Source organism: Collinsella sp. CLA-AP-H1, assembly GCF_040092945.1.
In the GTDB taxonomy this organism is placed as follows: domain Bacteria; phylum Actinomycetota; class Coriobacteriia; order Coriobacteriales; family Coriobacteriaceae; genus Collinsella.
The window spans coordinates 1-56984 of record NZ_JBBNKO010000007.1 but is presented as its reverse complement, the minus strand read 5'-3'; the positions used below and the strand labels follow the sequence as shown (position 1 = coordinate 56984).

Annotated in this window: 54 protein-coding genes and 1 riboswitch (1 of these 55 running past the window's edge); of the genes, 44 read left to right on the top strand and 10 right to left on the bottom strand. The window is 61.2% G+C overall.

Annotated features, from left to right (window positions below):
- The 3 genes from AAAV44_RS05565 to AAAV44_RS05555 all read left to right on the top strand — a co-directional run.
- Window positions 1-284: the 3' portion of a PTS fructose transporter subunit IIA gene (locus tag AAAV44_RS05565; RefSeq protein ID WP_152067443.1), read on the top strand. It extends 115 nt beyond the left edge of the window; only the last 284 of its 399 coding nucleotides appear in the window; its start codon lies off the left edge, out of view; the stop codon is at window positions 282-284.
- 12 nt (window positions 285-296) lie between these two features.
- Window positions 297-1421: a glycoside hydrolase family 172 protein gene (locus AAAV44_RS05560; RefSeq protein ID WP_260698761.1), complete on the top strand. Its 1125-nt coding sequence runs from the start codon at window positions 297-299 to the stop codon at window positions 1419-1421.
- 78 nt (window positions 1422-1499) lie between these two features.
- Window positions 1500-2384: an ROK family protein gene (locus AAAV44_RS05555; protein ID WP_349114935.1), complete on the top strand. Its 885-nt coding sequence runs from the start codon at window positions 1500-1502 to the stop codon at window positions 2382-2384.
- Window positions 2385-2499: 115 nt separating this feature from the next.
- Here the strand turns inward: AAAV44_RS05555 and AAAV44_RS05550 are convergent, their stop codons facing one another.
- The gene (locus AAAV44_RS05550; protein WP_193221404.1) at window positions 2500-2736 is read right to left on the bottom strand and encodes a DegV family protein; all 237 of its coding nucleotides are present in this window, start codon (window positions 2734-2736) and stop codon (window positions 2500-2502) included.
- Between the two features lie 717 nt (window positions 2737-3453).
- Between AAAV44_RS05550 and AAAV44_RS05545 the strand changes: the two genes are divergently transcribed.
- The gene (locus AAAV44_RS05545) at window positions 3454-4533 is read left to right on the top strand and encodes a Gfo/Idh/MocA family oxidoreductase (protein ID WP_349114934.1); all 1080 of its coding nucleotides are present in this window, start codon (window positions 3454-3456) and stop codon (window positions 4531-4533) included.
- Between the two features lie 3 nt (window positions 4534-4536).
- The gene (locus AAAV44_RS05540; protein ID WP_349114933.1) at window positions 4537-5283 is read left to right on the top strand and encodes a DeoR/GlpR family DNA-binding transcription regulator; all 747 of its coding nucleotides are present in this window, start codon (window positions 4537-4539) and stop codon (window positions 5281-5283) included.
- Between the two features lie 60 nt (window positions 5284-5343).
- Here AAAV44_RS05540 and AAAV44_RS05535 read toward each other — a convergent pair whose 3' ends face one another.
- The gene (locus AAAV44_RS05535; RefSeq protein WP_349114932.1) at window positions 5344-6003 is read right to left on the bottom strand and encodes an RluA family pseudouridine synthase; all 660 of its coding nucleotides are present in this window, start codon (window positions 6001-6003) and stop codon (window positions 5344-5346) included.
- 15 nt (window positions 6004-6018) lie between these two features.
- On the bottom strand, window positions 6019-8511 hold the full coding sequence (locus tag AAAV44_RS05530; protein ID WP_349114930.1) for a U32 family peptidase: 2493 nt from the start codon (window positions 8509-8511) through the stop codon (window positions 6019-6021).
- A gap of 299 nt (window positions 8512-8810) precedes the next feature.
- On the opposite strand from AAAV44_RS05530, the gene AAAV44_RS05525 reads away from it, so the two are divergent.
- On the top strand, window positions 8811-9188 hold the full coding sequence (locus AAAV44_RS05525; RefSeq protein WP_118385339.1) for a Rid family detoxifying hydrolase: 378 nt from the start codon (window positions 8811-8813) through the stop codon (window positions 9186-9188).
- A gap of 112 nt (window positions 9189-9300) precedes the next feature.
- Here the strand turns inward: AAAV44_RS05525 and AAAV44_RS05520 are convergent, their stop codons facing one another.
- Window positions 9301-9957: a PAS domain-containing protein gene (locus tag AAAV44_RS05520; protein ID WP_233506175.1), complete on the bottom strand. Its 657-nt coding sequence runs from the start codon at window positions 9955-9957 to the stop codon at window positions 9301-9303.
- 352 nt (window positions 9958-10309) lie between these two features.
- On the opposite strand from AAAV44_RS05520, the gene AAAV44_RS05515 reads away from it, so the two are divergent.
- The 5 genes from AAAV44_RS05515 to xdh all read left to right on the top strand — a co-directional run bounded on the left by AAAV44_RS05515 (window position 10310) and on the right by xdh (window position 19685).
- Window positions 10310-11704, top strand: a complete 1395-nt coding sequence (locus AAAV44_RS05515) for a solute carrier family 23 protein (protein ID WP_055285183.1) — start codon at window positions 10310-10312, stop codon at window positions 11702-11704.
- Between the two features lie 195 nt (window positions 11705-11899).
- On the top strand, window positions 11900-13255 hold the full coding sequence (gene ssnA, locus AAAV44_RS05510; RefSeq protein ID WP_195239335.1) for a putative aminohydrolase SsnA: 1356 nt from the start codon (window positions 11900-11902) through the stop codon (window positions 13253-13255).
- Between the two features lie 149 nt (window positions 13256-13404).
- Window positions 13405-16404, top strand: coding sequence for a putative selenate reductase subunit YgfK (gene ygfK / locus AAAV44_RS05505; protein WP_349114929.1), 3000 nt, complete (start codon window positions 13405-13407; stop codon window positions 16402-16404).
- Between the two features lie 11 nt (window positions 16405-16415).
- Window positions 16416-16895 carry a 4Fe-4S binding protein gene (locus AAAV44_RS05500; protein WP_006235055.1) on the top strand — a complete coding sequence of 160 codons (480 nt, stop codon included), beginning with the start codon at window positions 16416-16418 and terminating at the stop codon, window positions 16893-16895.
- Window positions 16896-16907: 12 nt separating this feature from the next.
- The gene (xdh, locus tag AAAV44_RS05495) at window positions 16908-19685 is read left to right on the top strand and encodes a selenium-dependent xanthine dehydrogenase (protein ID WP_349114928.1); all 2778 of its coding nucleotides are present in this window, start codon (window positions 16908-16910) and stop codon (window positions 19683-19685) included.
- 549 nt (window positions 19686-20234) lie between these two features.
- Here xdh and AAAV44_RS05490 read toward each other — a convergent pair.
- Complete coding sequence (locus tag AAAV44_RS05490) at window positions 20235-21233, bottom strand: hypothetical protein (protein WP_349104785.1); 999 nt, start codon at window positions 21231-21233, stop codon at window positions 20235-20237.
- A 651-nt stretch (window positions 21234-21884) separates the two neighbouring features.
- On the opposite strand from AAAV44_RS05490, the gene AAAV44_RS05485 reads away from it, so the two are divergent.
- Entirely contained in the window at window positions 21885-23264 is a 1380-nt protein-coding gene (locus AAAV44_RS05485) for an ATP-binding protein (protein ID WP_349114927.1), read from the top strand.
- Window positions 23265-24207: 943 nt separating this feature from the next.
- On the top strand, window positions 24208-24942 hold the full coding sequence (locus AAAV44_RS05480) for a 3'-5' exonuclease (protein WP_349114925.1): 735 nt from the start codon (window positions 24208-24210) through the stop codon (window positions 24940-24942).
- Between the two features lie 110 nt (window positions 24943-25052).
- Here the strand turns inward: AAAV44_RS05480 and AAAV44_RS05475 are convergent, their stop codons facing one another.
- The 3 genes from AAAV44_RS05475 to AAAV44_RS05465 all read right to left on the bottom strand — a co-directional run bounded on the left by AAAV44_RS05475 (window position 25053) and on the right by AAAV44_RS05465 (window position 27620).
- Window positions 25053-25475 carry a hypothetical protein gene (locus AAAV44_RS05475; RefSeq protein WP_349104788.1) on the bottom strand — a complete coding sequence of 141 codons (423 nt, stop codon included), beginning with the start codon at window positions 25473-25475 and terminating at the stop codon, window positions 25053-25055.
- 8 nt (window positions 25476-25483) lie between these two features.
- Window positions 25484-25574: riboswitch (SAM riboswitch) on the bottom strand.
- A gap of 281 nt (window positions 25575-25855) precedes the next feature.
- Entirely contained in the window at window positions 25856-26842 is a 987-nt protein-coding gene (locus AAAV44_RS05470) for a hypothetical protein (protein ID WP_349114924.1), read from the bottom strand.
- Window positions 26843-26966: 124 nt separating this feature from the next.
- Complete coding sequence (locus tag AAAV44_RS05465) at window positions 26967-27620, bottom strand: helix-turn-helix transcriptional regulator (RefSeq protein ID WP_349114922.1); 654 nt, start codon at window positions 27618-27620, stop codon at window positions 26967-26969.
- A 276-nt stretch (window positions 27621-27896) separates the two neighbouring features.
- Between AAAV44_RS05465 and dpaL the strand changes: the two genes are divergently transcribed.
- From dpaL to hydA, 6 genes are all read left to right on the top strand, one after another.
- The gene (gene dpaL, locus AAAV44_RS05460; RefSeq protein ID WP_349114920.1) at window positions 27897-29111 is read left to right on the top strand and encodes a diaminopropionate ammonia-lyase; all 1215 of its coding nucleotides are present in this window, start codon (window positions 27897-27899) and stop codon (window positions 29109-29111) included.
- Window positions 29112-29348: 237 nt separating this feature from the next.
- Window positions 29349-30734 carry a YgeY family selenium metabolism-linked hydrolase gene (locus AAAV44_RS05455; RefSeq protein ID WP_349114919.1) on the top strand — a complete coding sequence of 462 codons (1386 nt, stop codon included), beginning with the start codon at window positions 29349-29351 and terminating at the stop codon, window positions 30732-30734.
- A 201-nt stretch (window positions 30735-30935) separates the two neighbouring features.
- Window positions 30936-32138: a knotted carbamoyltransferase YgeW gene (ygeW, locus tag AAAV44_RS05450; RefSeq protein ID WP_349114917.1), complete on the top strand. Its 1203-nt coding sequence runs from the start codon at window positions 30936-30938 to the stop codon at window positions 32136-32138.
- A gap of 14 nt (window positions 32139-32152) precedes the next feature.
- Window positions 32153-33103: a carbamate kinase gene (gene arcC / locus AAAV44_RS05445; RefSeq protein ID WP_349114916.1), complete on the top strand. Its 951-nt coding sequence runs from the start codon at window positions 32153-32155 to the stop codon at window positions 33101-33103.
- Between the two features lie 177 nt (window positions 33104-33280).
- Entirely contained in the window at window positions 33281-33895 is a 615-nt protein-coding gene (locus AAAV44_RS05440; protein ID WP_349114914.1) for a nucleotidyltransferase family protein, read from the top strand.
- Window positions 33896-33903: 8 nt separating this feature from the next.
- Window positions 33904-35271, top strand: coding sequence for a dihydropyrimidinase (gene hydA / locus AAAV44_RS05435; RefSeq protein ID WP_349114912.1), 1368 nt, complete (start codon window positions 33904-33906; stop codon window positions 35269-35271).
- Between the two features lie 5 nt (window positions 35272-35276).
- On the opposite strand, the gene yqeC is transcribed toward hydA, so the two are convergent.
- The gene (gene yqeC / locus AAAV44_RS05430) at window positions 35277-36014 is read right to left on the bottom strand and encodes a selenium cofactor biosynthesis protein YqeC (protein ID WP_349114911.1); all 738 of its coding nucleotides are present in this window, start codon (window positions 36012-36014) and stop codon (window positions 35277-35279) included.
- 102 nt (window positions 36015-36116) lie between these two features.
- Between yqeC and yqeB the strand changes: the two genes are divergently transcribed.
- The 23 genes from yqeB (at window position 36117) to AAAV44_RS05315 (ending at window position 50685) form a co-directional block, all read left to right on the top strand.
- Window positions 36117-36911: a selenium-dependent molybdenum cofactor biosynthesis protein YqeB gene (gene yqeB, locus AAAV44_RS05425; RefSeq protein ID WP_349114909.1), complete on the top strand. Its 795-nt coding sequence runs from the start codon at window positions 36117-36119 to the stop codon at window positions 36909-36911.
- Window positions 36912-36920: 9 nt separating this feature from the next.
- Entirely contained in the window at window positions 36921-37964 is a 1044-nt protein-coding gene (locus tag AAAV44_RS05420; protein WP_349114908.1) for an XdhC family protein, read from the top strand.
- Window positions 37965-38275: 311 nt separating this feature from the next.
- Window positions 38276-38833, top strand: a complete 558-nt coding sequence (rplE, locus tag AAAV44_RS05415) for a 50S ribosomal protein L5 (protein ID WP_006235260.1) — start codon at window positions 38276-38278, stop codon at window positions 38831-38833.
- A gap of 79 nt (window positions 38834-38912) precedes the next feature.
- The gene (locus AAAV44_RS05410; RefSeq protein WP_349114907.1) at window positions 38913-39098 is read left to right on the top strand and encodes a type Z 30S ribosomal protein S14; all 186 of its coding nucleotides are present in this window, start codon (window positions 38913-38915) and stop codon (window positions 39096-39098) included.
- A gap of 119 nt (window positions 39099-39217) precedes the next feature.
- Window positions 39218-39616, top strand: coding sequence for a 30S ribosomal protein S8 (gene rpsH, locus AAAV44_RS05405; RefSeq protein WP_006235262.1), 399 nt, complete (start codon window positions 39218-39220; stop codon window positions 39614-39616).
- Between the two features lie 33 nt (window positions 39617-39649).
- Window positions 39650-40186, top strand: coding sequence for a 50S ribosomal protein L6 (rplF, locus tag AAAV44_RS05400; protein ID WP_006235263.1), 537 nt, complete (start codon window positions 39650-39652; stop codon window positions 40184-40186).
- Between the two features lie 75 nt (window positions 40187-40261).
- Window positions 40262-40630: a 50S ribosomal protein L18 gene (gene rplR, locus AAAV44_RS05395; protein ID WP_055252235.1), complete on the top strand. Its 369-nt coding sequence runs from the start codon at window positions 40262-40264 to the stop codon at window positions 40628-40630.
- A gap of 14 nt (window positions 40631-40644) precedes the next feature.
- The gene (gene rpsE / locus AAAV44_RS05390; RefSeq protein WP_022094279.1) at window positions 40645-41169 is read left to right on the top strand and encodes a 30S ribosomal protein S5; all 525 of its coding nucleotides are present in this window, start codon (window positions 40645-40647) and stop codon (window positions 41167-41169) included.
- A gap of 2 nt (window positions 41170-41171) precedes the next feature.
- A complete protein-coding gene (rpmD, locus tag AAAV44_RS05385; RefSeq protein ID WP_006235266.1) occupies window positions 41172-41354 on the top strand; it encodes a 50S ribosomal protein L30 in 183 nt (60 codons plus the stop codon).
- 3 nt (window positions 41355-41357) lie between these two features.
- Window positions 41358-41807, top strand: a complete 450-nt coding sequence (rplO, locus tag AAAV44_RS05380) for a 50S ribosomal protein L15 (RefSeq protein WP_006235267.1) — start codon at window positions 41358-41360, stop codon at window positions 41805-41807.
- Entirely contained in the window at window positions 41801-43087 is a 1287-nt protein-coding gene (secY, locus tag AAAV44_RS05375; protein WP_349114905.1) for a preprotein translocase subunit SecY, read from the top strand. The genes rplO and secY overlap by 7 nt, the downstream gene beginning before the upstream one ends.
- A gap of 18 nt (window positions 43088-43105) precedes the next feature.
- The gene (locus tag AAAV44_RS05370; protein ID WP_006235269.1) at window positions 43106-43732 is read left to right on the top strand and encodes an adenylate kinase; all 627 of its coding nucleotides are present in this window, start codon (window positions 43106-43108) and stop codon (window positions 43730-43732) included.
- Window positions 43729-44517, top strand: coding sequence for a type I methionyl aminopeptidase (gene map, locus AAAV44_RS05365; RefSeq protein ID WP_117854455.1), 789 nt, complete (start codon window positions 43729-43731; stop codon window positions 44515-44517). Before AAAV44_RS05370 ends, map begins: the two co-directional genes overlap by 4 nt.
- 104 nt (window positions 44518-44621) lie before the next feature.
- Complete coding sequence (gene infA, locus AAAV44_RS05360) at window positions 44622-44840, top strand: translation initiation factor IF-1 (protein ID WP_035137443.1); 219 nt, start codon at window positions 44622-44624, stop codon at window positions 44838-44840.
- Window positions 44841-44990: 150 nt separating this feature from the next.
- Window positions 44991-45104, top strand: coding sequence for a 50S ribosomal protein L36 (rpmJ, locus tag AAAV44_RS05355; RefSeq protein WP_006363204.1), 114 nt, complete (start codon window positions 44991-44993; stop codon window positions 45102-45104).
- Window positions 45105-45118: 14 nt separating this feature from the next.
- Window positions 45119-45493: a 30S ribosomal protein S13 gene (rpsM, locus tag AAAV44_RS05350; protein ID WP_022094275.1), complete on the top strand. Its 375-nt coding sequence runs from the start codon at window positions 45119-45121 to the stop codon at window positions 45491-45493.
- Between the two features lie 14 nt (window positions 45494-45507).
- A complete protein-coding gene (rpsK, locus tag AAAV44_RS05345) occupies window positions 45508-45912 on the top strand; it encodes a 30S ribosomal protein S11 (protein ID WP_006235274.1) in 405 nt (134 codons plus the stop codon).
- Between the two features lie 19 nt (window positions 45913-45931).
- The gene (rpsD, locus tag AAAV44_RS05340; RefSeq protein WP_006235275.1) at window positions 45932-46528 is read left to right on the top strand and encodes a 30S ribosomal protein S4; all 597 of its coding nucleotides are present in this window, start codon (window positions 45932-45934) and stop codon (window positions 46526-46528) included.
- A 32-nt stretch (window positions 46529-46560) separates the two neighbouring features.
- Complete coding sequence (locus tag AAAV44_RS05335) at window positions 46561-47502, top strand: DNA-directed RNA polymerase subunit alpha (RefSeq protein WP_006235276.1); 942 nt, start codon at window positions 46561-46563, stop codon at window positions 47500-47502.
- Between the two features lie 30 nt (window positions 47503-47532).
- Entirely contained in the window at window positions 47533-48000 is a 468-nt protein-coding gene (rplQ, locus tag AAAV44_RS05330; RefSeq protein WP_006235277.1) for a 50S ribosomal protein L17, read from the top strand.
- A 92-nt stretch (window positions 48001-48092) separates the two neighbouring features.
- The gene (gene truA / locus AAAV44_RS05325; RefSeq protein WP_349114902.1) at window positions 48093-48917 is read left to right on the top strand and encodes a tRNA pseudouridine(38-40) synthase TruA; all 825 of its coding nucleotides are present in this window, start codon (window positions 48093-48095) and stop codon (window positions 48915-48917) included.
- A gap of 161 nt (window positions 48918-49078) precedes the next feature.
- Entirely contained in the window at window positions 49079-50119 is a 1041-nt protein-coding gene (locus AAAV44_RS05320; RefSeq protein ID WP_349114900.1) for a glycosyltransferase, read from the top strand.
- Between the two features lie 128 nt (window positions 50120-50247).
- Window positions 50248-50685, top strand: coding sequence for an ArgR family transcriptional regulator (locus tag AAAV44_RS05315; RefSeq protein ID WP_006235280.1), 438 nt, complete (start codon window positions 50248-50250; stop codon window positions 50683-50685).
- Between the two features lie 188 nt (window positions 50686-50873).
- Here AAAV44_RS05315 and AAAV44_RS05310 read toward each other — a convergent pair whose 3' ends face one another.
- Entirely contained in the window at window positions 50874-53090 is a 2217-nt protein-coding gene (locus AAAV44_RS05310; protein WP_349114899.1) for a PBP1A family penicillin-binding protein, read from the bottom strand.
- A 162-nt stretch (window positions 53091-53252) separates the two neighbouring features.
- Here AAAV44_RS05310 and AAAV44_RS05305 point away from each other — a divergent pair, with 162 nt between their 5' ends.
- Window positions 53253-55211, top strand: a complete 1959-nt coding sequence (locus AAAV44_RS05305) for a U32 family peptidase (protein WP_349114898.1) — start codon at window positions 53253-53255, stop codon at window positions 55209-55211.
- A gap of 97 nt (window positions 55212-55308) precedes the next feature.
- Window positions 55309-56520: a tyrosine--tRNA ligase gene (tyrS, locus tag AAAV44_RS05300; RefSeq protein WP_349114897.1), complete on the top strand. Its 1212-nt coding sequence runs from the start codon at window positions 55309-55311 to the stop codon at window positions 56518-56520.
- The last annotated feature ends 464 nt before the right edge of the window (window positions 56521-56984 follow it).

Below are 56984 nucleotides of genomic sequence, written 5' to 3'. Positions count from 1 at the left end.
ACAACGGCGAGGGGCTCGACGCGGCGGTCGAGGCGGCGCTTTCGGGCACTGACGAGGTCGTCGTCCTTACCGACGCGCTCGGCGGCAGCGTGAACCAGCGCTTCTCCCGCTTCGCCTCCGACCGGATCCACGTGATCGCGGGTGTCAACCTCCCGCTCGCCATGACGGTCGCGCTCGCGCGCCCCGACGAGAAACTCGACTTCGACGCCCTCGTCGACGAGGCGCGCCAGCAGATCGTCTACGTGAACGGTGCCAGTTCCGCCGAGTGCGAAGACGACGAATAGAGGAGGTCGACGATGAGAGAGTTCCTTAAAGACGTGTGGATGCACGGCGGTGAGGAAAGCCGCGCCATCACCCCCGAGAACATCACGGGCGAGAAGGGCCACGCCGCCATGTCGGCCAGCCACCTCGGCGTCGGCCGCAAGGGCTCGTGCTGCGTGCCCCTTGAGTCCGGCGAGACCATCACGCTCGCGGACATCGAGGGCCCCGGCATCATCCGCCACATCTGGATGACCGTCCCCGACAAGACCGCCGCCGGCAGCTTCGTCATGCGCGACCTCGTGCTGCGCTTCTACTGGGACGACGAGGAGACCCCCTCGGTCGAGTGCCCTGTCGGCGACTTCTTCTGCAACGGCTTCGGTGAGCGCGCCATCGTCAACTCGATGCCCATCTGCGTGAACCCGACGGGCGGCATGAACTGCTACTTCGAGATGCCCTTCAGGAAGCACGCCAAAGTCACGCTTACGAGCGAGCACCCCGGGTTCATTAAGTACATCTTCTACACGTTCAACTACGCGCTCACCGACGTGCCGGACGACGCCATGTACTTCCACGCCCGTTTTAACCGCGAGCGCAGCACCCGCAGGGGCGTCGACTACACCGTGCTCGACGGCGTGCGCGGTAAGGGCTACTACGTCGGCACCTACATGGCCCTGTGCGCCCTGGAGCGCTATTGGTGGGGCGAGGGCGAGATGAAGTTCTTCCTCGACGGCGACGAGGAGTTCCCCACGGTCACCTCGACGGGAGCCGAGGACTACTTTGGCGGTGCCTGGGCCTTCCTCGACAGGCCGCCCCACGCGCTGCCCGAGGCGCAGTGCTTCAACACACTGTTCGCCGGCTACCCGTACCGCTCGACGCGCGACGCCACGCGCGACCGCTTCAGCGCGGGCAAGCCGAACCCGAACCCGATGCTCGCGACCAACGACGACGCGCTGCCCAGGCACGGCCTCTACAGGTGGCACCTTCCCGACCCGATCTCGTTCAAGGAGGACCTGCGCGTGACGTTCCAGGACCTCGGCAACGACGACATCAAGCTCTACGAGCGCGAGGACGACATCTCCACCGTCGCCTACTGGTACCAAAGCGAACCGCACGCCGTGCTCGCCCCGTTTGCCGCAAGGCAGGACCGCGTGCCCAGGTAGGGTCGCCTCGAAACAAGCCAACGTTATGGGCGTCCGCGGTTGACCATGACTGCGGGCGCCCTTTGTAAGGAGGATCGCATGAGCGAAAAGCAAATGAGGCTCGGCGCCCTCGAGGCCGGCGGGACCAAGATGGTCTGTGCCGTGGTGTCCGGCGACGGCGAGGTCCTCGACCGTATGGAGACCCCGACGCTTGCGCCCGCCGAGACCGTCCCGCAGATGATCGAGTGGTTCGCCGCCCGCGATGTGGACGCGTTGGGCATCGGCGCCTTCGGCCCGACCTGCGTCGACCCCGCCGACGAGCGCTACGGCTCCATCCTCCAAACGCCCAAGCTCGCGTGGCGAGGCTATGGTCTTCGCGCCGCGTTTGCCGACGCCCTCGGGATTCCGGTGGCCTACGATACGGACGTGAACGTTGCCTGCCTCGGCGAAGCGGTCTTCGGCTGCTGCAAGGGGCTCAAGGACGCCGTCTACGTGACCATCGGCACCGGCGTGGGCGCGGGCGTCATGTGCGCGGGCAGGCTCCTTCACGGCATGCTGCACCCCGAGGCCGGCCACATGCTGGTAAGGATCCGTCCCACCGAGGAAGGACGCTGCGTCTGCCCGAGCCACGCGAGCTGCCTCGAGGGCCTCGCCTCCGGCCCCGCCATCGCCGCGCGCTGGGGAAAGCCCGCGGCCGAGCTCGCGGACAACGATGAGGTGTGGATGCTCGAGGGGGATTATCTGGGGCAGATGTGTGCGAACCTCGTGCTCATGTACTCGCCTCACCGCATCGTCCTCGGCGGCGGCGTGATGCACCAGGAGCAGCTCTACGGCATCGTCCGCAAGAAGACCCTCGAATATCTGGGTGGCTACATCCAGACCGCCGAGCTTAAGGACATGGAGAGCTACATCTGCGCCCCGGGCTGCGGCGGCGACCAAGGAATCCTCGGCGCGGCCGAGCTGGCAAGAAGGGCGCTCGCGTGACTTGCGCTCTCTCCGCCATACAACGCGTTAAGAAAAGACGAGCGCTTCTTGCCAATTGGGCGGCAAGAAGCGCTCGTCTTTTGCATTTGTTTTTGGGCAGAACGCCCCGCCTCCGCTAGAGTCCCTGGACCGCTACACCCACGAGGTTTGGACCGGTGTGGACAAGAAGCGCGGGGCTGATGTCGGAGCGGACGATCTCCACCGCGTTGGCCACGCGCTCGCGCAGGGCCTGCTCCATGCGGTCGTAAAGGTCGGCGTAGGCCGAGGTGTAGCTCACGGCAAAGCGCACCTTGGGGTGCTTCTCGGCGATGGCGGCGACGAGCTTGACCTCGGTGCGATGCGGTACTTGCATAGCCATTTCGTGTGCGCGAGGCTGTCGGCTTTCTGGGCCACAGCAATCACATTCCCCCTAGCATGATGATCTGAACAATCCTCATGCTAGGGGGAAGGTTTTTGTCGCGTAGCGGAAATTGGCCTCCACCCGCTGAGCGGGTGGCTTTCTATGCCGCGCGTGCCGTGCGGCACGGACTAAAGTCCATGAATAAAAACGAGGGAGGCCGTTTCCGACCTCCCTCGCAAAGGGTCTCTGATTACTCCCACTCATTGGGGACAGACTTAAATGAGTGCTCTTGTTTGGGACGTTCTTAAACGACTAGCCTATGGGGACAGTCTTTTGATCAATATATTTGGCCATCTGGGATGGGCTTCAACGAAAGCGGCACTTAGGGACTTTCCCTAGGTGCCGGCACATAGGGACGTTCCCCAGGTGCCGGCAGTTTGGGACGGTCCTTTGATGTCTGATGCCCCCAGAGGGGTGAAGTAATACAGCCTGCTCTGTCTTTTAGGGCTTTGCTGTTCTGCCCCTTTATGTTTCGCAAGGACTGTCGCACGCGCATTTATGCGCATATCATTGCGCGATAATGCGTGTAATGGCGCAAACATGTGCAAACTATGGCTAAATAGTGACTGAAAAGCAAATAGACACGCAAATACGAGCAAATACGCGCGTATTTGTGCGAATATAAGGCTGTTGGAAATGAAGAACTTTCGATGACTCAGGAGGCACATGATGACAGATTCCAAACAGGTTCCACTCGACTCCGCGGCAGCAGCAAAGGCAGCGTTCGCTTCGGTTCAGGACAAGCCGTTCCCTAACGACATCTTTACGGCACCCGAGCTCCGCTGGGCTGTGATCGGGTGCGGCGTTATCGCCAACCAGATGGCCCAGTCCCTCGCTCTGGCCGGCCGCAAGCTCGCGGGTGTCGCCAACCGTACGCTGTCCAAGGCCCAGGCTTTTGCCGAGCAGTATGGCGTCGAGAAGGTGTACGAGACGGTTGAGGACCTCTACGCCGATCCGGACATCGACGCCGTCTATATCACCACGCCGCACAACACGCATATCACCTATCTGCGTGCCGCGCTCGCCGCCAGCAAGCACGTGCTCTGTGAGAAGGCCATTACCCTTAACTCTGCCGAGCTCGACGAGGCCCGTGCCATCGCCGACGAGCACAACGTGGTCCTTATGGACGCCACCACGGTTCTCCACATGCCGCTGTATCAAGAGCTGCAACGCCGCATGGATGCCGGCGAGTTTGGCCACATGAACCTCGCTCAGCTCAACTTTGGCAGCTACAAGGAGTACGGCGATCTGACCAATCGCTTCTACAATCGCAACCTTGCCGGCGGCGCCATGCTCGACATTGGCGTGTATGCGCTCTCCGTCATGCGCCTGTTTATGGCCAGCCAACCCGCTGAGGTCGTGTCTCTGGGCAATACCTGCGAGACTGGCGTTGACGTCGCGGGTGGCATTGTCTGCCGCAACGCCGAACAGCAGCTGGGCGTCGTGAGCCTTACGCTCCACTCCAAGCAGCCCAAGCGCTCGGTCATCAGCTTCGACAAGTGCTATATCGAGGTCAACGAGTATCCGCGTGCCGACCATGCGACCATCGTGTGGACTGCGGACGGTCACCGTGAGGAGGTCCACGCTGGCACCGAAGCCTACACACTGTGCTACGAGATGGCCGACCTGGAGAAGGCCGTTGCCGGCGATGATTCGAAGCGCGAGCTTCTGGGCTATGCTTCTGATGTTATGGAGCTGATGACCAAGCTACGCGCCGACTGGGGAGTCGTGTACCCCGAGGAGGAGTAAGCGATGCTTGCGGAAGATAGACTCAACGCAATCGTGTCGATGGTGCAGCAGGCCGGCTCGGTTACCGTGCCGGAGCTTGCTGAGGCCCTGGGCGTGACGGCGTCTACCATTCGGCGCGACCTGCAGACGCTCGACCGCGCACACCGTATCGCCAAGGTACACGGAGGCGCGACGAGTCTGGAGCGCGCGCACGTGACGCGCGACCTGACGATCAACGAGCGCAGCGATCTCCATAACGATGACAAGGAGCGCATCTGCGCCCGTGCCGCGGCCCTGGTGGAGCCCGATAGCTTTGTGTATATCGATTCGGGCTCCACGACCCTCAAGCTCATCGAGCATCTTCCGCGCCTTGAGGGCGTCACCTATGTGACTGATTCCGTGCTCCATGCTCAGCACCTCGCTCTGCGCGGCATGCGCACCGTTGTGCTGGGCGGCGAGCTCAAGCCCGAGACCGAGGCGCTCGTCGGCCCCGATGCCTTGGCAACTCTGGACCGCTATAACTTCAACTGCGGCTTTTGGGGTTCCAATGGCATCGCCGCCGAGCAAGGTCTCACCACACCGGATATCGAGGAAGCGCAGGTCAAGCGTGTCTCGATGCGCCATACCGCCAAACGCTTCGTAATCTCGGACGCCAGCAAATTTGGCATGGTGGCGCCCGTCAAGTTCGCGGACTTCCGCGATGCAACGATCATCACTGCGGGCGAGGTACCCGCCAAGTACCAGTCGATGGATAACGTCATCACGGTCTAGCAAGCAGGGGCAGGCTAAGGCCAAAACCACCACAAAGGTGCCTGTCCCCATTGTGGTGGTTTAGGGCTCCCAGGGGCAAGGGGCTTCGATGTGGATGTGCTCACCGGTTACGGGATGCGTGAAGGACACGCTGTGGGCATGGAGCATGAGGCCGCAAGGACGCGGCGTGCCGTACAGGTCGTCGCCGACCAGGGGGTGATGCTCGCTGGCCAGATGCACGCGGATTTGATGCTTACGGCCGGTGAGCAGCTCGACATCGATATACGAGCGCGTGGGCAGGCCACGACGGCTCTTAAGACGCTTGAGCACCTTCACGCGCGTTTGAGACGGCTTGCCGCTGGCGCCGACGCGCATCTTGCGGCTGTCGTGGCGATTGCGGGCGATGGGCTTGTCGATGAGCTTTTCGTTCCAGTCGATCTTGCCCTCGGCGAGCGCCAGATAGTGCTTTTCGAAAGCGTGGTCGATGACCATCTGGTCAAAGGCGGGCTGCGTCTGCTTGTCGAGCGAGAACAACACCACGCCGGTGGTGTCGCGGTCCAGGCGGTTGAGCGGCTGCATGTCGGTCGCGGCAAAGCCGTCGCCCATCGCCAGCAGCAGGTCGCTGGCGTAGTCGGTGAGCGTGCGCTCGCCGGTGCCGTCACCGTGTACGATCATGCCGGCGGGTTTGTCGATGGCCATGAGCCAGGCATCGCAGTAGAGGACTTGAGGTTCTTCGTTCACGTGTAAGCCTTTCGGTTAGCTAATTCCCACAAACATGCAGCCCGAGGTGGCACCGCGTAGGCGGGCGGCCGGCTTGCGGCCGGCTTGCGTGGCCTCGACGGCGCGACGAACGCGGGCGACGGCACGGCCCACCTCATCCGTCTCGAGCAGCGTTCCGTCTACCATGAGACGACGCACGCCGGCATCGAGCAGCTGAGGGACCTGCGGCGTGAGGTCGATGGGGTAGGCATCGTACAGGCGAGAGCGGCCGTGGATGTCGGTTCGGACGGGCATGACCTTTCCGTCGATATTCTTGAGCGAGAGCTTGCGGGCACGCAGGCGGCAGTTGGCACAATCGTGGATGCAGCCGTTGGCAACCTGCAGAATGCAATGCTCGCTTGTCATGACACGCGGGCGGCCAAAGACGGTGATGCCCAGAGCCGCGGGCGCGGCGGCGCCGAGCGAGACAATCTCGTCGAGCGTGATCTCGGGCGAGAGCCAAAACGCACCGGCTCCGCGCGCGGCAAGCGCCTCCATGCAGGGCGTGTTGTGCACCGGCAGGCAAGAGCGGACCTCCGCCGTGGCGCCAACCTGGGCGGCCAGGGCAAGCTCAGAGATGTTGCCGATAGCGACCGTGGCGCCGGCAACAACCCACGGGTCGACGCGCTCGTGGTCGACGGCGCGGCAGACCTCGTCGAGTACGGGCACGATACCCTGCTCAAATGCATCGGCAGGGGAGAGTCCGACAGCCTCGAGCGCATCGGTGGTCATATAGATGCGCGCGGCGCCCTCGGCACGAGCAGCCTCGGCGGCTTCGAGCGTGGTGACGGCGGCGCAGATCTGCGGCTCATCGCGGTAATGCTCGGGTATGGCGTGCGTACATTTGTCGAGTACCGGCCACTCGAGCGTTTTCGCGCGCTCCTCGTACGGTGCCAGAATGGCCTCCTCCAATGCTTTACAGGCGGCGGCGCGCACCTTGTGCACAGCGGAAAAGCCCATACCGCAGCCCTCATCGAGCGCCACATCAAAGCTCGCTGCCTCAAACGGCGAGGAGCCCATGCGGCCCACATGCTCAACCAGGTCTGAAGCCTCGACGGCGCGGGTCTTGGCAGCCTCGACGGTAAAGCCCGTGGCCGTGGCGGTGAGCGATGGGTCGTCGCAGCAAGTAAGCGTGACAGTAAACGGCTCGCCCAGGCGCGCCACGACGGACACATCAACAGCTCGGCGGCGCAGCACATCGCGCTTGAGCGCGGCGCCGGCGGCGTCAATGGCGCGCTGGCTGCGGATGACGCGCACGCGGCAGCCCTCGGGCATGCTGCGGGGCACGCGGCACTCGATGATGTCGCCCGCGGCGGCATCATCTGCGGCAATGGTGGTCAGGAACTGGTCAAACTCGTTATCGTGGCGAAGCTCCAGCAGGTCGCCCTTGCCCACGGGCTCAAACAGCTCAATGCGGGCGATGGCGGCACGGCGACGGCGGTCGTCGGGCTTGAGGCCGCGCACATCGCGGTTGGCCGGGCGGCTGCCCAGCACCGTGCCCACGATCTGGCCGCGGTTGTTGGAACGCTCGTAGCTCATCATCTCGTCGCCCGAGGTGCCGTCCTGATAGGCGTGCGTAAAGTCGCGGTTGAAGCAGCGCTTGAGCTGGCGCTGGCGGGCGGCTTCCTCGTCCTTGGCAACGGCGGCTCCGGATAGCATGTCGTCAATTTCGTGACGATACACATCAACGATGGAGTACACGTAATCGGGTGCCTTCATGCGGCCCTCGAGCTTGAGCGATGCGGCGCCGGCGTCATACAGACGGCGAACAAGCTGTGAGGTGTTGGTGTCGCGAGGGCATAGGGCACGCTCGCGACCGGCGGGGGAGAGCGCGCGGCCGTTCTCGTCGATCAGCTCGTAAGGCAGGCGACAGGGCTGGGCGCACATGCCGCGGTTGGCCGAGCGGCCCGCCATGGCAAAGCTCGACAGCAGGCACAGACCCGAGTAGCAAAAGCAGATGGCGCCGTGGCTAAAGACCTCCAGGTCAACGTCGGGCGCGGCATTGTGAATGGCGGCAATCTCGTCGATGGAAAGTTCGCGCGAGAGGGTCACGCGGTCGGCGCCCTGTTCGCGGCACCAGATGGTCCCACGGTCATCGTGAATGTTCGCTTGGGTCGAGATATGTGTCTCGATGCCGGGCATGGTGCGCTTGACCTCAAAGAACAGGCCCCAGTCCTGAATAATGAAGGCATCGGCGCCCAGCGTGGAGCAGCGGTGGATGAGTTGCAGCGCATCGCCCATCTCGGACTGCTTGATGACGATGTTGACCGTGACGTAGACGCGCGACCCGGCTAGATGTGCGGCGCGGCAGGCTTGCTCAAAGGCCTCGTCGGTAAAGTTGGTGGCCTTGCGGCGGGCGTTGAAGCTGCCCATGCCGCAGTAGATGGCATCAGCGCCAGCGGCGAGTGCGGCGGCAAAGGGCTCGGGTCCTCCGGCGGGCGCTAAAAGCTCGGGTCTGTGGTTGGTGGTTCGACTGGCGGTTGCGGTCATATCCTGCCTTTCAAAATGCTCAGATATTCAAAAGTATAGTGGCGCCGTCGCGATGGACGATGCCCGCAGCCTAAGCAGGACAAAGTCTTCAGCAGCTTGGGCTGGCTTCCCCACATGAGAACCGTTCAGCGGTTCGGGGAAACCGTTGGGCGATAAAATATTCTCGCAACGTGATAATAATCTTGCATCGCACGGAAACCTTGAGTACTATCCCAATCAAGCGCGGTGTTCAGACCGAACTGTGCCTCCCGGTGTGAACACCGCGCTCACGCTCTCTATTTGATTGTAAGGAGAAAAACATGAGCAAGACTGTCGTGTCTTCCGATAACGCACCCGCAGCCATCGGCCCGTATTCCCCCGGTATCCAGGCCGGCAACATGGTGTTCCTGTCCGGCCAGCTGGGCATCGACCCCGCAACCGGCAAGATGCCCGAGGGCGTCGAGGCCCAGGCCAAGCAGTCCCTCGCCAACGTCGAGGCCCTGCTGACCGCTGCCGGCGCCACCTTTGCCGATGTCGTCAAGACCACGGTCTACCTGGCCGACATTGCCGACTTCGCTGCCGTGAACGAGATCTACGCCTCCAAGTTCGAGGCCCCGTTCCCCGCGCGCAGCGCTTTCCAGGTTGCCGCCCTTCCGGCTGGCGGTCTGGTCGAGATCGAGGTCGCCGCCGCTCTCTAAGGCGTTGGCCACAACTAAACATGACATGCAAAAAGACCCTGCAGCGCGTGCGAGCTGCAGGGTCTTTTGTCAAGTGACGGATCGCTTGTGGAGCCGCGCTTCATTTTGCTCGTTAGCCTTCCTTGCGGACTTTTTGCAGGTAGCGGTAGACGCTGGGCTCTGAGATGCCCAGCGCGGCGGCGGCGCAGGCCACGGCGCCCTTGAGCATGAACACCCCGTTGCCGTTGAGGTGGCGAATGACGTCCACGCGGTCGCTCTGACCAAGCGACGCTACATCCAGCCCGCGCGCGCTCAGCAACTCGGCAATGCTGCGGTCGATGAGCTCCTGTGTGGACTCCGAAAGGCTTTCGACCTCGATAGGGGCGGGCTCCGTGCGCGTCGGCGCCGCGTCGAAGCACGCCATGAGCTGCTGCGCCATGGCGTTGATGGAGCGTACGGTCGAGAGGTCGGTGTTGACGCAGAGCATACCGACGATCTCGTCATTCTCGCGGATAAAGTACGTCGCTGACTCCAACGTCTTGCCGCCGGCGCCGCGGCCCTCGTAGCCCGTAATAAACGGCAGGTCGCGATACTTGGCGTCGTGCATGATCTTGAGTGCCAGATCGGTGGCGGGACCGCCGACCTTGCGGCCGCTCACGATGCCGTTGCGAATATCGACGATGGCGTGGTCGGGATCCGAGAAATCGTGCAGCACGATTTCGCTGTTTTTGCCGAGTATCTGCTCCAGAAAATCGACCATCGGCAAAAAGCGACGTACGGTCTCGTTCACGGGCAACTCCTTTGGGTGAAATCGGAAATGTTCATAACAATTTTTTCTCATGGTAACACGCTGCCCATCATCTCGTATATCCGCAGGTACATTGCGTAATGCAGACGAACGGTAGGAATTTAGCGGTAAACGGTTGACCAAAAGAAAAGTTAGATGTTATTTTGACCAGACACTTTCCTGACCTGCGGAAATGCGGTATTTCAGCTGAAGAATAGTCTGATAACAAAAAATTATTATTGAGAATGAGAATCATCTTTAATACGATATGCAATGAAGGCACAACCTCAACCCCGCACTGCGTCACAATAGAGCGTTAGATGCGAAAACAACTACTTCGAGGATTGGTGGTCAAATGACCCAGGAGACGGTTACGAACGGCACTGAAGCCCTGTTCACTCGCGAAGGCATGCCTCCCGTTAAGGAAATGATCCCGTGTGCCCTTCAGCACGTACTGGCATCGTTTGCCGGCATCATTACCCCGGCGGTCATCATGGCCGGCGTCTACGGCTTTAATAGCCAGCAGAGCACCGACATCATTCAGGTCGCGCTTATTCTTTCGGCAATCGACACGGCCCTTCAGGCCTTCGCTCCCTTCCGTCGCATCGGCGGCGGCCTGCCCATCGTCATGGGCGTTTCGTTCGCGTTCCTCCCGGCCCTGCAGGCCATGGGCGCATCGGGCTTTAGCTTTGGCGCGCTTTTGGGCGGCGAGATCGTCGGCGGCGCCGTTGCGGTCCTCTTTGGTCTGGCCTACAGCAAGATCAAGTGGCTGTTCCCGCCCGTCGTGACCGGTACGGTCATCTTCTCCATTGGCGTTTCGCTGTATCCCACGGCCGTCAAGTATATGGCCGGCGGTATGGGTACGCCGCTGTGGGGCACCCCGCAGGCCTGGTGCGTCGCTCTTATCACCTTCGCCGTGGTCTTTGCGCTCGCCAACTTTGGCAAGGGCACGCTCAAGCTGGGATCCGTGTTCTTTGGCATGATCGTTGGCATGATCGTCTCCATCCCCTTTGGCATGATCGACTTCTCCAGCGTCGCCACCGCTCAGGTCTTCGCTCTTCCCAAGCTCATGCCCTACGCGCTCGAGTTTGATCCCGAGGTCTGCATTACCCTCGCCGTCGTGTTCCCCATGGTTGCCATCCAGGTTATCGGTGACGTCTCCGCTGCCTGCCTGGGCTCCATCGACCGTATGCCCACCGAGCGCGAGCTCTCCGGCGCTATCGTGTCCCAGGGCCTCACCTCTATGGTCGGCGGTCTGCTGGGCGGTCTTCCCACCAGCGCCCTTGGCCAGAACGTGGGCATCATCTGCTCCAACAAGGTCGTCAACAAGTGGGTCTTTGTGATCATTGCGGCCGTCTTTGCCATCGCCGGTCTGTTCCCGCAGCTTTCTGCCGTCCTTTCCGCTATCCCGCAGCCCGTCATCGGCGGCGCGACCGTCGGCGTCTTTGGCACCATCACCATGAACGGCGTGCGCATGTTCACCCGCGAGGGCCTCACGCAGCGCACTACCACCATCGTCGGCACCTCCGTCGTCTTTGGCCTGGGTATCTGGATGGCCAGCGGTTGCCTTGCCGGCGAGGGTATGCCCGCCTGGGTGTCCACCGTCATCGGCTCCAATGCCGTAACCCCCACCGCCATCATGGCCATTGTCCTTAACCTGATCCTTCCGCAGACGCCGGTCGTGGCTCAGCACATCGATGCTGCCAAGGACGCTGCCGTGGATCTGGTCTTGCCCGAGAGCAAGAAGTAACCAATTCGGTGCTATTCGTCGGCGGACGCATCGCCTCGTCCGCCGACGCCATGCGGCACCAAGCCGCACTTCAAAGGGTTTGTCCCTTTGGTGAAGCGTTGACGGGAGAGGGCCCGTTTCCGGTGTAGGCCGGCGCTTCGCACTCCGCCATGTCAGAGGTGTCAAACCCCGCCTCTGATGTTGAAGGGAGCATCCATGCTTCTGGTCGCTAACGGTTCCGTCTTTACCCGCAACGCTCAGACCCCGTTTATTCCAAACGGTGCGGTCGCCATTGACGGAGATACGATCGTCGAAGTGGGCCCCGAGCGCGAGCTCAAGGCCAAGTACCCGGATGCCGAGTACGTCGATGCCCAGGGCAACCTCATCATGCCCGGACTCATCAACTGCCACACCCACATCTACTCGGGTCTGGCCCGCGGCCTTGCCATTAAGGGCTGCAACCCCACCAACTTCTTGGAGAATCTCGAGCAGCAGTGGTGGAAGATCGACGACAACCTGACGCTCGACGGCACCAAGGCCAGCGCCTATGCTACGATTTTGGACTCCATCCGTGATGGCGTCACCACGATCTTCGATCACCATGCGAGCTTCTGCGAGATTCCGGGAAGCCTCTTTACCATTAAGGATGCAGCTCAGGAGCTGGGCATGCGTTCGTGCCTGTGCTACGAGGTCTCCGATCGCCGCGGCCAGGAAAAGTGCGACCAGGCCATTGCCGAGAACGCCGAATTTGCCCAGTGGGCCGCCAAGGAGCGTCGCGATAACGACAACCACATGATCGCCGCCATGTTTGGCGGACATGCTACCTTTACGCTTTCGGACGAGACCATGGATAAGATGGCCGAGGCCAACAACGGCCTGACCGGCTTCCACATCCATGTGTGCGAGGGCATGAACGACGTGTGGGACTCCCGCCTCAACCGCGGTGGCATCAGCCCCGTCGAGCGCCTGCTGCAGCACAACCTGCTGGGTCCCGACACCATGCTGGGCCACTGCATCCACGTGACGCCTGCCGAGATGGATATCGTCAAGGAGTCCGGCACTTGGCTGGTCAACAACCCCGAATCCAATATGGGCAACGCCGTGGGCTGCGCCCCCGTGCTCGAGTTCTTCCGCCGCGGCATCCCCGTGTGCATGGGCACCGACGCCTACACCCACGATATGCTCGAGAGCCTTAAGGTCTTCCTGATTATTCAGCGCCACAACGCCGCTATGCCCAACGTGGGCTGGTGTGAGGCCATGACCATGCTGTTCGAGAACAACGCCAAGATGGCGAGCAAGTACTTCGATCGCAAGCTCGGTGTGCTCGAGGCCGGCGCTGCCGCCGACGTCATCGTTATGGACTACAAGCCCTTTACGCCGCTGAGCGAGGAGAATATCGACGGCCACATGCTCTTTGGCATGATGGGCAAAAACTGCCGCACCACCATCATCAACGGCCGCGTCCTGTACAAGGATCGCGAGTTCGTTGGCATTGATGAGGACAAGATCAACGCGTGGACCATGGCCGAGTCCAAGAAGCTCTGGAGCACGCTCAACGATCGCACCTACTAATTCACAAGTAGATTCGCGCGCGTCGGATGTTTCGCCGCATCCGACGCGCGTATAGGCGGCCTCCGCGGGGTCGCCGGCGCTGTGCTAGCGCTACACCGTATTTGCGCCCGCCGCGCGGTCTCGCCGGGCGTTACAGAGAGGAGCTCACTATGAGCGACATCATGAGGCCGATCCCGTTTTCGCAGCTGATGAACTGGATCATCGAGGAGCACAAGACTCAGGGCGCCGTCTTTGGCGTGCGCAAGATGGTCACGACCAACCAGGAGGGTGCGCTTCCCATTTTTGACGAGCGCATCGAGACCCCGTTTGGCCCGGCCGCCGGCCCCAATACGCAGCTTGCCCAAAACATCGTGGCATCCTACGTGGCCGGTTCCCGCTTCTTTGAGCTCAAGACCGTTCAGGTTATGGACGGCGAGGAGCTCTCCAAGTGTGTGAACAAGCCCTGCATCGTGGCGCAGGACGAGTGCTACAACTGCGAGTGGTCGACCGAGCTCGAGGTTCCGCAGGCCTTTGCCGAGTACGTGAAGGCATGGTTTGCCTGCCACCTGATTGCCCGCGAGTATGGTCTGGGCAGCCCGGACGGCTTTGTCTTCAACATGTCCGTGGGCTATGACCTCGAGGGCATCAAGAGCCCCAAGGTCGATGCGTACATTGAGGGCATGAAGGACGCCAGCGGCTCCGAGGTTTGGAACGAGTGCCGCACGTGGGCGCTCGCCAACCTGGACAAGTTTGAGCATGTCGACGCCGCGTTTGTCGAGTCCATCCCGGCACGCGTTTCCAACTCCATCACCGAGTCCACCCTGCATGGCTGCCCGCCGGCGGAGATCGAGCGCATCGCGACCTATCTGATTACCGAGAAGGGTCTCAACACCTACATCAAGTGCAACCCCACGCTGCTGGGCTATGAGTTTGCCCGCCAGCGCCTCAACGAGCTGGGCTTTGACTACATCGTCTTCGATGACACGCACTTCCGCGAGGACCTGCAGTGGGCCGATGCCGTGCCTATGTTCGAGCGCCTGATTGCCCTGTGCGCCGAGCACGGCCTGGAGTTTGGCGTCAAGCTGACCAACACGTTCCCCGTCGACGTGACGAGGAACGAGCTGCCCTCCACCGAGATGTACATGTCCGGCCGTTCGCTGTTCTCGCTGACCATCGAGGCTGCCCGCCGCATTACCGAGCAGTTTGATGGCAAACTGCGCATAAGCTACTCCGGCGGTGCCACGGTCTACAACATCCGCGCCCTGTACGATGCCGGCATTTGGCCCGTCACCCTGGCGACCGACGTGCTCAAGCCTGGTGGCTACGAGCGCTTTAGCCAGATGGCCGGCGAGTTTACCGACCTGGATGGCAAGCCGTTCGCGGGCGTCTCGCTCGAGGCTGTGACCGCGATCCAGACCGACTCACTCACCAACCCGCTCTACAAGAAGCCGCTGCGCCCGCTGCCCGACCGCAAGGTCGCCGGCAAGAGCCCGCTTTCCGATTGCTTTACCACGCCGTGCCGCACGAGCTGCCCCATCCAGCAGGATATTCCCGCCTATCTGGCGGCTGTTGACGAGGGCCGCTACGAGGACGCGCTCAACATCATCATCGAGCGCAACGCCCTGCCGTTCATTACCGGCACCATCTGCCCGCATCCCTGCGGCCGTGCCTGCGAGCGTGCGTTCTACGAGCCCGAGGGCGCCCAGATTCGCGCCAGCAAGCTCAAGGCCGCCCGCGAGGCCATGACCGCCGTGCTGCCCAAGCTGCGTGCCCAGACCATCGCAAACGACGGCGAGCGCAACGTTGCCGTTATCGGCGGCGGCCCGGCCGGCCTGGCGACGGCGTTCTTCCTGACGCGCGCTGGCGTGCCCGTCACCATCTTCGAGGCCCGCGATTCGCTCGGCGGCGTGGTCCGTCACGTCATCCCCGAGTTCCGCATTGCGAGCGATGACATCTCCCACGATGCCGAGCTCTGCCTGGCCTTTGGTGCCAAGGTGCAGCTCAATGCCCGCGTGGAGTCCATTGACGAGCTCAAGGCCCAGGGCTTTACCGACGTGGTTGTGGCCACCGGCGCCTGGATGCCCGGCTCTGCGGGCCTGGGCGAGGATGCCGAGCTCGACGTGCTGGAGTTCCTCGAGGCCGCCAAGAGGGGCGAGAAGCTCGAGCTGGGCGAGGACGTCGTGGTCATTGGCGCCGGCAACACCGCCATGGATGCGGCTCGCGTGGCCAAGCGCCTGGCTGGCGTGAAGAACGTGCGCCTGGTGTATCGCCGCACCAAGAAGCAGATGCCCGCCGACGAGGAAGAGCTTGATCTTGCTCTTGCCGACGGCGTTGAGTTCTGCGAGCTGCTGGCGCCCAAGGCGCTCAACGGTGCCGTGCTGACCTGCGACGTTATGGAGCTTGGCGAGCCGGATGCAAGCGGCCGTCGCAGCCCCGTCGCCACGGGCGAGACCGTCGAGCTTTCCGCCACCACGGTGATCTGCGCCGTGGGCGAGGGCATCGATGCCAGCCTGTACGATGCCGCGGGCGTCGAGCACGACCGTCGCGGTCGCCTTGCCGCCACCTCCACCGGCGTCGAGGGCGTCTGGGCTGCGGGCGACTGCCGTCGCGGTCCGGCTACCGTGGTCGAGGCTATTGCCGACGCCGCCGAGATCGCTCGTGCCATCGCCGGCGTGGACTTTAACAAGTACGCCTACCAGAATGCTCAGGCCGGTCGCGAGGACACCTGCTACGAGCGCAAGGGGTCGCTGTGCCGCGACAAGCGCAACTGCACCAAGACTCGCTGCCTGGGCTGCGGCTCGGTGTGCGAGGTCTGCTGCGACGTGTGCCCCAACCGCGCCAACGTTGCCATTAAGGTGCCGGGTCTCGCCAAGCATCAGGTCGTCCACGTCGACGGCATGTGCAACGAGTGCGGCAACTGCGCCGTGTTCTGCCCCTACCAGGAGGGTCGTCCCTACAAGGACAAGCTCACCCTGTTCTGGAGCGAGGAGGACATGGAGAACTCCGAGAACGAGGGCTTCCTGGCCGTGGACGAGGACCACTTTAAGGTTCGCGTCGCCGGCACGGTCCGCACCGTCTCGGTCGATGCCGTCAACACCGGTCTTCCCGAGGCCGTCCGCCTGACCATCAGGGCTGTGCGCGACAACTATTCGTACCTTCTTAAGAAATAGGCGAGTCTCTTATGGCCAAATCCATTCAACATAACGTGGCCTACGTTGCCTGCGGAAGTGGTTGCGCCTCCGCAGGCGGCGACGCCCGCTGCAGCGAAGGCTGCATTGGCTGTGGCGCCTGCGTCACGGCCTGCCCCCACGGCGCCATTGCGCTGGTCGATGGCATCGCCCGCGTGGATCGCTCCAAGTGCACGGGCTGTGGCCTGTGCGGCATGGCGTGCCCGCAGCGCGTGATTGCCTTCGTTCCCGGCTACCAGAACATTCTGGTGCGCTGCAACAACACCGATAAGGGCGCCATTGCGCGCAAGATCTGCGACACGAGCTGCATCGGTTGCGGTATGTGCGCCAAAAAGTGCCCTGCCGGCGCTATCCGCATCGAGGACAACTGTGCCCATATCGACGGCGTGGACTGTCTGTCGTGCGGCATGTGCGCCGTCGTCTGCCCGCATGGCGCCATCCACGACCGCACCGGCATCGCCGCCGGCGTGTAGAAGGGAATCACCATGGCACAGGAATTCACTTTTACCGTTAACGGCGTCGAGCGCACGACGACGGAGAATAAACCACTGCTGCGCTATCTGCGCGACGACCTGCACATTCACTCCGCCAAGGACGGCTGCTCCGAGGGCGCCTGCGGCACCTGCACCATCCATGTGGACGGTGCGGCCGTCAAGGCGTGCGTACTGACCACTGCTCTTGCCGCCGGCCGTAACATCGTGACCGTCGAGGGCCTGCCCGAGGACGTGCGCGAGGCCTTTGTGTACGCCTTTGGCGCCGTGGGCGCCGTGCAGTGCGGTTTTTGCATCCCCGGCATGGTCATGGCGGGTGCAGCGCTGATCGCCGAGGACCCCGAGCCCACCGAGGAGCAGATCAAGTACGCCATCCGTGGCAATGTCTGCCGCTGCACCGGCTACAAAAAGATTATCGAGGGCATTTCGCTGGCAGCTGCGGTGCTCCGTGGCGAAAAGCAGATCGACGAGGATTTGGAGCGCGGCGACGACTACGGCGTGGGCAAGCGCGCCTTCCGCATCGACGTGCGCAAGAAGGTGCTCGGCGAGGGCAAGTATCCCGACGACATCGACGAGCTCGATCAGCCGGGTCTGACCTATGCCAGCGCCGTGCGCTCCAAGTACCCGCGCGCCCGTGTGCTCTCCATCGATACTTCCAAGGCCGAGGCCCTGCCCGGCGTGGTGGGCATCCTGCGCGCCGAGGACGTGCCGGTCAACCAGGTCGGCCACCTTATCCAGGACTGGGACGTCATGATCGCCCAGGGCGATATCACCCGCTGCGTGGGTGACGCTATCGTGCTGGTGGTTGCCGAGGACGAAGCGACGCTCGAAAAGGCCAAGAAGCTCGTAAAGATCGATTACGAGCCGCTGGAGCCCGTGCGCAACATTGTCGAGGCCAGGGCCGCCGATGCCCCGCGCCTGCATGACAGCTTCTTTGCCTTCGGCAACACGGTGGAGCTCAAGGACAACGTGTGTCAGAGCCGTCACGTGACGCGCGGCGACGCCGCCAAGGCGCTGGCAGAGAGCGCGTTTACCGTGACGCAGCGCTTTACCACGCCCTTTACCGAGCATGCCTTCTTGGAGCCCGAGTGCGCCGTTGCCTTCCCGTACAAGAACGGCGTCAAGGTACAGTCGACCGACCAGGGCGCCTACGATACGCGCAAAGAGTGCGCCCACATGTTTGGCTGGGATAGCGAACCCGAGCGCGTGGTTGTGGAGACCATGCTCGTGGGTGGCGGCTTTGGCGGCAAGGAGGACGTGTCCATCCAGCATCTGGCCGCGCTCGCCGCCTATAAGTTCCAGCGTCCTGTGAAGTGCAAGCTCACGCGCGCCGAGTCGCTCGCGTTCCATCCCAAGCGCCACGCCATGGACGGCACCTTTACGCTGGGCTGCGACGCCGAGGGCAACTTTACCGGCCTGGATTGCGAGATCAATTTTGACACCGGCGCCTATGCGTCGCTGTGCGGCCCGGTGCTCGAGCGCGCCTGCACGCATGCCGTCGGCCCCTACAAGTACCAGAATACCGACATTCGCGGCTTTGGCTACTACACCAACAACCCGCCCGCCGGTGCGTACCGCGGCTTTGGCGTTTGCCAGTCCGAGTTTGCGCTCGAGAGCCTGATCGACCTGCTGGCCGAGAAGGTCGGCCTGGATCCGTGGGAGATCCGCTACCGTAACGCCATCGAGCCGGGCGAGGTTCTGCCCAACGGCCAGATTGCCGACTGCTCCACGGCGCTGAAGGAGACGCTGCTCGAGGTCAAGGATGCCTACTACGCGCATCCTGGACATGCCGGTATCGCCTGCGCCATGAAGAACGCCGGCGTGGGCGTGGGCCTGCCCGATGCCGGCCGCTGCAAGATTCGCATCGAGGATGGCCGCGCCGTGGTCTACGCCGCCACGTCCGACATCGGCCAGGGCTGTAACACCGTCTTTTTGCAGGACGTTGCCGAGGCATGCGGTCTGCCGCTTCGCTGCATTGCCAATGGCGAGTGCTCCACCGAAAACGCTCCCGACTCCGGCACCACGTCTGGCTCGCGTCAGACGGTCGTGACCGGCGAGGCCGTGCGCGGTGCCGCCTTCCTGCTGCGCGATGCCATGGTTGGCATCGAGGCCGGCAAGCCCGCACCCGATGCTCCCGTGAGCGCGCATGGCGACGGCGTCAAGATTGAGTACGACGACGGTCGCGCCTACCAGCTGCGCACGCAGGAACTCGTCGCCGGCCAGGGCATGCATCCTCGGGATCCCGCGACCGCCATTAAGGCGCTCGAGGGATGCGAGTTTGGCTATGTGTACCTGGAGCCGACCGACAAACTGGGCGCCGACGTTCCCAACCCCAAGAGCCATATCTGCTACGGCTTTGCCACGCATGTGGTCATTTTGGATGATGACGGCCGCGTGAGCGAGGTCTATGCCGCGCACGATTCCGGCAAGGTGGTCAACCCCATCTCCATCCAGGGTCAGATCGAAGGCGGTGTGCTCATGGGTATGGGCTATGCGCTTACCGAGGACTGGCCGCTCAAGGACTGCGTACCCCAGGCAAGGTACGGTACGCTCGGGCTGTTCCGTGCGCCCGAAATACCGGATATCCACGCCATCTACGTGGAGAAGGACGAGCTGCTGCCCGTGGCATACGGCGGCAAGGGCATCGGCGAGATCGCAACGATCCCCACGGCGCCCGCCGTACAGAACGCCTATCGCGCATTTGACGGCAAGCTGCGTCCGGATCTGCCCATGGTGGATACGCCCTACAGCCGCGCTCGTCACCGCGGGTAGGGTAGAGCGCGGACAGCCATTGCTGATGGGCTGTTCGCGCTCAATATCAACTGCATATGCTGCGCCTTTGGCCCCCGGCTCCATCGCGAGCCGGGGCCTTTTGTTTGGAGCGCCTCCGCATACGGAAACTGCGTCCCAGAATTGGCGTTCAGAATGGGATGCGCTTTCCGGTAGAGCATCTGGCGGAAACTGTGTTCCGGATTCGACGCTCAGAATGGGATTCGTTTTCCGGATCGGTCCTCAACCGGAAGCTGTGTCCCGGAATCATGCCTCAGAATGGGATGCGTTTTCCGCTGGCCGGTCGTTTGGAAAGTGCATCCCAGTTTGAGCGTTTATTCCGGGATGCGGTTTCCGCTGAAGGACTCAACCGGAAAGCACGACCCGTTCCGAGGCCTGATTCCGGGACACGCTTTCCGCTAGGCCCGCCATCCGGAAAGTGCATCCCGTTTTGAGCGTCCAGCCTGGGACGCGCTTTCCGTTGGCGTGGCCGTTGGGAAAACGCGGCCCAGATAGGGGGATGCGATTCGGCGATGCGTGGCCTAGCAGCTCCTACAGCTCAATATCGTTGAGCCATGTCGGTAGCGCGGTCTGCCGGATGCCTGCCGTCTGCAGCTTTTTGGCGAGCACTCCTGCCGAGCGGACCTCGTTTATGGTAAAGCGCAGCAGAGGATGACCGTAGAGCGATAGGTGCGCCTCGCGCTGTCGTTCGGCAACGAGCGCCTCGGCGGTGGTGCGCCCGGCTAACATGGCCTGGTCGGTATATTTGACGAACCCGTCGAGTTCTCCCAACGTGAGCTCCCGCGCCTGGCGCTCCCAGGCAAAGTCCGTTCGCATAGTCTCGGTCGAATCGAAGGGGTCCGTCAGCTCGTATTGCAGTTGGTCGGGTGCGAAGCCGGTCTCGATCATGACGGCGCGGGCGACTGATTCTCCACCGCTCTCGGCGCGGGCGTCGGCATACCGAAGTGTCGTGAGGGCGGTGCGGATGGCCCGGTCGTTGCGAGTGCTCGCTCGTTGCTCGACGGCCGCCATCAGCTGCTCTTGCGTTAGGCCAAGCTTTGAGATCGCCGAATCGGCAATGGGCATGCCGTCGGCAAAACCAGTTTGCAGCAGGCAATCCGTCACCGTTTGAATGGGCGGCGTTACCGATATGCCGGCTCTGTGTATTGCTCCGGCCGGCTCAATCTGATGCCGCTGGATTCGGACGCCTGGGCGAGCCGACGGCTTTGTCGAGCTGCAGACATGCACAACGTTCAGGTGTCGCCACGAGACCTCGAGCCCCAGCAGGCAAGCTGCCGAAAACGAGCAGAACGTCCAATCGGGGTGGATGATCGCAAGGGCGCGAATAATCTCGCAATGACGCTGCGCCCGGTTGAGCTCATCCCAGCGCATTTTGCGCGCAAACAACCCCGACATGGGCGAGACAACCGTGCCGCCGGTGCGCCGAAGGAGCGCTTTTCGGATCGCCGTGCTCGGGGGAATCAGACAGCGCCCCTCTTGTTCGGCTTGAGTGAGCAGCTGGTCGATGAGTTGGTCATTGTAATGGGTCATGAGCTACCGCCTCCTTTTGGGTAGCAAAAACGTATCAGCTGGAACTTGCCACTCAGCTGACCAAAAGCTGACCAAAATCTAACCATGCAGATAGATGGCCTGTTTTCGGCGACATTTTTACATCCGAATCGGTGGGCGGTAATCGGCGACCTTGAACGGTAGCGAGTTATGAAGACTGGGTAAGTTTCGAGACGTGTACTTTTTGAAAAAGAGCATTCTATCTGCTGTTTTGTGTTTCTGGATCGCATATTTGAAGGCATGTGATAAGGGCTGCAGGTCGTCGTCTGTGTCGGCGGAAACTATGTCCCGGAATTGACGTTCGGAATGGGACGCGCTTTCCGGAACGCCCCTCAACCGGAAACTGCGTCCCAGATTTCGGCCTCGGAGTGGGATGCCGTTTCCGGATCGGGCCTCAAGCGGAAACTGCGTCCCGGAATCGAGCCTCGGGGTGGGACACGCTTTCCGGATGGCATGCTTAGCGGAAACTACGGCCCAGTTTTTGGCTCCAGAACGGGATACATTTTCCGGAACGGTCCACGTGCGGCGGTGTATCGCCCCTTTTCGTGCGCCGCTTGTCGAATTACGTTATAGCTAGCTATATTATAGGAAAGTATAATATAGCTAGCTATAACGTAAAGGAAGGATGGCCCTATGTTTATCGGAAGAACGGCGGAAATGTCCGAGCTCAATCGACTGTATGGCACGGGCTTCTTTGAGATGCCTGTGATTTACGGCCGCCGTCGCGTGGGCAAAACGCGTCTTATCACAGAGTTTATCCAAGGCAAGAAGGCTATTTACTTTCAAGCTCGTCGTACCAATGCAGAGGCAAACCTGCATGGCTTTAGCCAGGCGATACTTGCGGGCTCCGTTGGTGTTGCTGGCGTGTCGTTTCGTAGCTTTGACGAGGCGTTTGATGCATTGGCCACCATGGCTCGCACGGAACGTTTGATTGTCGTGATTGACGAGTATCCCTATCTCGCCCAATCGAATCCCGAAATCAGCTCGTTGCTGCAAGACAAGATCGACCACTTGTACAAAGAGACCAGGCTCATGCTGATCCTATGCGGCTCGTCTCTTTCGTTTATGGAGGAACAGGTGTTGGGCTACGAGAGTCCGCTATACGGTAGGCGTACGGCCCAGTTTAAGATCATGCCGCTCGATTTTACGACGACCCTCGGCCTGTGGCAGAGCATGAGTCGCGAAGATGCTGCAGTTTGCTATGGCATGACGGGCGGCATTCCTGCATATATCGAGAAAGTCGATCCTACCGTATCGCTCAAGGACAACATCAAACGTCTTTTTCTTACCCCTACGGGCTATCTCTTTGAAGAGCCGAGTAACCTACTATTGCAAGAGTGCCGCAATCCCGAGCAATATGATGCGATCGTGCAGGCAATTGCCCAGGGACGCTCGAAGATCTCGGAGATTGCGAGCTCTACGGGAATCCCTGCGAGCAACGTAAAGAGCTATGTGGATAAGCTGGCGTCGCTTGGGATTGTCGAGCGCGAGCTGCCCCTAAACGAGACGAGCAATAAGCGAGCCGTGTATCTGCTGAGCGACCAGATGTTTAGGTTCTGGTACAAGTTTGTTCCGCAGAACATTGGGCTGATTCAAAACGATATGGCCGAGATGGCGTATAAGCGCATTGAGCCGCACGTATCGGATTACATGGGTACGGTCTTTGAGCTTATATGCAGACAATACGTGTACGAACTCGCGCGCGCGGGCCAGCTCGATGTGGTTCCGGCGAGCGTCGGGCGCTGGTGGGGGACGGACAATCGCACGCATACGCAGGAAGAAATCGACTTGATTGTTGACGATGGCGAGGGCGCTGCGCTGTTTGCGGAGTGCAAATGGCGCAATGAACCGGCGGGCGAAGACGTGCTGCAAAAGCTCGTGCACCGAAGCGAGCTCTTTAGACGGCAACGAAAAAGCTATGCACTTTTCTCAAAAAGCGGCTTTACGCAGGGATGTCGGGATGCCGCGGAGAGTAGGGGAGACGTCAAGCTGATCTCGTTTGCCGAGATGTGAGGGCGGGATAACGCTGCTCGGGGGTAAAGCCTGTCCTCGAATGGCTGGAACGGGGCCCTCTGTTGTCGTACTGGCTGCCAGCGGAAATTGCATCCCGGAATGAGCGCTCAGACTGGGACGCACTTTCCGGATCGGTCCTCAAGAGGAAGATGCGTCCCGGATTCTGGCTCCAGAGTGGGATGCCGTTTCCGGTTGAGGTCTCTGGCGGAAGCTGTATTCCGGAATCGAGCTTCAGAGTGGGACGTGCTTTCCCGTCAGGAGCTCAAGTGGAAACTGCGTCCCGGATTCAAGCCTCGGAATGGGACGTGCTTTCCGGATGGGCTTCAAGCGGAAACTGTGTCCCAGAATCGACATGGCTTCAAGTGGAAAGCGCGTCTTAGAATACCGCGCCGGCGTTTTTGGCGGTTGTGGTTGGAAAGGGAAGCATTGCCTGCACACACGACGACGGCGTGGCGGTGATCCCCATGGCGGCACTTGGGGCGTAGTGGTTTTGCGGGCGTGCCGTGCTTCCTTTACCGAAAATCCATTTGGTAAACCAGATGCTCGCGGATAGAATAAAGTCGACGGCAGCCCAAGTGGTGAAGAGCTGGGCAGCGCCGTTGCTTGGTCAAGAGGTCAGCGCCTTAATGGCAGTGACTTGTTATGCTTCGAATGCTGCTTGAGTGCCTCGGAAAGTTCGATAAGCGCCGTGAAGAGCGAGACCAAAGCAACCAAGAGCTCTGTGAGCTCTGATGGGCCCGGGATGACCGCTGATTCAAGTCACCGGGCCTAAACTTTTTCATGCATTTGAGTAGAGCGGGCGACTCTCTTGGGGCGGTCTACATGGCGTGTGCCTGGCGCGCGTGGCATTGCGTCCCGCCTTCATGTCCGCACGGGCGCCTATCCTTACGGCAATGTAGCTGCCTGTGAAACAGGCGGCAGCTGACGGAGAAAGGCCCTCGCCGTGCCAGACAAAAAGACGCCGTGTATCTCGGCTATCGATACGACGAACTTTGCGCGCCAGATCGTGCTGGACTTTGAGTTTGCGCCGGTGCCAAGGCAGCGCCAGCGCCGCGGGTTGCGCAACGAGATTATCGAGGTCGGCGCGGTTAAGCTCGATAACCGCGGCAACGTTATGGGCGAGTTCTCGCAGTTTGTGCAGACAGAATTTACCGAAGGCGTTGCGTTTCCCGTCCGCGAGCTTACGGGGATATCGGCCGTGGACACCGCGATGGCTGATCCGCTCTATGTGGTGATCAAAAGACTCAGCGATTGGATCGGTCGCTACTCCGCCCAGATAGTTTGCTGGAGCGGGGCGGATCATCGACAGCTTATGACCGAGTGCCAGGCAAAGCACATGGACCTTTCCGCATTTCCTACGGACTGGGCCGACCTGCAGGCGTTTTACACTTCGATCATGGACGTGGGCAGCCACGGGTGCATCTCTTTGAGTGACGCGGCAACGTGGTTTGGCATCGAGTTCGACGAGTCGACGGGTCACGCCCACAGCGCCTTAGCCGATGCGCGCGTGACCGCCAAGCTGCTCAAGCAGGTGATGGATGGGGGCTACCGCGTGAGCCCGCACGTCCAGGAAGTCCGCCAGCGGTGGGGGGTGGGCGAGCGAGCCCAGACGCGCCTTTCCAGCAAGTGCCCCGAGCTGGGCGACCTGCTGCTGAGGCTGAAGGCGGAGGGGAGGTAGGCCTTTTGAGAACGCCATTCGGTTTGGCATGGCAGGGCTGTAAGCGCGACTTCGCACTGCTGTTTGAATCGAAGCGTCAACCAGTATGACGAGCTGTCTGGTCTGTCTGCCTACACCATCGCAATCCCGCGGGCCGCACTCAACAGCTCGTACTCCCTTTCGCTCCACTGCCGCAGCTCGGCCGCGCGTACGGCGTCGCGGCACAGATCCAGGAATACCTCGGCGCCCTCGCAGAAGCACTCGCGGGCAAAGATGCCCGACCCGCCCGCAACGCACGCGCCATCGGCAAACCGCTCCCAGCTAGACGGCTCACGCGAATCGTCTCCGGACAGTTTGATCTGCAACACATGCGGGTCGCCGGCAACGCAGAACTCTTTCTCGAGCTTTTGCACCGTGAAGCGCATCTGGTGGGAGAGGCTGCTCTTGACCATGGCCGAGGCGTAGCCGTTCTGCTTGTCCAGAAGATGCATTCGTTTTGGCTTGGCTGCCAGGTTGTGGAAGTTGCGCTCGCTGCGCACAGAGAAATTGTCCATACGGACTCCTTTCATCGATGTTGGCAGGGCCACCGTGCCTTTTGGCCGGTTGGCGTCGGGATCGTGGAGCCAACTCTCTACCCCGACTCTGGATAAAACGTGCCCGCTCCTTGCGGGCAAGAGGAAGTCTATCAACGTGTACGGACTCAACGTGTACGGACAGAAATCAAGCGCCATCCGCGAAATGACGCGCGGATGGCGCTGGTTTCCCAAGTGATTATTCGGCTTTCATCCGGAAAAGTGTCGAAATCAGCCGTGTAAAAGTACGGAAAAGTGTCGAAATAGGCACCTTAAAACTTCGGAAAAGTGTGGCTGGATGACAAAACAGCACTTAGAAGCCGGTGCTGGATGCAGGATCCTGTGGCCGCCTTCAGCCCTCGCTACTCGTCGTCCCCGTCGTTGGGGTCGCCCTTGAGGGTGTTGATGTCCAGGTACTGGTTGTCGTCCTCTTTTTGCTGCGTTGCCGATTCGGACGCGGTGGGGCCGCGGAACAGCTGGAATCCTTCAAACGCAATGACACCGAGCAGGGCAATGATAATGGCGATAAAGGCAACCTTGACTGCCTGCGGAAATTCCGAGAAACGCAGCGCCTTTTCCTCGGCGTAATAATCGGCGAAGCGCTCTTCGCCCGTGCTTTTGGTATACGCCGGCGCGGACGCGGCCTCCGGGTCATATTCCGGTGCAGGCGTGGCAGCGTACGGATCGTTGAGATAATCGCTCGATGCGGTGCCATAATCCTCGGTCTCGATGCGACCGGTGCCAGCATGGCCATCGGAATAATCGGAATATGCCGCATCGCCCTCATAGTCCGCGGCGCTCGTGTTGGCGGCAAAAAGCGGGTTAACTGGAACATCGAGCGCCGGCATGCCGGTAGAGGTCTCATCCAGATCGGCTGCGGCCCAGGAATCGTGGACAACCTGATGGGCAACGGGCTCATCGAGCCTTGTGACCGGAGGCTTGCGTGCCGCAGGAACAGGCAACTGCTGGGCGCTGTACATAACGGTGCTGTCGGCCGATTTGCCCTGCGTCGCTGCTGCGAGAAATGCCGCCGTCTCGGACGGGTCGCTTGCGGGGCGGGGAGCGGGCGTGGGCGCCGAAGTGGGTGCGGGTGTAGGCGCGGGCGTCGAAACAGCCGGCTGCGCAGGAGTCGGCGCAGATGCGGTCTTAGGCGCAAGTGCGGGATTGGGACTTGACGGGCGAGCCCCGCCGCTCATGAGTTCGTCGGCGGTCCACGGGCGATCATCCATCACGTCGTCAAGGCTCAGCGAAAACAGGTCGTCTTCACCCTCATCGAACATGCGGTGCACATGTCCACCAATTGCCGGAATCAATCCGCGACCGGTGCATGATGCCTTGCTCAACGCCATTCTGTTCCATCCTTTCGAAATGCTAATGACATCGATTATATGGAACTTCCCAAGCGGCCCGGTCTTGGATTCGTGCTTTCCAGAACTCGCACCCAAAAGGGGGAGGGGCAATCCGGGCGAGTGCCTACTTGTCGCCGGCCGCCGCCTTGGCCTCATTGAGGTAGCTATAGAAGCTGTACTTGGAGATGCCAAAGAACTCGCAGGCGCGCTCGCTCGACTTGGAAATGAGGAAGGCACCGCGACGGTCGAGGTAACCAATGGCACGAATGCGCTCGTCTTTGGTCATGAGTGCCGCGGGCTTGCCCACAAACTGCTCGCACTCGTGCAGCAGGTCCTCGAGCAGGTCGCCGATGTTTTTGGTAATGGGCTCGGGCTCGGTGTAGCCCGAGCCGCCGGTGCCGGTAAAGGCATCGAGCGAACGCTCAAAAGCCTTCATGAGCGTAATGTCAAAGTTGATGCCCAAAATGCCGACGGGCTTGCCCTCGTCGTTGCGGATAAAGATGGTCGAGGACTTGAGCAGCTTGCCATCGGTGGTTTTGGTGAGGTATGGCTCGCGGTCGTGTACGTCGGTGGCGCCCTCGTGCATGGACTCAAACACGATATGGCTGGGGCCGTCACCCAGTTTGCGCCCGCTGACGTGGCCGTTTTCGATCACTACGATGGAGTGGTCCACGTCCTCGGTCTCCAGATCGTGGACGACGACTTCGCAGTTGGGGCCAAATTGGAGCGCCAGACCGTGTGCGAGGCGCTTGTAAAACTCAATCTGTGCGGGGGTCATGGGTACCTTCCTAAAAATTAGTTTGGGCTCACTGTGCCATAAACCACACATGACAGCAAACAAATCCATCAACAAGGCAATTCATGACCGTTCGGCGGCGAAAAGGTACCGATTACGGCAACAAACAATTTGTTAGGTTTTCCAATCAAAAAGTGTGATAGAACAGTGCTAACAAACTTTTTGTTTGGCATCCACATAAAAGTTCAGTCGCATGAATGGGAATGGGCTGAAACGCGTATGCGGGGCCGGCAAGAGAGGACTTAAGGAGTTCACCGTATGGCCGATAAGATCCAGTGGACGGGCAACGCGATGCCCAAGAGCGATGACAAGCACTTGGGAATCATGAGCCTCGACCACGTGAAGAAGGCCCGCGCCTTCCACCAGTCGTTCCCTCAATATACCGTCACTCCGCTTGCCCGCCTGGACGGTCAGGCTGCGCGCCTGGGCCTGTCCAACCTGTGCGTTAAGGACGAGAGCTATCGCTTTGGCCTCAACGCCTTTAAGGTTCTGGGCGGTTCGTTTGCCATGGCCAACTACATTGCCGACGAGACCGGCAAGGACGTTGCCGAGTGCACCTTCGATTACCTGACCTCCGATCAGCTTGCCAAGGACTTTGGCCAGGCCACCTTCTTTACCGCCACCGACGGCAATCATGGCCGCGGCGTGGCATGGGCTGCCAACAAGTTGGGTCAGAAGGCCGTCGTGCACATGCCCAAGGGTTCCACCAAGCCCCGCTTCGATAACATTGCCGCCGAGGGCGCCACGGTGACCATCGAAGAGGTCAACTACGACGAGTGCGTGCGCATGGCCGCCGCCGAGGCCGATGCCTGCGAGCGCGGCGTCATCGTTCAGGACACCGCCTGGGAGGGCTACGAGAAGATCCCGTCTTGGATCATGGAGGGCTACGGCACCATGGCTTCCGAGGCTGCCGAGCAGCTGCGCGAGATGGCCATCAACCGCCCGACGCACGTCTTTGTCCAGGCTGGTGTAGGCTCGCTCGCCGGCGCCGTGGTGGGCTACTTTACCAACCTGTATCCCGATAACCCGCCCACCTTCGTTGTGGTCGAGTGCGCTCCTGCCGCCTGCCTGTACAAGGGCGCTGCCGCCGGCGACGGCGACCCGCGCATCGTGGACGGCGACATGCCCTCCATCATGGCCGGCCTGTGCTGCGGCGAGCCCAACATTCTGGGCTGGGATATCCTGCGCAACCACGCCACCGCCTTCGTGTCCTGCCCCGACTGGGTCACCGCTCGCGGCATGCGCACCCTGGGCGCTCCCGAGAAGGGCGACCCGCGCGTCATCTCCGGCGAGTCCGGCGCGGTGACCACCGGCCTGGTCGAGACCCTCATGCTCGATCCCGAGTACGCCGAGCTCAAGGAGCTCATCGGCCTGGACAAGACGAGCTCCGTGCTCTGCTTCTCCACCGAGGGTGACACCGATCCGGATCAGTACCGTCGCATCGTCTGGGAGGGCGAGTATCCGACCTGCTAGCAGACTGACCTGTCCGGAGGCAGCCGGAGGACTTTACTCCCTGCTCGGACAGTCCTGCTCGCACGGAGAGCACATTAAGTGCTCTCCGGCTCGTGCGGAACTCGCGACGGAGCAAAGTCCTCCGTCCGCCTCCTACGTTTACTTGCTTGCCGGGTACTCGACCTCACACTGCTTGGCACAAGTGATCTATCTGAAATATCTACCTGTAGGTAAACCCTTGTAGAAAGGTTGACTGTTATGACTAAGGAACTCGATTTCGAGGCAATTAAAAACGCTGCTGAGTCCCATCGTGCTGATATGACTCGCTTCCTGCGCGCTATGATCTCCCATCCCTCTGAGTCCTGCGAGGAGGGCGAGGTTGTCGCTTGCATCAAGGCCGAGATGGAGAGCCTTGGCTATGACGAGGTCAAGGTCGACGGCTTGGGCAACGTTATGGGCTTTATGGGCGAGGGCGACAAGATCATCGCCATCGACTCCCACATCGACACCGTCGGCATCGGCAACATCGAGAACTGGGACGCCGATCCCTATGAGGGCTACGAGACCGACGAGATCATCTATGGCCGCGGCGGCTCCGACCAGGAGGGCGGCATGGCTTCTGCTACCTATGCTGCCAAGATGATGAAGGACATGGGCCTCATCCCCGAGGGCTACAAGATCATGGTCGTCGGCACCGTCCAGGAAGAGGACTGCGACGGCATGTGCTGGCAGTACATCTACAACAAGGACGGCATTAAGCCCGAGTTCGTCATTTCCACCGAGCCTACCGACGGTGGCATCTATCGCGGTCATCGCGGCCGCATGGAGATTCGCGTCGACGTTCACGGCACCTCCTGCCACGGCTCCGCTCCCGACCGCGGCGATAACGCCATTTACAAGATGGCCGACATCATCGCCGACGTCCGTGCCCTCAACAACAACGGCTGCGACGAGTCGACCGACATCAAGGGCCTCGTCAAGATGCTCGACCCCAAGTACAACCCCGAGCACTTCGAGGACGCCCGCTTCCTGGGTCGCGGCACCTGCACCGTCAGCCAGATCTTCTACACCAGCCCCAGCCGCTGCGCTGTCGCTGACTCCTGCGCCATCTCCATCGACCGTCGCATGACCGCCGGCGAGACCTGGGAGTCCTGCCTGGACGAGATCCGCAACCTGCCGGCCGCCAAGAAGTACGGCGACGACGTGAAGGTCTCCATGTACATGTACGACCGTCCGTCCTGGACCGGTGAGGTCTACGAGACCGAGGCTTACTTCCCCACGTGGATCAACAAGGAGACCGCCCCGCACGTCAAGGCCCTCGTCGACGCTCACAAGGCCATGTTTGGTGACGAACGCATCGGCTGCGAGCCCAGCATGGACAAGCGCGCCGGTCGCCCGCTGTGCGACAAGTGGACCTTCTCCACGAACTGCGTCTCCATCCAGGGCCGCTACGGCATCCCCTGCGTGGGCTTTGGCCCGGGTGCTGAGTCTCAGGCTCACGCTCCCAACGAGGTCACCTACAAGGACGACCTGGTCACCGCTGCCGCCATGTACGTGGCTGCCCTGAACCTCTACGATCCGAGCCTGGCCGATGGCGACGCCACCGTGTTCCGCGCCGGTCTGACCAACAACAAGATCGATTAGTCCCATTCCTCGATCTTGTTGAGCCGGGGACAGCTTATGCCCCCGGCACCTCCTGTTGACTTGGGGCCCGCAGTCGTTATCTTCCATGCTTCCTCAACGGTGGCGGGTCCTCGTCATGGTGCTCTGTATGTTCTAGTCACACGCGCATGCCGGAGCACATCTACTCATTGCGATCGTTTCATCTTTAGAAAGGACATTTCCATGGACGCTAAGTTTACCGAGCTCGTCGAGCAGCTGAACGGCCTCGATTTTAAGGGTATGTACGGCAGCGACTTCCTGCACACCTGGGACAAGACCACCGATGAGCTCAAGGCGCTCTACATCGTCGCCGACGCACTGCGCGAGCTGCGTGAGAACAACGTCTCGTCCAAGATCTTCGACTCGGGCCTGGCCGTCTCCCTGTTCCGCGACAACTCCACCCGTACACGCTTCTCCTTCTCTAAGGCCGCCAACCTGCTCGGCCTTGAGCTGCAGGACCTGGACGAGAAGAAGTCCCAGATCGCTCACGGCGAGACCGTCCGCGAGACCGCTACCATGATCTCCTTCATGGCCGATGTCATCGGCATCCGCGACGACATGTACATCGGCAAGGGCGACGCCTACATGGCCGAGGTCTCCGAGTCTGTCCAGCAGGCCTACAAGGATGGCGTTCTGGATCACCGTCCCACGCTCATCTCCCTGCAGTCCGATTCCGATCACCCCACGCAGTCCTCTGCCGACATGCTTTACCTCATCAACGAGTTTGGCGGCCTCGAGAACCTCAAGGGCAAGAAGGTTGCTGTCACCTGGGCCTATTCGCCCTCTTACGGCAAGCCACTGTCCTGCCCGCAGTCGCTGATCAGCCTGCTGCCCCGCTTTGGCATGGACGTCACCCTGGCTCACCCCGAGGGCTACGACCTCATGCCCGAGGTCGTCGAGCGCGCTAAGGGCTACGCCGCCGAGTCCGGCACCACCTTTAAGCAGGTCAACACCATGGCCGAGGCCTTCGAGGGCGCCGACATCGTGATCCCCAAGAGCTGGGCTCCGTTTGCCGCCATGGAGAAGCGTACCAACCTGTACGCCGAGGGCGACGACGCCGGCATCGCTGCGCTCGAGAAGGAACTGCTCGCTCAGAACGCTACGCATCAGGATTGGTGCTCCACGACCGAGCTCATGGAGAAGACTGCCAACGGCCAGGACACCATCTTTATGCACCCGCTGCCCGCCGACATCTCCGGTGTCTCCTGCGAGCACGGCGAGGTCAACGCCGACGTCTTCGACATGCACCGCGTGGGCATGTACAAGGAGGCCAGCTACAAGCCGTACGCCATCGCTGCCATGATGTTCCTGCAGAAGGTTGCCGATCCCGCCGCCGCCCTCAAGGCCCTCGACGAGCGCAACACCGCCCGCTGGTTCCAGGCCTAAAGCTGGGCTGAGAAATGGCTAAGCGTATTGTTGTCGCCCTGGGTGGAAACGCCCTCGGCGCCAACCTTCCCGAGCAGATGGAGGCCGTCAAGACGACTTCCAAGGCCATTGTCGACCTGATCGAGGAGGGCAACGAGGTCGTCGTCGTGCATGGCAACGGCCCCCAGGTGGGCATGATCGCCAATGCGATGGCCGAGCTCACGCGTTCTAATCCTCAGAAGTACATTCCCGGCCCGCTGTCCGTTTGCGGCGCCATGAGCCAGGGCTACATTGGCTATGACCTGCAAAACGCCCTGCGCGAGGAAATGCTCGACCGCAATATCGACAAGGGTGTCGCCACCGTGCTCACCCAGGTTGAGGTTGCGGCAGACGATCCGGCCTTTGCCGACCCGGTCAAGCCGATCGGTCCGTGGATGAGCGAGGCCGAGGCCAAGGAGCTGGAGGCCGACCGCGGCTATCAGTTCATCCACGACGAGAAGCAGGGCTTCCGTCGCGTGGTCGCCTCGCCCAAGCCCGTGAACATCGTCGAGCTCGACACCATTAAGTCGCTCGTCGAGTCCAACCATGTGGTGATCTCCTGCGGCGGTGGCGGCATTCCCGTCACCAAGTCCCAGGGCAACCACCTTAAGGGCGCTGCCGCCGTCATCGATAAGGACTTTGCGGCCGAGAAGCTCGCCGAGCAGCTCGACGCCGATGCTCTGATTATCCTGACGGCCGTGGAGAAGGTTGCCATTGGCTTTGGCACCGACCACGAGCAGTGGCTCGACACACTGACCGCGGCTGACGTAAAGCGTCTGTCCGAGGCCAACGAGTTCGGTCGCGGCTCCATGCTGCCCAAGGTTCAGGCCGCCTCGACGTTTGCCGAGAGCAAGCCGGGCCGCACAGCGCTCATCACGCTGCTCGAGAAGGCGCGCGATGGCCTTGCCGGCAAGACCGGTACCACGTTTACCGGCGACGCTGAGTAGGCATGTCTGCACCATTGAGGAGGGTGCCCTGCGGCGCGGGGTGCCCTCCTTTGTGCTATGGGGAGCCAAGGGGCGTTCGCTGGAAAACGAGTGCGTGCCTGTTCCGACGGAGTGCGAGCTTGCTATGGTGGGTATAGCAAATATGGTGTCCAAGGCAGCCAGGGGAGGTTTGCGGAGATGAAACTCGGTTGCGTCATTATGGCTTCGGGCGAGGGCAAGCGGTTTGGCTCTAACAAGATGCTCGCCGATATCTATGGCAAGCCACTGATTGCCCGGACTATCGATTCGGTTCCCCGGGGCTTTGACGTCGTGGTTTCGACGCGTTGGCCCGAGGTCGCCCAGATTTGCGAGGACAAGCATTGCCCGTGCGTGCTGCACGATGGCAAGCTGCGCAGCGAAAGCGTCCGTGCGGGCCTTTCGTGGGGGGTCGATCGCAACTGGAAAGGCTGCCTCTTTTTGCCGGGCGACCAGCCGCTTGTGAGTTCGGATTCATTTGAGGCCATGGTTCGCGCGTTTGACGAGCGCGGCCGCAAGCATCCGGTGCGTCTTGCGTGCAACGGCGAGCCTTCGAGCCCGGTGCTCTTTCCGGCGGAACTGTTCGATGCACTTATGTGTCTTGAGGGCAAGGACGGCGGCGGTTCGATCCTCAAGGGCCGTACCGACGTGGTACTGGTCGAAGCGCGCGCCTATGAGCTGTGGGATGTCGATACCGCCGAGGGACAGCGACGCATAACGGAGCATATCGCGGCCTGCTCGTATTTTGATCGCGTGGCCAACTGTATGAATCAATAAGGAGCAACATGATCATCATCAAAAACGGCGCGCTCGTGACGCCCCAGGGGCTTCGCCGCGCCGATCTTGCCATGGAGGGCGAAAAGATTGTGCGGATTGCCGCGGCAATCGAGCCAGCCGAGGGCGATACCGTCCAGGACGCTACCGACTGCTGGGTGTTCCCCGGCTTTATCGACGGCCACACGCACATGCAGTGCTGGACAGGCATGGATTGGACGGCCGATAGCTTTGAGACCGGTACGCGTGCGGCTGCCTGCGGCGGTACGACGACCATCGTGGACTACGCGACGGCCGATCGCGGCGTGACCATGCCCGATGCCTTGGCCGAGTGGCATCGCCGCGCCGACGGAACCTGCACGGCTAACTACGCCTTTCATATGGCACTCGCCGAGTGGAACGAGCGCAACCGCACCGATCTTTCGGCCATGCGCGAGGCGGGCGTATCGTCGTTTAAGACCTACTTTGCCTACGACCACCTACGCTTGGACGATGCCGAGACGCTCGAGGTGCTGGAGGAGCTCAAGCGCGTGGGCGGTATCCTGTGCGTGCATTGCGAGAACGGCACGTTGGTGAATGAGCTGCAGAAGCGCGTGTTTGAGCAGGGTATCCACGGGCCCGAGGGGCATGCACTCAGCCGTCCGGATGTGTGTGAGGCCGAGGCCGTGAGCCGTCTGCTGTATCTGGCACACCTGGCCGGGGACGCTCCGGTCAACGTGGTGCACCTTTCGACCAAGCTGGGGCTCGAGGCCATCCGTGCCGCCAAAGCGCGCGGGCAGAAGAATATCTATGTCGAGACCTGCCCTCAGTATCTGATGCTCGACGATACGTGCTATTTGGAGCAGGGCGAGGACGGCTTTGCGGGTGCCAAGTATGTGATGAGCCCGCCGCTGCGCCATGCGGGTGACCGTGCGGCACTGCGCGAGGCGCTTGTGGCCGGCGAGATCGATACGATCGCGACCGACCACTGCAGCTTTAACCTGCACGGGCAAAAGGACCGCGGGCGCGACGACTTCCGCGCGATTCCCAACGGCGGGCCCGGTGTGGAGCATCGCCCCGTCGCGATCGCTACGAGCTTTGAGGGACAGCTGGGCCCCGAGGATCTGTGCCGCTTGATGAGCGAGAACCCGGCGCGCGTCTTTGGCATGTATCCGCGCAAGGGCTGTCTTGCCGAGGGTGCCGATGCCGACGTGTGCGTGTGGGATCCCAAGGCACGCTGGACGATCAGTGCCGCGACGCAGCATCAGGCTGTGGACTACACGCCACTCGAGGGCTTTGAGGCACATGGCCGCGCCAAGGCTGTGTTTGTGAACGGCGTGCTGGCTGCGCGCGACGGCGAGCCCACTGGAGCCCAACCCGGCCGCTACGTCCCCCGCTAACGGGGCTATCCCTGGAGGTTGGTGGCGATGAGGGGGCGGTCGAGAGCTGCCTCAAAGCGGTCGGCCATCGTGGGGTCGCTGAGCGTGTCGACTTGGTTGAGCATGACGCGTGCGGTGCTGAGCTCCAGCGCCTGCATCTCGGCATTGAGCACCTGGGCGACGCGCTCGGGCGTGGCGATGTCGGTGAGCTCGCAGCCGCAACGCTCGCAAAAGAGCTCGGGGCGGTGGACGGCTTCGTTGATGGGCTTGCCGAGCCCCGAGGCGCCGACGACCCAGACGATGTTGGCCGTGGCGGCGGGAATCACCGGCTCCCAGGCGGCGTGGGCCTTGAGCGGGAGCCGCTTGCTGCCGTCCGCCTCGGCCAGGACGTAGTCAAAGCGCTGCGCCAGCTCGCCGAGCGGCTCGGCGGGGGCGGAGAGCTTGCCTGTCTCCGGGTCCAAGACGCCTGCCTGGCAGATGCTTCCACGCGCAAGGCCCGCGCAGGCCTCGCAGGTGCAGCCTGGGGCGTGTAAGGCGCCCGGCTTCCAAGGCGCGGCGTCCAGGCGACGATTCGACCCGTCCCATGGCACGCCGGCGACGGGAAACATATGCGTGGTGGTGCAGAGGAGCACGCGGCCGCCAGCGCGCATGAGCTCAAGACCCAGTGTCTTGAGCAAGGTCGACTTGCCGCCGCTGCCGATAATCGCGGTAATGCCCGGCTCGATCCTGAGCGCCGAGGCAAGATTGCCGCTAACCGTTTCCATCTGTTCACCGCCGTATAATACTGTGATAATAAATAATCATCAGAGTAGCGGTCGAACCGCTTTTGCTCTGCTCAAACCGTAGCACAGGGAGGTGCCCCGGGAATGCTCGTTTATGTTCGCGGCGCCGGCGATATCGCCACGGGCGTCGCTGCCCGTTTGGTACGCACCGGCGTGTCGGTCGTTATGGCCGATATCGCGGTCCCCACGTGCATCCGTCGCACAATCAGTTTTTGCGAGGCCATTCGCCTGGGCGAGGTCCAGGTCGAGGGCATTCGCGCTCGCTTGGCGCAGACGCCGGCAGAGGCGCTTGCAATTACCGAGGCCGGAGACGTCGCCGTTGCGGTAGACCCCCAGGCCAAGATGCTCGGCGAACTGAAGCCCGCTGCCGTGGTCGACGCGATTTTGGCTAAGCGCAACTTGGGCACCACGCGCGACATGGCGCCTGCCGTCATCGCCGTGGGGCCGGGCTTTACCGCGCCGGTCGATTGCGACGCCGTGGTCGAGACCATGCGTGGGCATTTTCTCGGCCGCGTCATCACCCAGGGCTCGCCCCAGCCCAACACGGGCGTGCCGGGCATTATCGCCGGCTATGGCAAAGAGCGCGTTATCCACAGCCCCGCCGCCGGCGTGTTTAGGTCCGACCGCGCGATCGGCGACATCGTGAGTGCCGGCGACGTGATCGGGTATGCGGGTGATACTCCCATGGTCACGCAGATTGACGGCTGCTTGCGCGGCCTTTTGGCCGACGGCGTTCAGGTGACCGAGGGCTTTAAATGTGCCGACGTCGACCCGCGCGGCGATGCCAGCTATATCAACTATATTTCGGACAAGGCGACGTCGGTCGGCGGCGGCGTGCTCGAGGCGCTCGCCATGCTCACCGGTGTATTCCAGGGATAGGAAATTGCAATGGAAAAGCTCGATGTGGTGAATGCTGCGCTTGGCGCTCTGAAGGCTGGTAAGACGTGCGAGCTGGTGGTAGTTGCCGGCACGGCAGGGTCATCGCCGCGCGGCGTGGGCGCCTGGATGGCCGTCTTTGCCGATGGCAGCCAAGCGGGCACCATCGGCGGCGGCAAGATCGAGCTTTTTGCGCTGGACGAGGCGCGTGAGCTGCTGGCAGCAGGGCAATCGCGTCTGGTCCGCTACACCATGGGCGGCGAGAACTCCGATACCGGCATGATCTGCGGCGGAGCCATCTGCCTGTGCTACCTGCATCTGGATGTATCGCAGGTGCCGTTGTTCCAGAAAATTGCCGACGTCTTGGAGTATCGACGCATCGGTGACTTCGTTATCGACTTTGAACCGTTTGTCATCCAGGCCCTCGAGGGCGATACGGCTGAGTACCATGGCGAGGCATCGCGCCATACCATTGTCGGCTGCCCCGAGCTTTCGCTGGTGGAGGAGGGGAGTAAGGTCACCTACACCAACGCCGCCTCCGAGATTCCCCCGGCGCACATCGAGACGCTCTGCCCCGAGGGCCTGACCTACATCTTCGGCTGCGGACACGTGGGCGCCGCGACGGCGCGTGTGCTCACGGCGGCGGGCTTTGCCGTCGTGGCGTGCGATGACCGCCCCGGCACGCTGACGCCCGAATGGGTGCCTGGTGTCTACGATCGTCGCCTGGTCGACTACAAGAACCTGAGCGAGCTGTGCCCCATCGGTCCGCGCGACTTGGTGGTCGTGGCCACGGCAGGCCACAAGTCCGATATCGACGTGGTGATTCAGGTGATGCGCGCCAAACCCGCCTATCTGGGCTGTCTGGGATCGCGCCGCAAGACGGCCTTTGTACGGGCCCGCCTGGAGCAGGAGGGCTTTGCGCGGGACCAGATCGACGAGCTGCACCTGCCGATCGGCGTTGCCATTCAGGCCGAGGACCCCGAGGAGATCGCCATCTCCATCGCCGCCGAGATGATCCACTTGCGCCGCACCAAACTCGTCCCCCGCAAGCGCTAGTCGCATCCCCATCAATAAGTTGCGGTGAAATAGGGACTGTTTATGCCTGCTAAGCCGTCAAACAGTCCCTATTTCACCGCAACTGCTTTTTGGGATCCATTTGTGCGGGGGAGTTGTGGAGTTGTGCAGGCAGACGAGGTTTTTCTGGAAATACGCTCCCGATGCGCGTATAGTACCGATTGTTTTGTCGGCTCCTGCTGCGTCGAGTCCAAACCGCAAAATGCCATGAGCGGCGCGGATGCAGCCAGGAGGCACGAGGACAACCCATCGTGGCCACGCCCCGTGCTTAAAACCCCAAGAAGGAGTGAACAATGGCAGAAGAGAAGTATGTGCCGCGTCTGAAGACCAAGTACAACAACGAGGTCAAGCAGCAGCTTCAGGACAAGTTCCAGTACGAGAACGTCATGATGATCCCCAAGTTTGAGAAGATCGTCGTGAACATGGGTGTCGGCGAGGCCGCTACCGATTCCAAGGCCATCGACGGTGCCGTGCGCGACCTGCGCGCCATCACCGGCCAGCAGCCGATGATCACCCGTGCCCGCAAGTCCATCGCTACCTTCCGCCTGCGCGCTGGTATGCCGATCGGCTGCAAGGTTACCCTGCGTGGCGATCGTATGTGGGAGTTCTTCGATCGTCTGACCTCCGTCGCGATCCCCCGTATCCGCGACTTCCGCGGCATTTCCGCCAAGAGCTTCGACGGCCGTGGTAACTTCTCCATGGGCGTCACCGAGCAGCTCATCTTCCCCGAGATCGACTTCGACTCCGTCGATCACCAGCGCGGTATGGACATCACTTTCGTGACCACCGCCAATACCGATGAGGAGGCCAAGGCCCTTCTGGACGCCTTCGGTTTCCCGTTCAAGAAATAGGTTCACCTGCCCTATAAGCGCCGTTCCCACAAGGGGGCGGCGCTTGGGGCGAACAATACTCTATGTGAGGAGGATATAAGTGGCTAAGACATCGATGATCGTCAAGTGCAATCGCAAGCAGAAGTTCTCTACTCGTGAGTACACGCGCTGCCAGCGCTGCGGCCGTCCGCACTCTGTGTACCGCAAGTTCGGCCTGTGCCGTGTCTGCTTCCGTGAGCTTGCACTCAAGGGCGAGCTTCCCGGCGTTAGGAAGGCCAGCTGGTAAGTCACTACCAGCGTTTCAAGCATCCGTTTGGAACAGGGAAAACGCGCTAGTTAGGCTTTGCCGTTAAGGGCGGCGAAGAACCAAGAGCACGTGTTCATCAAGAACGAAGGAGAATCTGTATGAACCTTACAGACCCGATCGCAGATATGCTTACGCGCATCCGTAACGCTAACTCTGTGAACAAGGCCACGGTCTCCATGCCGAGCAGCAAGAAGCTCGTCGAGATCGCTCGTGTTCTGCACGAGGAGGGCTACATCGAGGGCTACGATGTCGAGGACACCGTTCCCCAGAAGACTCTGCACATCACGCTTAAGTATGGTCCCAAGAAGGCTAAGGTCATCAACGGCATCCGCCGCATTTCCAAGCCGGGCCTGCGTAAGTACACCGGCGTTGCCGACATGCCCCGCGTCCGCGGTGGCCTTGGTACCGCCATTATTTCCACCAGCCATGGCGTCATGACCGACCGCGATGCTCGCAAGCACAACGTCGGCGGCGAGATCATCGCTTACGTCTGGTAATTCGCTCGGTAGGTAGAAGGAAAGGAGATCACCGTGTCTCGTATCGGTAATAAGCCTGTCCAGATTCCCGCCGGAGTCGAAGTGGCAGTCAACGGCAACAACGTTGTCGTCAAGGGCCCCAAGGGCCAGCTCGAGCTCGATGTCTTTGAGAAGCTCGCTATCAACGTCGAGGACAACGTCCTCACCGTTTCCCGTCCCGACGACGAGCGTGAGACCCGTGCCCGCCACGGCCTCACCCGCGCCCTCATCCACAACATGGTTGTCGGCGTTTCCGAGGGCTTCGAGAAGAAGCTCGAGCTCGCCGGCGTCGGTTACCGCGTGCAGCAGAAGGGTAAGAACCTCGAGTTCTCCCTGGGCTTCTCGCACCCCGTGATCGTCGAGGCTCCCGAGGGCATTACCTTCGAGGTTCCCGACAACACCCACGTGAACGTCAAGGGTATCAACAAGCAGCAGGTCGGTCAGATCGCCGCTGAGATCCGCGGTCATCGTCCTCCCGAGCCTTACAAGGGCAAGGGTATCCACTATGTTGGCGAGCACATCCGCCGCAAGCTGGGTAAGGCCGCCAAGTAGTCGTAACCGACTCACTCGCATAAGACCAGCACCCCGTCAGGTGCTGGCAAGATCAACCTTTTTAGGAGTTTACGTATGAACAAGCATAAGGCGAAGCTGGAAGGCCTCAAGCGTCGTCAGCGTCGTGTTCGCGGCAAGGTCTCGGGTACCGCCGAGCGTCCGCGTCTTCGCGTGACCCGTACTAACGCCAACATCTATGCCCAGATCATCGACGACAGCAAGGGCTCCAGCCTGACGCTCGTCTCTGCCTCGACCCTCGAGGCCGAGTTCAAGGGCACCCACACCTCGAACAAGGAGGCTGCGGAGAAGGTCGGTCAGCTCGTTGGCAAGCGCGCCATCGAGGCCGGCATCACCAAGGTCGCCTTCGATCGTGGTGGCCGTATCTACCATGGCCGCGTCAAGGCCCTCGCCGACGGTGCTCGTGCCGCCGGTCTCGAGTTCTAGGAGGTATGTAGCACATGGCTCGTAATCAGAAGCAGCAGCGCGAGGCCTCCGAGTTCGAGGAGCGCGTCGTTTACATCAACCGCGTGTCGAAGACCGTCAAGGGTGGTCGTCGCATGAGCCTCGTCGCTCTCGTCGTCGTTGGCGACGGCAAGGGTAACGTCGGCGTTGGCATGGGCAAGTCCGCTGAGGTGCCCATGGCCATCTCCAAGGCGTCTCTCGATGCCAAGAAGAACATGTTCCACGTGCCGGTGACCGATCAGGGCACCATCCCGCACGAGGTTCTCGGCCACTTTGGTGCCGGTCGCATCATCATCAAGCCCGCTGTCGAGGGTACCGGCGTTATCGCCGGCGGCGCTGTGCGTCCCCTCTTTGAGCTTGCTGGCATCAAGAACGTCCTGTCCAAGTCCCTCGGTACCGACAACGGCCTCAACATCATCAAGGCTGCCGTCGAGGGCCTCAAGGAGCTCTCCAGCCCTGAGGACGTCGCGGCTCGCCGTGGCCTGACGGTCTCCGAGATGTTCGTCGGTAAGGAGAACTAAGCATGGCTGACACCATCAAGATCAAGCAGGTCCGCAGCACCAATGGTTGCAAGCAGGACCAGGTCCGTACTGTCCGTGCCCTCGGTCTCCACAGGATCCGCGAGGTTCGCGAGATTGCTGACAACGAGTCCGTCCGCGGCATGATCTTCAAGGTCAAGCACCTTGTCGAGATTGTAGAGGAGTAGCAAATGCAGCTTCACGATCTTACTCCCGCGCCCGGTTCCACCAAGAACCGTAAGCGCGTCGGCCGTGGCAATTCTTCGGGTCACGGCACCACTTCTGGCCGCGGCCAGAAGGGCCAGGGTTCCCGCTCTGGCGGCACCAAGGGTGCCGGCTTCGAGGGCGGCCAGACTCCGCTGGCTATGCGCCTGCCCAAGCTTCCGGGCTTCCGCAACCCCCGTCGTATCGAGTACACCGCTGTTAACGTTGAGCGTCTCGAGCGTAAGTTCGAGGATGGCGCTGTGATCGACGGTGCCGCTCTTAAGGCCGCTCGCATCACCAAGAGCGAGTTCGAGCCCGTCAAGGTGCTCGGCAATGGTGAGCTCACCAAGAAGTTCACGGTCAAGGTCGACAAGGTCAGTGCTTCTGCGCAGGCCAAGATCGAGGCCGCCGGCGGAAAGGTCGAGCTGCCGTGCTAAATGGTCTTAAGAATGCTTTCCGCATCAAAGAATTGCGCGAAAAGATTCTTTTTACCATAGCTATGCTCGTCGTGTACCGCATTGGTGCGCACGTTCCTGTGCCCGGCATTCCCTTCCAGGGGATGCTGGGCCTTTTCTCGACCGATAACAGTTCGGTCGCCGCAGGTGCTATGGCCCTCCTGAATCTTTTCTCTGGCGGCGCGTTGAGCTATGTGTCGGTGTTTTCGCTGGGCATCATGCCTTACATCACCAGCTCGATCATCCTCCAGATGCTCCAGGCCGTTGTGCCTTCCCTGCATGAGCTTTCCCGCGAGGGCGAGGTCGGTCAGACCAAGATTACGCAGTATTCGCGTTACCTCACCCTGGCTCTGGCAATCCTCAACTCCGTGGGTTACCTTTTCCTCTTTAAGAGCTTCAACATCAGTTTCAATGGTGCCGGTGCTCCCGAGATCATCTTTGACATCATGATTGTCGGTACGCTCACCGCGGGTGCCATGCTGATCATGTGGATTGGTGAGCTCATCACCCAGCGCGGTATCGGCAATGGCATGTCGCTGATCATCTTTGCGAACATCATGGCCGGTCTGCCGCAGGCTATCTTCTCCAGCACCGAGGGTAACGCCGGTGGCATCATCACCATGGTGATCATCTGCGCCATCATCCTGCTGGTTATCCCGCTGATTGTTTTCCTTGAGCGCGGCCAGCGCCGCATCCCGGTTTCCTACGCTAAGCGCGTCGTGGGCCGTCGCATGATGGGTGGTCAGACCACCTACCTGCCCATCAAGGTCAACACCGCGGGTGTCGTGCCGATCATCTTCGCATCGGCGCTGCTGTACTTCCCGGCCCAGATTGCCGTGTTCTTCCCCGGCATCGGCTGGATCCAGGCAGTTGCCTCCGCGCTTTCGACCGGTTGGCTCAACTGGGTGCTTAACGTTGTCCTCATCGTGTTCTTCGCGTACTTCTACACCTCCATGGTGTTCAACCCCGATGACACGGCCGACAACCTTAAGAAGCAGGGCGGCTTTATTCCGGGCGTGCGTCCGGGTAGGGCTACCGCGGCCTACATCAAGAACGCGCTCAACAAGATCACGCTTCCCAGCGCTGTCTTTTTGGCGCTCATCGCCATCGTGCCTTCGATCATCTTCTCCTTCACGGGTAACCATCTGATCCAGGCATTTGGTGGCACGTCCATCCTCATCATGGTCGGCGTCGTGCTCGACACGGTCGATAAGCTCGAAGGCCAGATCAAGATGTATGATTACGATGGATTCTTTAAATAGGCTAGAGGAGGATTGCTCATGAACCTCGTATTGCTCGGAGCTCCGGGTGCCGGTAAGGGCACCGTCGCACAGGAGCTCGTCGCCGAGTTTGGCGTCGCCCACATTTCCACGGGCGACCTGCTGCGTGCTGCCGTCAAGGGTGGCACCGAGCTTGGTATTCAGGCTAAGAAGTACATGGACGCTGGCGAGCTCGTTCCCGACCAGCTCGTGATCGACCTTGTCAAGGAGCGCCTTGCCGCCGATGACGCCCAGCAGGGCTTCATCCTTGACGGCTTCCCGCGCAACACTGCCCAGGCTGTGACGCTCGATTCCGAGCTTTCGGCCATGGGTCGCGAGATCGACTGCGCCCTTCTGGTCGATGTGGCCCCCGAGGTCATCATCGATCGTCTGTCTTCGCGTCGCACCTGCCGCGCCTGCGGTTACACCGGCACCGCTGCCGATGCCACCTGCCCCAAGTGTGGTGGCGAGATGTATCAGCGCGACGATGACAAGCCCGAGACCATCAAGAACCGTCTCGACGTCTACGAGAAGTCCACGAGCCCGCTCGTCGACTACTATCGCGGCCAGGGTCTGCTCAAGTCGGTCAACGGTGACCAGGCTCGCGAGACCGTGTACGGGGATGTCAAAGAGGCTCTCGGTCTATGATCAAGATTAAGTCTGCAACGCAAATCGAGCAGATGAAGAAAGCAGGAGCGCTATCTAAGATGGCGCTCCGCCACGTTGGAGCCATGGTGCGCCCCGGCGTTTCGACCTTTGAACTCGATCAGCTCGCGGAGCAGATTATCCGCATGCATGGCGGCACCCCGGCCTTTAAGGGTTACGGCGGGTTTCCGGGGACCATTTGCGCATCGATTAACGATGCCGTGGTCCATGGTATTCCCAATCCCGACATGATCCTGCGCGATGGCGATATCATCTCCATCGATACGGGAGCCGTTGTCGACGGTTGGGTTGGCGATAACGCTTGGACGTTTTTCGTCGGCAACCCTACGCCCGAGGCCAAGGCCCTGTGCGAGGTTACGCGCGATTGCCTTAAGGCTGCCATCGAGCAGGCTGTCCCCGGTAACCATATCGGGGACGTCGGTTATGCCGTTCAGTCTCTCGCCGAGTCTCACGGCTATGGCGTGCTTCGTGACTATGTGGGCCATGGCATTGGCCGCGTGATGCACGAGGACCCCAACGTTCCTAACTATGGAAAGAAGGGGAGGGGAGTTCGCCTCCAGGCCGGCATGGTCATTGCCATCGAGCCGATGGTTACGATGGGTTCCAACCATGTGAGCACGGGCTCCGACGGTTGGATTGTTACGACCAACGACCATCTGCCCGCCGCGCACTACGAGAACACCGTCGCCATTACCAATGACGGTCCGGTGATTCTCACCACGGATGCCCAAGGTGCTTGGTGCTCCCTCCAAGGCGGAGAAATGTAACAAGTTCCACTTAGTTGTGGAGCCATTACGAAGTTATTACGATGCGTGCATACGTGTTGTAGAATACTCAATCGCTGTCGTTTTCTAGAGAAAGATGATTGCTTGTGAAGAAGGAAGACGCAATTGAGCTCGAGGGTACGGTAAAGGAACCGTTGCCCAACGCCATGTTTAAGGTCGAGCTCGAGAACGGTCATTCGGTTCTGTGCAACATTTCTGGCAAGATTCGAATGAATTACATCCGTATTCTCCCCGGTGACAGGGTTGTCGTGGAGCTTTCCCCGTACGACCTGACCCGCGGCCGCATCACCTATCGCTACAAATAGCGGCACGCATACACGCACTCCATTTCCGACTGCAGGCTTAGCTCAACCTACGGTCGGATTGTGTGTGAAGACCAGCCATAGTTTTAAACGCCTGCGGCTGGGCGAGTAGATAGTAGGGAAGTAGTTTGAGCGCTACCGAAAGGAAGAACGATGAAGGTACGTCCTTCGGTCAAGAAGATGTGCGATAAGTGCAAAATCATTAGGCGCCATGGCAAGGTCCTCGTCATTTGCGAGAACCCCCGTCATAAGCAGCGTCAGGGTTAAGAGAGGAGACTACGTTGGCCCGTATTAATGGTGTCGACCTCCCGCGTGAGAAGCGCGTTGAGATCGGTCTGACCTACATTTACGGCATCGGCCGCACCACTGCGACGAAGATTTGCGTCGAGTGCAACGTTAACGTGGATACGCGCGTTAAGGACCTCACCGAGGATGAGGTTAACGCCATCCGCGATTATATCGATAAGAACCAGATCATGGTTGAGGGCGACCTCCGCCGTGAGCGCAACCAGAACGTCAAGCGCCTTATGGACATCGGCTGCAACCGCGGCCTTCGTCACCGCAAGGGCCTCCCGGTCCGCGGCCAGCGCACCCACACTAACGCTCGTACCCGCAAGGGCCCGAAGCGTCAGATCGGTGCTAAGAAGAAGAAATAAGGAGCGCTAGATAGATGGCTACTGCTAAGAAGAACGTTCGCGCTGCCCGTCTGAAGCGCGCGGACCGTAAGAACATTTCCGTGGGCCAGGCTCACATTCGTTCTACGTTCAACAACACGATCGTTTCGATCACCGATCCCCAGGGCAACGTCATTTCCTGGAAGTCGGCTGGCCAGGTGGGCTTCAAGGGCTCCCGTAAGTCCACGCCGTTCGCTGCCCAGATGGCTGCCGAGGCTGCTGCCAAGCAGGCCATGGAGCACGGTATGAAGAAGGTTTCCGTCTTCGTCAAGGGCCCCGGCTCCGGTCGTGAGACCGCCATCCGCTCCCTCCAGGCTGCTGGCCTCGAGGTCTCGAGCATCCAGGACAAGACCCCCATTCCGCACAACGGCTGCCGCCCCAAGAAGCGTCGCCGCGTGTAACTGAAAGGATCGTATCAATATGGCAATCGACAGGACTCCTGTTCTTAAGCGCTGCCGTCAGCTCGGGATCGATCCCGCTGAGCTCGGTTACAGCAGCAAGAAGGAATCTATCCGTCAGCCCAAGCGCCGTCGCAAGGAATCTGAGTACGGCATGCAGCTGCGCGAGAAGCAGAAGGTCAAGTTCATCTATGGCGTTCTGGAGAAGCAGTTCCACGGCTACTTCAACAAGGCCCGTAAGATGAACGGCGTCACCGGTGAGAACCTCATGATCATTCTTGAGTCTCGCCTCGACAACGTCGTCTTCCGTCTTGGCTTCGCCCGCACCCGCAAAGAGGCTCGTCAGTCCGTCCGTCACGGTCACTTCACCGTGAACGGCAAGCGCGTGGACATCCCGTCCTACCGCGTCAAGGCCGGCGACGTCGTCGCTGTCGGCGAGAAGTTCCGTGACCTCCTCCCCATCAAGGAGGCCCTGATTTCCTCCGAGCGCTTTGAGGTCCCTGGCTGGCTCGAGGTCGATATCGAGAAGCTGTCTGGTAACGTGCTCGCTCTGCCGACGCGTGAGCAGATCAGCGGTGATATCAACGAGCAGCTCATCGTCGAGCTCTACTCTAAGTAGTCCATCCGGGCTGCTGAGGCTGGAGGTAATACATGTCAGAATTCATTAGGCCTCAGGTTCAGGTCGAAGAGATCAACGAGACGTCTGCTCGTGTCTCCGTCGAGCCGCTCGAGCGTGGTTACGGCGATACGCTGGGTAACTCCCTTCGTCGCGTTCTTCTGTCCTCGCTCGAGGGTGCCGCCGTCGAGGCTATTCAGATCGATGGTGCGCAGCACGAGTTCATGACCATCCCTAACATGGTCGAGGATGTCACCGACATCGTCCTGAATGTCAAGGGTCTTGTCTTCAGGGCTCTCGGCACGACCGACGAGGCGACCGCAACCATCTCGGTTGACGGCCCCTGCGAGGTCACCGGTGCGGACTTCTTTATTCCGTCCGAGTTTGAGCTGGTCAACCCCGAGCAGCACATTGCTACGCTCACCGAGGGTGGCCATCTCACCATGAGCATGCGCATCGGCTATGGCCGCGGCTATGTTTCTGGCGAGGCTAACAAGCGTGACAACGATCCCATCGGTGTGATCCACGTCGACTCGCTGTACTCGCCGGTGTCCCGTTGCGCCAAGCTCGTTGAGGCTTGCCGTGTCGGCCAGCATACCGACTACGACCGCCTTGTCCTCGAGATCGAGACCAACGGTTCCATCGCCCCGCGCGACGCCGTGGTCCAGGCTGCCAATATCATCAACCAGCATATGGCCGCCTTTATGAACCTTGCCGAGACCCCCGAGGTCGAGGAGGAGGCTTCGATCTTCGCTCCCGAGGTCACCAACGACAACGCCGAGCTGGACAAGCAGATCGAGGATCTGGACCTTTCCGTCCGTTCCTACAACTGCCTTAAGCGCGCCAGCATTCACTCGGTCCGTCAGCTCGTTGAGTTCTCGGAGAATGATCTGCTCAACATCCGTAACTTCGGTGTTAAGTCGATCGAGGAAGTGAAGGACAAGCTTGAGTCCATGGGCCTGAGCCTGAAGGCTTAATGCTTCGCATATTTGAGGAGAAACTAGACCATGCGTCACAACGTTAAGAAGGGCCTGAAGCTCGGCACCGATGCGAGCCACACCAAGGCCATGAAGAAGAGCCTTGCTAAGGCCCTCTTCGAGAACGACCGCATCAAGACCACCGAGACCCGCGCTAAGGCGCTGCGTTCGGTCGTCGATCCGATCATCACCTGGGCCAAGAAGGGCGACCTGCACTCTCGTCGTCTGGCTATCGCCAAGCTCGGCGATAAGCAGCTCGTTGCCGAGATCTTCGACAAGGCTGCTCAGGGCATGTGGCAGGACCGCAACGGCGGTTATACCCGCATCATGAAGCTCGGCAACCGCAAGGGCGACAACGCTCCCATCGTTATCATGGAGCTCGTCACCGAGCCTTGCACGCCTAAGGCCAAGAAGGCTGCTCCGGCCCCCAAGAAGGCCGCTGCTCCCAAGAAGGTCGAGGCTGTCGAGGAGGCTCCTGCTGAGGAGACCGCTGAGTAGACATTCCGTCTGCATAGGCTATATTCGAGGGGTACGTTCGCGTACCCCTCTTTTTTTGTCGCGATACCGTTACTTGTTTGTTGGGAGCGCCCATGACTGCGCCGTCTGATTTCAATTCGACCCCCGAGCTTGACGCCACGCTCGTATTTCGCGTGGTCTATGATGGCTCGTCGTATAGCGGATTTGCCGAGCAGCCGGGACAGACGACGGTTGCGGGTGAGCTGCGCCGCGCTATCGAGACGCTGCTTCGCCGTCCGATCGATCTGACGTGCGCGGGGCGTACCGATGCCGGCGTGCATGCCGTGGCTCAGTACATCAGCGTGCCCGTAACGGACGCTGAGCTCGCTTGTACGCGCCGTAGGTGGCTGCGGGCCATGGATGCCCTGCTGCCCAAAGATATCGCCATAAACGAGGTCTACAAGGCCCGTAAAGGCTTTTCTGCACGTTTTGACGCGCGTTCCCGTACGTATACGTACCGTATTGCCGATCGAGATGCGCGCCCCGTGCTGTCCCGCGGTGCCGTGTGGTGGCATCGCTATCCCCTCGACGTCGATGCGATGGCGGCCGCCTGCCCTGCGCTTTTGGGTGAGCAGGACTTTAAGAGCTTTTGCAAGGTTGCCTCGGCCGTTGGCAAGCCCACGCATCGCTGCGTGATGCGTGCCGAGTTTGGCCATGAGGTGGCCTTTGGCGAGGATATCCTGACGTTTACCATCGAGGGCAATGCGTTCCTGCATTCGATGGTCCGTACGATCGTGGGCACGCTTGTCGAGATTGGCATGCATCGCCGTGAACCCGAGTGGATGCGCGAGGTCATCGATGCTTGCGACCGTACCGCTGCGGGCCCCACGGCTCCTGCCTGCGGCCTTACGTTTATGGGCGTGGATTACGATCCCGCCGAGCTCGTCGTGCTCGACTAGGGGAGGGCTCGACGCGTCGTGCGTCGAAACCCGTCATCTGTGGGCTGCGCGTGTGCAACATCTGTTCTTGGCGTGCAATACAACCGGTGTCTCATTGCTTTTATTGGCGGGGTGTACCATGAACCACGGTTTGATTCATTGCTGTCGAGAGGACGGATAACTTGGTTCGACGTGGCTCGCACCCGCGACTTTCGGTGATCCTTGTGGTAGAAGGTTCGCCCAGCTATGCGATGCGTGCGCTCGAGAGTATCCAGAACCAAGACCTCTACGATTTGCAGATTGTCGTTGTCTGCCGCGATGCTGCGCCCGGTGTGCGCCATTCGCTTCAAGTTGCTGCCGACAGGGACATCCATATTGATTTGATTGACGTCGAGGACGCGAAGCGCGGTGCTTGTCTTCGTGCCGGTTTTGCTGCCTCGCGTGGCTCTCAAATCATCGCTATGAACGCCGATGAGTGGTTTGCTCCGCAGTCCCTTTCCAAGATGGTCGATATCGCGTGCGATACTGCGGCAGACATAGTGTTCCCCACGGTGTCGCTCGACCGCTATGATGCACATCGAGAGCGCCATTCGCGCGTCTTGGATGTTGCCCCTATTGTCATTGAAGACAAGTCTTCGATGGTGACCGGGCTGCCCCAGTTGATTTTAGGCGGCCTAGTCGTTCAGACCTCTGGCGTGATGTATAGCCGTCCGCTGTTTGAGGCATGCCTTTTGTACGACAAGGCGTTTCGCACAGTTGGGTTTATGGCGTGCTCGCTCTCGCGGGCGCAGCGCGTCTCCGGATGCGGCGACGCTTGTTTCCACGCGGCGGCACCTAAGCTTACAGATGCCTTTGATCCCACCATGTATGCCAAGGTATCCGATGACACCCGAGCGCTCGACGAGCTTGCGGACTCACTCTCGGAAGCAGATAGCGGTGGTCGGCTCAAGCTGGCAACCCAAAAGTTCTACTTTGCCGGACTGGTCGCCTGCATCGAGAATTTGTGTCTGAGCCCGCATGGAGTGTCCTCAATCGAGCGTTCCGCCCGTATGCGTGATATGCTCGAGGCGCCTCGAACCCGTCAGATGGTCGCCGCGCTCAAGGATAACCATCGGGGGCTCGGTCTGTTGTTTGGGCCGATCGCCAGCGCCAAGCCCGCGCGCTGCGTGATGTGTACGCATCTGGCAGCTTTTCTTAACCGGACGGGCGCAAAAACCGCCTAAACGGCTCATTTCGAAACAAACTTGCATAGAATTGTTTCGAAATGCGTTCTTATACACAAAAGCCTTCAAATAGCGTTAAACTATTCAATCATTGATTGTCTCCGCCATCTTTTGGAGTGAGGGTTTGTATGGCTAAAAAACGCAATGGGCGCCAGGATGCCATTAGAGATATTGTGCGCAATAAGGACGTCCGCACGCAGCGCGTGCTGGTCGATGAGCTCCGTGCTATGGGTTTTGATTGCACGCAGGCGACTGTCTCTCGTGATATTGCCGACATGGGGCTGCGTAAGCTCCCTGAGGGCATCTATGTTCTGGCAGAGGATCTGCACCTGCAGCGTATGGTTTCCGAGCTCGTTACGGGCGTTCTGCGTACCGATAATCTGGTTATGATCAAGGCTCAGCCTGGCACGGCTTCCGGCATCGCCGCCGCCGTTGATGCGGCAGAGTTGCCCGATGTGCTTGGCTCGCTTGCCGGCAACGATACGATTTTGGTTATTGCCCAGACGGCCGAGGACGGCGAGCGTCTTGAGGCGCTGATCAATAAGCTGAGCAATTCTCGCAAGTAGACGTGCGGGTCGAGCGCTCGGCACTGCGCGCGCTGACATAGTGGCTTGTAAGGGGTATCGACGTTGGTCGGTACCCCCTTTTTTGTTTGCCGGTATAAAGACCGCCCACCAGGTCGCTTTAAACTAAAAGGCCCCCGAGCAGTTTAATAAGCTGCTCGGGGGCCTTGTTGCTTATGGCCGGATGATTTCTAGCCGACCGTATCGTCAGGCGTGGGCGAGGGGTCGGGAGTGGGTGTAGGCGTAGGCGTAGGCGTAGGCGTAGGCGTAGGCGTGCCGCCATCGCCGCCGGTCGAACCACCAGTGGAGCCGCCCGTCGAGCCACCGGTCGTACCGGTGCCGCCGGTGGTGTCGCCGCCCGTGGTCTCGGTGGTCGTGGTCGTCGTGGTAGTCGTTGTGGTGGTTTCCTCTTCGTCCTCGTTCTCGTCCTTGTCGTCGTTCTCCGTCTTCTTGGAGTTGTTGGTGCCGTAGAACTTCCAGACGCTGTTGTTCTTGTAGGTGGGCGCCGTTCCGGTCGCAAACTCCTCGCGCTCGGTACCGGTCAGAACGGTGTTCATAAACCGCTTAAAGACAGGCAGGTTGGTGCTGTCGCCCAGCAGGTCCGTGCCGTATTTTTGGATGGGGATCTCGCCCGCGGAATAGCCGGTCCACAGGGCGCACGCCAGCTGCGGGGTATAGCCGCAGAACCACAGGTTGGTGGTGTTGTCGGTGGTGCCCGTCTTGCCGGCATAGGGCTGGTTGACGCTCAGGGCACCGGCAGCACCCGTACCGCCGCCCTGCATGACGCCGGACAGAACATCGGTGACCGCGGCGGCCTCGCCCTCGGTAAGCACCTGTGAGGGATTGTCCGTGTGCTGGTACAGCACCGAACCGGTACGAGAGTCAATCTCGGTGATGGCGATCGGCTGGCGATAGTAGCCGCCGTTGGCAAACGTCGCGTAGGCGGCGGCCATCTCGAGCGGCGAGATCGAGCCGGTGCCGAGCGTCATGACGGGAACGTCCTCGATGTTGTCCTTGGCGGGATCGATGCCGAGCTTTTTGACGAGCGAGATGATCTTGCTGTTGCCGACGGCTTCCGCCACCTGGATGTAACCGGTGTTGGAGGAGTATGCCGTCGCCTGCTTAAGCGTGATGTTGCCATAGCTATGGTTGGCGTAGTTTTGGACCTCGGTCGTGGTGCCCTTGGCCTTGAGCGGCGAGTTGCAGTTGAGGGTGACGTTGGGGTTCATGCCGTTTTGGATGGCAGTTGCCAGCGTAAAGGCCTTAAACGTGGAGCCCACGGGGCGCTTCGCCGTAGCGTGGTTCACATGGTTCTCGTCGGCGTTGTAGTCGTAGCCGCCCACCATGCACTTGATGTAGCCGGTCTTGGGATCGACGACGACCATGCCCATGTCCAGGCCGTCGAGCGAGAGCGTGTCGAGCTGCTCGCGGACGGCATTTTCTGCCACCTGCTGCATCGTGGGGTCGATGGTGGTCTTGACGGTCAGACCGCCCTTAAAGAGCACGTCGGTCGAGAACTCCTGCTCCAGCAGCTGCTTAACATAGGCGACAAAGTAGGGCTGCGAGTATACGTCGACGCCGCTGCCCGAGATTTCGGTCACGTTGAGGGTGATGGGCTCGGCCTGTGCGGCATCGTGCTCCTCCTGCGTAATGTGGCCCAGGCGCAACATGTTGTCGAGGACCTTGTTGCGGCGAGACAGTGCCAGATCGGGATTGACCGTGGGGTCGTACTGCGAAGGCGAGTTGGGAAGGCCGATCAACAGTGCGGCTTCGCTCAGGGTGAGGTCGGCGGCGCTCTTGGACAGGTAGGTCTCGGCTGCGGCCTCGATGCCGTAGGCGCCGTGGCCGTAATAGATGGTGTTGAGGTACATCATGAGGATCTCGTCTTTGGAGTACATGTCCTCCATCTTGACGGCGATGTAGGCCTCGCGCACCTTACGCTCGATGGTCGAGTCGAACTGCTCCTCCTGCAGAATGGTGTTGCGCACCAGCTGCTGGGTGATAGTCGAGGCGCCTTCGTGCCCGCCGCCGAGGGTTGCCACCGCAGCACGCGCGATACCCCACAGGTCGATACCGCCGTGCTCGTAGAAGCGCTCGTCCTCGACGTCAACGGTGCCCTGCAGCACGTAGGGGGAGACCTCGTCCTTGGTGATGGACTTGCGGTTTTGCGTGTAGAAGCTCGCGATCTTGTTGCCGTTGCAGTCGACGATCTCGGTGGGCTCGCTCACCAGATACGCGTTGGCGTCGGTGTAGTCGGGCAGATCGGACAGCCAGCGGTTGACGTTGCCGACCATGCCGATGCCAAATGCCACGCCCGCAATCAGCAGAAAGCCTAAAAATGAGAGCAGGATTATGGGCAGAGCATGCGTCTTTGAACGGCTGCGTCCCTGTCGTTGGCGAGGACCCATATATTGACCTCCAGGTATGTCGTGCCGGGCGGCGGATGTGCCGTCGAGGCAGGATGGACATAAGTTATTACACGATAAACCAAACGGGGCGCGCGAGGCCTCGTGTATGCTGGAAGACGGCATTTTTCAGAGTGAATGCATACCTTGGTAAGGAGTTTGCCGATGGCGATTCGGGCGATGGGGCCGAGCGGACAATACGAGACTGGATTGGATGCTGCCGGTGCGGCGCTGCCCGAGCTGCTGGCGCCGGCGGGCGGACTCGACCAGATGCTTGCGGCCATCGCCGCGGGTGCCGATGCCATCTATGCGGGGTTGGGCGGCTTTAACGCCCGCGTGAGCGCGCATGGCTTTACGGATGACGAGTTTGCGCGCGGCTGCGCCGTGGCGCATGCCCATGGCGTGCGCGTGTACGTGACGCTCAACGTGTTCGTGTTTGACGATGAGTTGTCCGACGCGGTGGCGTTGGGAGCTCATGCACTGGAGCTGGGCGCCGATGCTCTGATTGTCGCCGATGCCGGGTTGGCCTGCGTGCTGAGCGCGGCTATTCCCGGGGTCGAGATTCACCTGTCCACGCAGGCGGGCGTTCATAGCGAAGACGCCGTGCGGCTTGCCGCCGATGAGCTGGGGGTCGAGCGTGTGACGACGGCGCGCGAGCTGACGGTCGACGAGATTGCGGCGCTATGTGCCACGGGCGTGCCCATCGAGGTATTCTGCCACGGTGCGATTTGCATCGGCTATTCGGGGGCGTGCGAGTTCTCGGCCCTGCGGCGTGGGCGCTCGGCGATGCGCGGCGACTGCACGCAGCCGTGCCGTCTGGCGTACGACCTGGTGGACGAGGCGGGGCAGAGCGTTGTCGCCGTCGAAGGGGATCGCCTGTTGTGCCCGCGCGACTATCTGGGTATTGCGCATCTGCCCGAGCTTGTAGATGCCGGCGTGGCGTCGCTCAAGATCGAGGGGCGCATGAAGAACCCCGATTACGTATTCAATGTGGTGCGGGTGTGGCGCCGGGCGCTCGATATGCTGCGCGACGACGCGTGGGACCCCGGTGCCGTGGAAGAGCTTGAACGCGAGCTGGGAAGGTCGTTTAACCGTGGGTTTACCGATGCGTACCTGCGAGGGCGTTCGGGTGCCGAGCTGATGAGCTTTGAGCGCGCAATTAACCAGGGCGTGCGCGTGGGACGCTTGGTCGCTGTGGGCCACGAAGAGGTGACCGTTGAGTTCGACGCCGCCGTGGCGGCGGGTGACACGCTCGAGATTCGGTTCTATCCGGGTGTCGACGCGCGTCCCGATGTGCCCAAGCGCTGGCCGCAGGTGCCCTGCCCGGTGGATGCCGCAGCGGGGGAGCGCGTCGTCGTGCATTGCAAGCGTAAGGTGGGCACGGGCTGCGAGGTATACCTGATTCGCAGCGCCGGCGTGTTGGATCAGACGGCGGCGGTGTTGGAGCGCATGCGGGCCGAGGCGGATGCGATTGCGCCCGTTGCGCGTGCCGTTGAGGTGCTGCCCTTTGAGGGCGTTGCGGTGGATGGCGGTGCGTCGACGGAGTTGGTGGAGTGCGCGGTTCCCACTCGCATGGTTTTTGCTTGGCAGCTGATGGATGCCGACCCGCGCGGAGAACTCGATTTGTCCGACGCCGTTGTGGTGCTTGACGAGGTGTGCCGCACGGGTGACGCTGACCGGACCCGCTCACTGATGCAGCGTGCCGGGCGCGTCGTCTGCCGCAACCTGGGACAGGTGGTGATCGCTCGCGAGCTGGGCGTGACGTTTGACGTGGCGGCGCCGGTGTTCTGCGCGAATCGGGCTACGCTTGCCTGGCTGCGCGAACTCGGTGCGGGGCGGGTGTACTTGCCGGCCGAGTTGCTCGGCAATGATGCGGAGCGTATTGCCGAACTGGCTGCTGAACCCGGCGTCTGGGGTCCGGTCGACGCCGACCGTCCCGAGCTTATGGTGTGCGAGCACTGCCTGCTGACCGCCGAGGGCGTCTGCGCTACCGATGCGACGGGACAGGTCCGTTGCCGCGACTGCTTGCGTCGTCGGCAGGTACGCTATCTGGTCGAGCGTGACGGTACACGTCTGCCGGTCGCCGTTGACGCGTGCGGCAGGACGAGGATTTTCCTGTCGTAGGTGTTCGGTCGCGCCGTTTTGGTTATTATTAGTGGGTTTATGAACTTCGAGCACCGCCGTATCCGGTGAGGGTGCTATAGCAAAAGGAGGATACCCAATGCTGTCTGTTGACGAGCAAATGCGTATCATCACCTCGGGCGCCGCGCAGATCGTCCCCGAGGCCGACCTTCGCAAGAAGCTTGAGAAGGGCGAGCCCCTCAACATCAAGCTCGGCGTCGATCCCACCAGCCCCGACCTGCACCTGGGCCACGCCGTGCCCCTGCGCAAGATGCGTCAGTTCCAGGACCTGGGCCACAAGGTCACCCTCATCATCGGTAACGGCACCGCACTGATCGGCGATCCTTCGGGCAAGAACTCCACCCGCCCGCAGCTTTCGCAGGAGCAGATCGAGGCCAACGCCGAGACCTACGTGAGCCAGGCCATGAAGATCCTGGATCCCGAGAAGACCACCATCGTGCACAACGGCGACTGGATCCTGTCGATGGATCTGGCCGGCCTGCTGCAGGTGTGCTCCAAGTTCACCGTCGCCCGCATCCTCGAGCGCGATGACTTTACCAAGCGCTACCAGTCCCAGACGCCGATCGCCCTGCACGAGTTCCTGTACCCCGTGATGCAGGCCTTCGACTCCGTTCAGATCAAGGCCGACGTGGAGATGGGCGGCACCGACCAGCTCTTCAACCTGCTCGCTGGTCGCGAGCTCATGGAGAAGATGGGCATGGAGCCGCAGATCGCGCTTACCATGCCGCTGCTCGAGGGCACCGACGGCGTGCGCAAGATGTCCAAGTCCTACGGCAACTACATCGGCCTGACCGACGCGCCCAAGGATATGTTCGGCAAGACCATGTCCATCCCCGACGAGATGATCGGCAAGTACTATCGTCTGGCCAGCTCGCTCACCCCGGCCGAGGTCGACAAGATCGACGCCGCCCTGGCCGACGGTTCCGCCGATCCCTATGAGCTCAAGCGTGCACTGGGCCGCGACCTGTGCGATACCTATCACGGCGCCGGTGCCGGCGACGAGGCTCAGGCCGAGTTCGACCGCGTGTTCAAGGAGGGCCAGCTTGCCGACTTCCCCGAGAAGCACGTCGAGCTGACCGTCAACGACGAGGGCCAGATCTACCTCGCAGGCCTGCTTAAGGACCTGGGCCTTTCGGCGAGCGCCGGCCAGGCCCGTCGCGACATTGACGGTGGCGGCGTCAAGATCAACGGCAAGGCCGTGGCTCCCAAGAGCTACAACATCGACCCCAGCGCCCTCAAGCTGGGCGACACCCTCTCCGTAGGCAAGCGCAAGGGCTTTAAGTTGATTTAGTTACGCGGTTCTACGAACCGCGTAACGGCTCGACGCTGCGCGGGCCGCATTTGGACAATCTGACGTTCAACTTCAAGGGCGCGACCAGAAGGTCAGCGCCCTTTCGTTTCACGTCACCTTGTCTCAAATGCGGCCCGCTCGCTGGCGTTGCCAAAACATCGGCGTCGCTTTGGTCGCAAAGCAGTCGTTGGGGACGTTCTTGAATGACTAGTCGTTTAAGAACGTCCCCAACGACTATTGCGCCCTCTACCCGCGGCATTGCCTTGCTCCGGATGCGGCAGTTAGGGACGTTCCTTTTAATATGAGCAGGACATTGTCAAGAGGCAAAATCGGGCCCGGCCCCAACGATATGGGGTCAGGCCCTCTCCCTATATCAGCCCGTCCGCGGCGACCTCGGCGTGTCTTACCGACGCTCGTCTTTGCAGTTTAATATCCGCCCGCGGCGATCTCTCGCTGGGCAATCC

Coding starts and splice junctions, on each gene's coding strand:
- AAAV44_RS05560 (WP_260698761.1), top strand. CDS start 297: ATGAGAGAGTTCCTTAAAGACGTGTGGATGCACGGCGGTGAGGAAAGC.
- AAAV44_RS05555 (WP_349114935.1), top strand. CDS start 1,500: ATGAGCGAAAAGCAAATGAGGCTCGGCGCCCTCGAGGCCGGCGGGACC.
- AAAV44_RS05550 (WP_193221404.1), bottom strand. CDS start 2,736: ATGCAAGTACCGCATCGCACCGAGGTCAAGCTCGTCGCCGCCATCGCC.
- AAAV44_RS05545 (WP_349114934.1), top strand. CDS start 3,454: ATGACAGATTCCAAACAGGTTCCACTCGACTCCGCGGCAGCAGCAAAG.
- AAAV44_RS05540 (WP_349114933.1), top strand. CDS start 4,537: ATGCTTGCGGAAGATAGACTCAACGCAATCGTGTCGATGGTGCAGCAG.
- AAAV44_RS05530 (WP_349114930.1), bottom strand. CDS start 8,511: ATGACCGCAACCGCCAGTCGAACCACCAACCACAGACCCGAGCTTTTA.
- AAAV44_RS05525 (WP_118385339.1), top strand. CDS start 8,811: ATGAGCAAGACTGTCGTGTCTTCCGATAACGCACCCGCAGCCATCGGC.
- AAAV44_RS05515 (WP_055285183.1), top strand. CDS start 10,310: ATGACCCAGGAGACGGTTACGAACGGCACTGAAGCCCTGTTCACTCGC.
- ssnA (WP_195239335.1), top strand. CDS start 11,900: ATGCTTCTGGTCGCTAACGGTTCCGTCTTTACCCGCAACGCTCAGACC.
- ygfK (WP_349114929.1), top strand. CDS start 13,405: ATGAGCGACATCATGAGGCCGATCCCGTTTTCGCAGCTGATGAACTGG.
- AAAV44_RS05500 (WP_006235055.1), top strand. CDS start 16,416: ATGGCCAAATCCATTCAACATAACGTGGCCTACGTTGCCTGCGGAAGT.
- xdh (WP_349114928.1), top strand. CDS start 16,908: ATGGCACAGGAATTCACTTTTACCGTTAACGGCGTCGAGCGCACGACG.
- AAAV44_RS05490 (WP_349104785.1), bottom strand. CDS start 21,233: ATGACCCATTACAATGACCAACTCATCGACCAGCTGCTCACTCAAGCC.
- AAAV44_RS05485 (WP_349114927.1), top strand. CDS start 21,885: ATGTTTATCGGAAGAACGGCGGAAATGTCCGAGCTCAATCGACTGTAT.
- AAAV44_RS05475 (WP_349104788.1), bottom strand. CDS start 25,475: ATGGACAATTTCTCTGTGCGCAGCGAGCGCAACTTCCACAACCTGGCA.
- AAAV44_RS05470 (WP_349114924.1), bottom strand. CDS start 26,842: ATGGCGTTGAGCAAGGCATCATGCACCGGTCGCGGATTGATTCCGGCA.
- AAAV44_RS05465 (WP_349114922.1), bottom strand. CDS start 27,620: ATGACCCCCGCACAGATTGAGTTTTACAAGCGCCTCGCACACGGTCTG.
- dpaL (WP_349114920.1), top strand. CDS start 27,897: ATGGCCGATAAGATCCAGTGGACGGGCAACGCGATGCCCAAGAGCGAT.
- AAAV44_RS05455 (WP_349114919.1), top strand. CDS start 29,349: ATGACTAAGGAACTCGATTTCGAGGCAATTAAAAACGCTGCTGAGTCC.
- ygeW (WP_349114917.1), top strand. CDS start 30,936: ATGGACGCTAAGTTTACCGAGCTCGTCGAGCAGCTGAACGGCCTCGAT.
- arcC (WP_349114916.1), top strand. CDS start 32,153: ATGGCTAAGCGTATTGTTGTCGCCCTGGGTGGAAACGCCCTCGGCGCC.
- AAAV44_RS05440 (WP_349114914.1), top strand. CDS start 33,281: ATGAAACTCGGTTGCGTCATTATGGCTTCGGGCGAGGGCAAGCGGTTT.
- hydA (WP_349114912.1), top strand. CDS start 33,904: ATGATCATCATCAAAAACGGCGCGCTCGTGACGCCCCAGGGGCTTCGC.
- yqeC (WP_349114911.1), bottom strand. CDS start 36,014: ATGGAAACGGTTAGCGGCAATCTTGCCTCGGCGCTCAGGATCGAGCCG.
- yqeB (WP_349114909.1), top strand. CDS start 36,117: ATGCTCGTTTATGTTCGCGGCGCCGGCGATATCGCCACGGGCGTCGCT.
- AAAV44_RS05420 (WP_349114908.1), top strand. CDS start 36,921: ATGGAAAAGCTCGATGTGGTGAATGCTGCGCTTGGCGCTCTGAAGGCT.
- rplE (WP_006235260.1), top strand. CDS start 38,276: ATGGCAGAAGAGAAGTATGTGCCGCGTCTGAAGACCAAGTACAACAAC.
- rpsH (WP_006235262.1), top strand. CDS start 39,218: ATGAACCTTACAGACCCGATCGCAGATATGCTTACGCGCATCCGTAAC.
- rplR (WP_055252235.1), top strand. CDS start 40,262: ATGAACAAGCATAAGGCGAAGCTGGAAGGCCTCAAGCGTCGTCAGCGT.
- rpsE (WP_022094279.1), top strand. CDS start 40,645: ATGGCTCGTAATCAGAAGCAGCAGCGCGAGGCCTCCGAGTTCGAGGAG.
- rpmD (WP_006235266.1), top strand. CDS start 41,172: ATGGCTGACACCATCAAGATCAAGCAGGTCCGCAGCACCAATGGTTGC.
- rplO (WP_006235267.1), top strand. CDS start 41,358: ATGCAGCTTCACGATCTTACTCCCGCGCCCGGTTCCACCAAGAACCGT.
- AAAV44_RS05370 (WP_006235269.1), top strand. CDS start 43,106: ATGAACCTCGTATTGCTCGGAGCTCCGGGTGCCGGTAAGGGCACCGTC.
- map (WP_117854455.1), top strand. CDS start 43,729: ATGATCAAGATTAAGTCTGCAACGCAAATCGAGCAGATGAAGAAAGCA.
- rpmJ (WP_006363204.1), top strand. CDS start 44,991: ATGAAGGTACGTCCTTCGGTCAAGAAGATGTGCGATAAGTGCAAAATC.
- rpsK (WP_006235274.1), top strand. CDS start 45,508: ATGGCTACTGCTAAGAAGAACGTTCGCGCTGCCCGTCTGAAGCGCGCG.
- rpsD (WP_006235275.1), top strand. CDS start 45,932: ATGGCAATCGACAGGACTCCTGTTCTTAAGCGCTGCCGTCAGCTCGGG.
- AAAV44_RS05335 (WP_006235276.1), top strand. CDS start 46,561: ATGTCAGAATTCATTAGGCCTCAGGTTCAGGTCGAAGAGATCAACGAG.
- rplQ (WP_006235277.1), top strand. CDS start 47,533: ATGCGTCACAACGTTAAGAAGGGCCTGAAGCTCGGCACCGATGCGAGC.
- truA (WP_349114902.1), top strand. CDS start 48,093: ATGACTGCGCCGTCTGATTTCAATTCGACCCCCGAGCTTGACGCCACG.
- AAAV44_RS05315 (WP_006235280.1), top strand. CDS start 50,248: ATGGCTAAAAAACGCAATGGGCGCCAGGATGCCATTAGAGATATTGTG.
- AAAV44_RS05310 (WP_349114899.1), bottom strand. CDS start 53,090: ATGGGTCCTCGCCAACGACAGGGACGCAGCCGTTCAAAGACGCATGCT.
- AAAV44_RS05305 (WP_349114898.1), top strand. CDS start 53,253: ATGGCGATTCGGGCGATGGGGCCGAGCGGACAATACGAGACTGGATTG.
- tyrS (WP_349114897.1), top strand. CDS start 55,309: ATGCTGTCTGTTGACGAGCAAATGCGTATCATCACCTCGGGCGCCGCG.